This window comes from Paenibacillus silvestris (assembly GCF_009882985.1).
Lineage (GTDB): Bacteria > Bacillota > Bacilli > Paenibacillales > NBRC-103111 > Paenibacillus_E > Paenibacillus_E silvestris.
The window spans coordinates 403700-461370 of record NZ_WTUZ01000040.1; the positions used below are offsets into that span (position 1 = coordinate 403700).

Genomic DNA, 57671 nt, shown 5'->3' on the forward strand with positions numbered 1-57671 from the left:
CTAGATGCAAGAACGTATCATGAGTGACAACACAGGCTAACACATCCGGTTTCGTCTGACATAACCAGACCATCGAAGGGGTGGACTTGCGAATCAATTCTTTAATTTCCACGAACATGAATGACTTGGTCGTCTCCGACAGCCGGTCATACACCTCCGCATTGTAGTGGAAGGCAATACACAGCACTGTACGCATCGCCTGCTTGTCATAGGTAAAATCAATTTCCTTCGCATAATAAGCGATGGACAGTTCGTCTTGATATTCCCCCTGCAATATTTTGGTGATAAAAAGCTCCTGCATCAAGGGGAACATGCCGTTCATTCGTTGTGACAGTTCTTTATTTTCATCGGTAATTTCTTGAATCGGACGATACAACCGACGACTCAAATAATACGAGACAAGGCTGCCCACTACGAGAAAAAAGACGAGAAACGCCCAACTTATCAATCTTGTCATATAAGCTGGTTTCATCAAGGTACGAAGATCTGCGATCGTCACATAATACCAAGCATCGTTGAACCGGGATTTCACCAGAGACATCGCGATTTCATCAGTGACAAGGAATTGAGATTCAATAACCTTTGAGCGCGTATGCGCCAGCACTGCTTTAACTTCTTTATCTGTCAGGCCATGCTGATTCAAAATTTCACCCTGGCTAGTAGCAATCGCCGTACCTGTGACCCATTTCTCAGGTATCGAAATTTGCTCTTTCAATTTGTCTTGATCAAAATGTACGACCAAATAAACCTCGGGATTTTCCGTGTTAAATGGATAACTCATAACGGCCGACATGCCGAGCGAGCTCGAGTCCATGATATCCATCATTTTTTTACCGGTAAAATGGGCGAGATAATCGACTTTCTGCTGCTCATTGAGCGGATAAGTCATATTAAAGTAGTAGGTTTTATCCGTATAAATATCGATATCCGCTACAAGGTCATGATTGGCAAAATATAAAAACACCTTAGATACCAATTTGTCCGACTGAAGCTTCATCAACTGTTCTCTAAGGGCATGAAACTGATCGGAGCGCTGCTGATTTTCCCTGGAATCGTCAACGACTCTGAGAAGACTTGTTAAATTCGAGGAGCTGAGCATATTGATCATATTGGTTTTGAGTGAATCTAAAGCTATATCGGTTTGCTTGGAGAAATGGCTAATGACGACATCATTGAGCTTTTCGGCATCCTTCTCAATCGTACGAACTGCAAGCACATGAGCGAGAATACTGGCTACAATTACGGGAATCAAAATGACAATAAAGTAGTTGGTGAAAAGCCGCCAAAAAAGGGCTAATCGGAACTTATGCACCTTAGAAATGGCCATCTCGATTGCCCCCTCCCCTGTTTAGTTGTCATCCTTGTATCCAATTATTAGGATGACTATTGTTTTATACTATTGAAAAAGAATTAGAGGGTCAATAGATTTTGAAACTTTATTTTATTGCACAAATAACAGCATGAATTTTTATTTCTTTTTACGACAAAATAAGACATTAAAAAGCACTCGCATTCCGCCATGGAATGGAGCGCTCTGCCCTAAAACTTGAGTTCAGCGATCGCTTTTTTGTATCTATCGATTCTCGCGTAATCAGCATCTGTTGGCTGTGGAATTCGGTTGATATCGCAATTATCTTCCAAGTCCAGAAGCTTCACTTTCGAAGCAAGCGGGTTAAGTTTAATTCGCTTAATAAATTGTTCGTAGCTTTCATCCGCTCTCCTTGTCAGACAATCCAGAGCTGCTATGACATTCGAACTAAATCCTTCATTTTTTAGATCAAACAAGGTCATATTGGAATCCTCAACGACATCGTGTAAGACGGCTATAATGGATTCTTCTGTTGTTTCGGCTTTACTGGCTAATCGAATGGGATGCAAGATGTAGGGATTTCCACCCTTGTCAGTTTGACCGTCATGCGCTTTGGCTGCTAGTAAAATCGCTTTTGTTAACGTACTCATTTCAACACCTTCATTCTGTCATAGGTAGCTTCCCCATCATAGCATTTTTGCTAATGTACAGCTACAAAAAAGCGCTTACCTTTAAGTGAGTAGGTATCGCTCTGTCTACTAAATAACGGAAAAGTGCGTACTACTGCACCGCCTGAGAATCAAGTATGATGGGACTGATGTCTAAGAACAAGCTTTGCCCAACCTTAACTTTTTGGAGGAGATCACGATGAAATACAAGTATTTGGGACGTTCAGGCTTAAAAGTGAGCCAATTGTGCTTGGGAACGATGAACTTTGGTGTAGATACAGATGAACAAGAAGCATTCCGCATCATGGATGCTGCTTTAGATGCCGGAATCAACTTTTTCGATACAGCCAATATTTACGGATGGGGCGAAAATTCAGGTCGCACCGAAGAAATTATCGGCCGATGGTTCGCTCAAGGCGGCAATCGCCGTGAGAAAACCGTTATCGCTACCAAATTCTATGGCGATATGCATGATGCCAATGACGGTCCAAATCGTGAGAGCGGATTATCTGCTTATAAGCTGCGCCGCCACCTGGACGCATCATTACGCCGCCTTCAAACCGATCATATCGAGTTATACCAGATGCATCACGTGGATCGCAACGTATCTTGGGATGAACTCTGGGAAGCTTTTCAAGTGCCTGTGTACCAAGGGAAAATTGGCTACGTCGGCTCAAGCAATTTCGCTGGGCGCGATCTGGTGAAAGCGCAATATGAAGCAAAATCCCGTCATCTCCTTGGCCTTGTGTCCGAACAGCATAAATACAGCTTATTGTGCAGATTGCCAGAGCTTGAAGTCCTTCCAGCAGCTGAAGAGCTGGGCATTGGTGTCATTGCATGGAGTCCGCTGGATGGCGGGCTGCTCGGCGGTCATGCACTGAATCCAGTCGCTGGTTCGAAACGTGCCAGCAACCCTGAACGGGTAGAGAAATATCGCGCTAAGCTGGAAGCTTTCTCTGCGCTATGCAAAGAGCTAGGTGAGAGTGAAGCGAATGTCGCACTTGCTTGGACCCTTGTTCATCCAGCAATGACGGCACCAATTATCGGGCCTCGCACGCTGGAACAATTCGAAAACACACTACGAGTGGTTGATATCCAACTTGATGCATCCACATTAAACAAATTAGACGAGATCTTCCCCGGACCTGGTGGAGAGGCTCCACGGGCGTACGCCTGGTAACAAGTAAGACCGTCAGGGAATCCCTGACGGTCTTTTTTCGACTAAGCAGCAACCCGGCCAAGGCGATTACTTTCAAGGAACTGGAGTCCTCTATATCGAGAAAAAATAGGCTGCCAGTATCCGCTCTATTGTTTCGCTATGCTCCTTTAACCATGAATCTCTTCGCATAAATTGATTCAGTATGTAGTTGAAATTTGGTTGGATGTCGGCTCCAGCATAATGCTGACCGATATAGATGTGCAGCACGGCGAGATGATACAGCTGAGTTAAATTCCGCAGCTGCTCAATCTCATGCAAGCTGTGCGTTCTATATGCTGAATAACTTTTAACAAAAGCCTCCGTCATCTCCACTGAACCATTCGACATCTGTAAAATATGATTCAAACAAATCGCAAACTCCATAAAGCTGGTATCCACGGATAGGAAATCAAAATCCAATACGCCAGAAATACGATTGTTTTGGGATAACAAATTAAAGATTAACAAGTCATGATGAACAAGCTGAACGGGTAATTCATTTAATTGGCTGGCGTTTTGATAGATACATTCGATGCTATATCTATAGAAATCCACGCTTTCTTTTGGTATGAGAAATGGCGGGTTGTCCATAAAAGCAGAAACAGCCCTATGATCTGCAAGCGGGTGAAGCTTATAAATTTCTGAAAATGAGATGCCATGATACGCAAGCTGACTTATCTCGAATTGTTGAAGTGCCTGACTCATTTCACCCGCGACTCGTCCAAATTCAGCGGCGTCTTGTACACTTGCCAGCTCGTGATTCGTACCCTCAAGAAAAGTGACAATAGCACCTAAGCTTCCGTCAGACAACTGTACATAATCATTTCCCGTTAACGTTCGAACAAATTCCGGAACTTGAAAAGTCAGCTCTTTTTTCGCTAAAAATGACGTCACTTTTGATTCTAGCTCAGTGCCCTCCACATGTTTCGTATGTCGGTTGTAGACACGGAGGACATACTCATGGCCGTTTATTTTAACTATCTTTGTTAAATTGGTCAGTCCAAAGGGGACGGATTTCATCTCATAGCTTGCTTCCACAAAATAATTACGCATCAATTCATCTTGTTGATTCTGCATGCCTTCACCCTAACCGTACACATTTTCGGATTGCTTGGATTGGACAGTCTCGCGGTATTCTCCAGGAAGAACACCATACACTTTCTTAAATTGCTTGCATAAATAAGACGCGTCCGTGAAACCGCAGCTAGCAGCAATGGCTTCCAGCGTCTCTTCGCTCATTTCGAGCAGCTGTTTGGAACGCTTAAGACGCATTTCTCGAAGCATTTGCATAGGTGTTCGTCCAAACTGCTGCTGAAACGCTCTGTCCATATAGTTGGCGCTTAAACAAACTAGCCTTCCAAGCTCCTCTCTTGTCAGCTTCTCTTCCAGCCGCATGGACATCTGTCCAATTAACCGGGCAAAGCGATCTCCAGATGAGTTGTATGCACTTGAGCGTTCTGGATTTCCGGCTTTCTCCCAACCTGATAGAATCATCTCTGTTAACTGCAGCGCCGAAGTTGTGATTTTCAAGTCGCGAAAAGAAAGCGCCCGGTTCCCCCAATCGGCAAGCAGTTTGGCAAATACGGCCTCATAACGGACAGGATTGGGAATGGCAATGACCGGAGAGACACGGTAAAGCATCAGGAGGTCGAATTGATGGGAACACAGAATGCTAACTTGCATCCATAAGTGAACACCGCCAACATCCGCATGTTCCGAGAAAGGCAGCCCTGGCGGATGAAGCATGACCTCCCCTGCTTTTACCGTATGGGTTTCGCCTCCTGTGCTTGTTAGGACATGCCCTGTTTTCACATAACTGATGATCCAATTCGGAAAACTACGGTTTTCCATGTGAAGTTTGGCATACGCCGATCGATTCACGCTATGCAGCTGAACGGACCAAGGGCCTTCTACCCAATCTGGCGGTTTCGTCGACATCCACATCACCTCATATGTTCAACTTAACCGATTTCCTGGGGAATGCCTAGATCCATTAAGAACAATTTTCTCTATTCACAAAACCTTGGTACGCGGACTTCCCATCTTTCGCAATCAGTGGTCCATTTCTGAATAATTGTCCGGTAGTTGGATTAAATGATTCCTCTACTGAATATTGCACCACGTAAGCTTTGCGTGTCTTCGTTTTGCTCAAATTGGGTGTACTGCGATGAAAGAGCAAGGAATGGAAGACAACCATGCTGCCCTTTTTTAGCTCAACCGGTATGCCTCTTTCTTCTCCAAAATAACAAACCCAGCCGAGATCTGTTTTCACATGCTCCACAAAACCATCCAAATGTGTACCTGGTTGAACCCAAATACAGCCATTATCCACTGTAGCGTCTTCGAGCGCTAACCAGCAAGTCACATAATGGATCGGCTCTGTCGGGACATATCCGTTATCCTGATGCCATGGAAAGTCTTTGCTTGCTTCTAGACGTTTGTATACGGACTGATCCCAATACAGCTTAATGTCTGGCCCCAGAATGGTTGTCGTAAGGTCAACAAAACGCTGATCGGCAATAAATTGCTGTAGCTCTGCGCTCAGGAAATTTAGATTAGCAGTAAAATTAATTTGACCTGAGATGCTAATGAATTCCTTCCCTTTCTCGCGCAAGGCTTGCTCAGAGGCTTGGTCGAAGCCGTCAATTATCCCGCGAATACGATCCATTTCTTGCCCTGAGAATAGACTGTCAAAAATAATATAGCCTTGCTCCTGATAGTGCTTCATCTGCCCGGATGTTATATGGACCTGCTCACCCGTGTGTACATGACTCATGGCGAATTGCTCCTTCAATAATGAGATTCTGTTCCTATCCTCATTATCAAGCTGCGCTAATCTCTTAGCAATGAAGCGATTCCACCTCATCTAGTACTTTTTCCACCTTCACCCTTCCAAAGATGCGGCAACAGCATTATGAAAGCAATCCCGCAGTCGCACGACGGACTTCTCACGCCCGAAGTGCACACGGTTGGTCAATAACACCGCGAAAACGCTGCTCTCGGGATCCATCCATACGCTCGTCCCTGTGAATCCCGTGTGCCCATAGCTTAACGGGGAAAACAAATCACCGGAAGCGTCCCAGACATCCCCCTTCAGCACCCAACCAAGACCACGGCTAGCATTCACTTTGTCTGCCGTGTAACTTCGCGTGGCTGCTGCAACGGATGCATCTGACAGCAAATGGCCACGCGCTTCGCCAGCAAGCTTCCCATTGTTCAGCCACATGGCTGCATATTTTGCGATATCCTTGGCGGTCGAGAAAACTCCTGCATGCCCACTGACGCCGCCCATAGCCCATGCGTTCTCGTCATGCACCTCGCCCCATCGATAGGCGCCGCCCATGAACTCCGTTGCCGCTATTCGCGACTGCAAATCGCCAGCCGGACAATAGCTCGTATCGCCCATCCCCAGCGGTTCAAATACATAACGTTTGGCGGCTTCATCCAGCGCCATGCTAAACAGCTTCGCAGCCAATTCACCCAGAATGATATAGTTAAAATCACTGTACACATAACTACTGCCGCAAGCATGGCTTATGTTCTCACCAAGCACAGCTGCCCTAATCTGCTCTGGCGTCCAGCCATGGGAGTGCAGATCCTTAAAAGCCTGCAGCCCAGATGTGTGAGTCAGTAGATGCTTCACTGTCACATCATCCTTCCCATTTCCTGAGAATTCAGGAAAGTACCGAGAGATGGTATCCCTGAGGCGCAGCTCACCACGGTCGATAAGCTGCATAATCAACGGAAGTGTCGCCATCACTTTGGTTAAGGAGGCACAATCATAAATCGTATCTTCCGTTACTTCCAGCTTCGTATCCTTAGAGATAATCGAGTGACCCACGGCATATGTTCCTGCTATTGACCCTTTTCGACCTACGAGTGCTACGCCACCTGGCATTTCACCGGCTTCTATTTCTCGATCCAACAGACGGAATGCACGTTGTAATTTATCGCCGTTTATTCCCAGTTGTTCTGGAGCAACTTGGGGCAAATTCATGTCCAAATTCATATCTCCACGAGACCTCCTTACAATTAAGTATTTTCTTTAATTCGAAATAAAACGGCAAATCCCTCTATAGCTACTTTACCAACCCCCATCACTCCCGCGTACTAATCACCATAACCTCCAACTGTCACCTCAACTGCCAATAACAAATTCAAACAACCCTAACGGGAAGACCGCTAAGGTTACTTGATTGTAGAGTAGATTCTATTCAAATGAACGACGCGATGGCCAAGATCCTTGCAGCTTGCGAATGAACATAATTTGTCCCGTATGATAAGCATCGTGCATGATGAGACTGTTCACCCAACGCCCAACGGATTGTGAACGATTCGGATAAACGTACTCAAAATCATTCTCCTCCCACCGTGCAATCCGATCCCGAATGCCCTGATGGACGGCTTGCAAACGAGCCAATGTTGCTTCCCATTCGTCGACGGAAGCTGATACCACAGCAAACGTATCATCATTGGTCATCTCCGGATATTCGGATTCTTCTCCAGTCATTCTGTACAACAAGCGTTCTTTATAAAAAATTAAATGAGTCAAATTCTCAGCAATCGTATTCACATGCTCACCTTCTGGCCGCCAGTTGGCTTGCTCAGCAGTTAAACCTTCCAGTGCATCCGTAAGCGGAGGATACCAATCCTCTTTCTCATAACAGCTATCCCATCCATGAAGCAAAAGCTCGATCTTATTCATCCCAATGCCTCCTAAATATGTCATGTGATCACTTTCTTATGTTACCTCATGACATGAAATTTGGAAACCTGTTCCATTAAGGAATCGATCGGCTGTATCGTATCGAGCACCATCTCGCCATCCAAAAATTCTGATCTAACCTGCTTATAATGTTCTTTGAGCTTAGCTAAATCAGTAATTAACTGATTAGCTGTTGGCGCTTTGCTTCTCTCAGCAAGCCGCTGCGCCCATAATGACTCGTCGCTGCATATACAATGCAGCATCATTAATCTCCCGCCTCTTTCCTCTATCCAATGCTTAAATTTAAGTGCAGCATCCGATTGATTAAACCCGTAATCAAGGATCACATCAGCATCCGACGCAATAACCGTATGAAGAAATCGATACAGAAAATCGAAGCAAATTTGATTTCTCGCCTCGTGCTCGGGGACATCATTCGCAATAGAATCATAAATATCATCTTTATGTAGCACAGCCACTTTCAATCTTTTACCAAGCTCATTGGATAAGGTTGTTTTACCCGTTCCTGCTTTTCCACGAAATAAAATGATGGTTGACATGTTCGTTTTTACCACTCCAAACGCTCTTTAACTGAAGTAATCTGTTCGATATGATGGCGGTTGTGCCACGCAAACCTTTGTAAAGCTATATCAAGGCTCATTAAACCATGAGTAGGACTCGTGAATGTACGTTCAAAGTCAAGCGGAGTCAACGAATCCAGCAATATGGCGAAGCGCGCATGAAGCGACTCAAGAATAGCCATCGAAATCTCGATTGGCGTCTCCTGATAATCACTGAGATCTGCCCACAAATCCTCCTTATAGGTACTTGCTGCAGGTTGATCCTCCGTCAATGCTCTTTTGAAGCGAATATACGCATTCATATCGTTGTCAGCCATATGATGAATGACCTGTTGAACGGTCCAACCTCCTGACCGATAAGGGGTATGTAACTGTTCTAATGTTAGATTTTGCACATGAAACCGCAGCTTTCTGCTGCATTGCTTAATTTCTTCCATCCATCCTGCGCGCTGATCAGCCGTCGAATTCGGAATCCCTTCAAATCTCCCAATGGGGTAACGCAATCGGTCCATCCTCCCGTCCTCCTCTCTCTTTTATTCGGAATGACAAACTAATTCTAGATTCATCCATTTATTTCCTCTAGCTCCAATGGTTCTATTTCTGCGATAGCACAGATCTAACGGCTTTCCCAATCTCTTCATAACTTGTGCAGCGGCAAATATTAGATTGAAGCCACCTCTGCATAACATCCTCACTTGCATGGGGGCACTGCTTGGTCAGGGCATGTGCCACCATAATATAACCAGGTGTGCAAAATCCGCACTGAAAAGCAAACTGCTCTACAAAAGCCTTTTGTATCGGAGCATCTCCGCCTAACCCTTCAATAGTCGTGATGCTGCACCCTGGAGCTTCAATGGCTAGCATCAGGCACGATTTGATCGGGACACCATCCACGTTCACTGTACATGCACCGCAATCGCCATTTTCGCAGCCCTCTTTTGCTCCAGTTAAGCCTAATTGCTCACGCAATACTCGGAGCAGCGTATCCGCTGATCGAATGACAGCATGGTGCCGCTTGTCATTGACAACCAGTTCTATTTCACTTTTGATCGTCCCACTCCCGCTCCCGCTCATCCTCTTCGCCTCCCCTGTTCCAGAGCTCCCATAACATCCAATAAGGTGTTGCGCAGCACAAATGTCCTATAGGCAGCCGAGCTTAATATGTCATTTAGTATGGGCACAGGCCACCACCCAATAGCGTTATCAACACGAGCTTCCAATGTAAGTGAGCTATCGTTCATAATTTCTTCAATCTTCTTTGATCGAAAAGGTATGGCGCTTACCCCACTGAATGCGACGCGAATCCCTTCACCAGTTTGAAGTCCCGTTATGCGTACAATGGGGTAATCGATTCTTTCTAGTTTCGTCTTTTTAATCGTCACAAAAGGCATTTTAAAATAAATAGAATCACTTATGATTTGGACGAGAAGCTCACCTTTTTCCAAACGAGGCTCCCCGTTAAAGATTTGGCGTATGGGAACTTGGCGAACACCACTAGGACTGGCCAAGACAACCTCGCTATCCGCCAGCAGAAAAGGCAGCAGCCCCTCCCGATAAATAAACTTCCCGCATAAGAGGCCGCCAATTGTAATTTTATTGCGAATCGTATGATCGGCGATGTCTCGAACGGTGTCTCCAAGCAGTGGAAACAGAGGGGATTCTGCAAGCGCATTGAGTGTAATTGCTGAGCCAATGACAAGTTGATGATGATGAAATTGAAATACACGGCATTCGGGAATCCCCTTGATGTCGATGACTGCACCTGTGCGAAGCTGCTCCAAGCGCGCCATGGAGATGATTTCAGTTCCGCCGGAGTAATACAGCGGAGCTTTACCACTGGCGTCCAATTGCTGAAATAGGGATACCGCTTCTTGTAAACCAGTCGGCTTGTAATATTCAAAGTCAAATGAGATCATTGGCTCCCCCCCATCGTTTGCCAAATCATCTCGGGTGTCAAAGGCAGTTCGTTCAATTCTATCCCGGCTGCAAGCGACAAAGCATTAGCCAGAGCAGGAGCCATCCCGATTGTTCCATGTTCACCTATGCCGCGGGCACCAAAAGGACCTTCCATGAACGGTGTCTCCACGAACGCTACCAAATAATCCGGATTATCGCCGAACCGGGTCAATTTATAGGACCGCAGCTGCGGATTAAGTACTTGACCTGCTCCATTGAATAGAAATCCCTCCCGCGTGGCAAAGCTTAACCCCATGTTCACTCCGCCTACCACCTGTCCGCGCGCCATGGCTTCATTAATGACTTTGCCCGCATCAAAGACAGAGGCCACCCGAAGGACGCGGTACGTGCACTCGCGAGTATCAAATTCGACCTCAACAGCTTGTGCGCCAACGGTCCATTGCTGGGAGGGAATGCCTTTCCCCGTTTCAGGATCAAGCCTCGTAATATCATGGACCCGGTACCTGCCGCGGCCAATGACCGGTTTGCCCGAAGCACTGCCATTCGGGTATTGGTAGCCGCTGACCACTTCACTGATTTTCAGAGAGATAATCGGATCGTCTTTCACATAAATCATTCCTCGGCCTACCGCCAGGTCTTGCGGCAGCACTTGCAAGACGATCGAGGCGTTAGCTTTCAACTGGGCCATGACATCTTCAGCTGCATCCTGAACTGCGCGACCGACCATCATCGTACTGCTGCTTGACACCGTTTTCCAATGTTCAGGTGTAATTTGGGTATCCACATCCATCATGACATGTATATGGCCTATATCCATATCAAGCTGTTCAGCAAGGATCTGCGCCATGGCTGTGCGGTTCCCTTGACCAATTTCAACCGAGCCGATGCTGAGGTTCGCGCTGCCGTCGTGATTGAATGTGATCGTTGCTCCGCTACCCATATCGATGTTCGAACCCGAAGCTTTCCACACACAGGCCATGCCTTTTGTCCTGACCTTATGTTGACCAACCTTAACCCACTGGCCTTGTTCCCACTGGATCAGATCCTTCAACTTACCAATACATAAAGATACATCTCCCACCGAGCTTCTTGTCAGCGGTGTTTGCGTCGGTGTCGTGTCGCCTGGTTGGATAGCATTGCGAAGCCGCAAATCTAAAGGGTCCATCCCCAGCTTCTTCGCAAGCATATCCATCGTACGTTCCACGCAGTAAAGGGATTCCGTATGCCCAAACCCCCGAAATGCCGTGGCATAAGGATGATTCGTATAGACGCATAGAGCGTCACACCATACGTTGTCTATAAGATAGGGTCCCGTGCAGTCAATTGCTCCCGCTTCAGTCACCATGGCACCCTCGTCTGTATAGCCACCTGTATCAAATAAAAACGTGATCTCGGCTGCAGTAAGATTGCCTTCTCTGGTCGCTCCAAGCTTCACTTTTGCTTCTAGGCCAATATGACAAGGGGAACTAATCATATCCGTTTCACGAGAGTTATTGATTTTGACAGGACGACCACCACACGCTTTGGATGCCAGATAAGCCATATATTCTAGTTGAATGGAGCCCTTCCCGCCAAATCCGCCACCTACGAAAGGAACATGCACGATCACTTTGGATTGCTCAACATGGAAAAAGCGCTCGAAGACACGTTTGATCATAAAAGGATCCTGCGTTGACGTTTGAATCTCGATTAAACCACTCGGTTTTACTTCAACAATGGCACAACGCGGCTCCATCGCACAATGATCGGATGTGTTGAACGCATAGGTCCCTTCCACCGTCGTTTCACTTGCTGCCCAGCCTGCAGCCATCTCGCCTTTGCGGATTTTTACAAAATTGCCGATATTGGTTTGAGGAACGGGATACACATCCCCTAATCTTTCATAGCTGCCCAAATCTTCATGGATCAATGGAGCGTTCCGTTGTAAGGCGCTGCTGGGAGAATGAACAACAGGAAGCTGCTCATATCTTGCTCGTATGAAGGTTGCCGCGTGTTTGGCAATCTGCTCTGTCTCCGCTACCACAACTGCAATCGGTTCTCCGAAATATCGCACTTTCTTCGTGGCAAGCGGCGGACGATCCACAAGAAGACTGCCCGTTAGAACGGGGAAGTCTTCTCCTCGAATAATGGCATGGACACCGCTCACTGCAAGCGCATCCGTAATATCAATCGATATAATTGCTGCATGCGAATAAGGACTAGTAACGAGCCAGCCGTGCAGCATCCCGGGAGACTGTGTATCGTTCGTATATTTGGCGAAACCGGATACTTTATCTCGGGATTCGAGTCTTGGGATGCCCTTTCCTATAACGCTCACGTTTTACCCACTCCTACTCTATTACGACCTATTTTCCGTAGTACACAGCTGGGTGTTTTCTATCATCTTATCAAAATTAAGCTCATCCTATTCCGCTCCGTAAATAGGTCCTTCTATAGTTGTCTGTCCAATCCAAGCGTGAAAGCGGTACATACCTTAATAGCATCTTGTTTCGAAAGGATGATGGCAGCATGGCGAAAATCAAGCAAGGTGACGAAGGTCCTGTTCAATTCAAACATCGTATGGAGGGTTTGACGACTCGTGTGCAAGGTCATCAACATGCCTTCGGGAATTTGACTGATTTATTCATCCCAGATGATGGCAGACACCGCCACAATTTCCGTGGCATCACCACGACAGCCGATGGACACAGACACTCCTACTCCGGTCAAACTGGGCTTAACATTGGAAATGGCCCTAACCATTTTCACCGGTTTTCCATCCAAACGAATGTTGCCGACGGCCATCGCCATATCATAACCGGCCGAACAACCGGAATTATTCGTCTCAGCGGCATGCTCGGACACAAATTAATTATTGAAAAAGTCGTTCGTGAACGTGTGAAAAAATAAAGCGACTGTAAACAAAAAAAGGACTGCTCCCCAGTAGAAACCTACTAGCGGAGCAGTCCATTCTTGTTTTATGCGATACTAACCGAACCTTCTTCTTCAATCGGCAGAAATAAATGAACTGTCGTTCCTTTATTAATTTCACTTTCGATTTTGAGACATCCACGGTGTGCTTCAATGATTTTATGGCAGACCATTAAACCTAAGCCCGTCCCTTTCTCTTTCGTCGTGTAAAAGGGTTCGCCTAGAATCGCCAGTCTCTCCTCCGAGATGCCGCAGCCATCGTCAATGAAGCGAATATGAACCTTGTTGTCATCCGTTTTGAGTGAAATAATAACATTTCCTCCGTCTGGCATCGCTTCAATTGCATTTTTAAGAATATTAATAAATACCTGTTTTAATTGATTTTCCTCACACTTGATGAAAGGAATATCGGTAATAATATCTGTATGAATTTCCACATTATTAAGAATCGCTTGGGTTTGCAGCAAGGAGATGACATCTTGGACGATTTTGCGGATATCCTTCATCTCAAAATTGATAACCTGCGGTTTCGCAATCACCATGAATTCGCTCACAATATCGTTAATTCGATCTAACTCCGATAGCATGATTTGAAAATAATACTGATAATTGTCTACTTTCGATTGCAACAGCTGCACAAATCCTCTTAACGACGTCAGTGGATTTCGAATCTCATGGGCTACGCCTGCCGCGAGCTGCCCTACGATGGATAGCTTTTCTGATTTGAGCAGCAGCTCTTCCGTTCGTTTACGCTCAGTAATATCTTTGGCAATGCCGTATACGCCATCAACCTTATCATTGATGTAAATAGGCACCATTTTCAAATTTAATTCGATACTGTTCCCTTGTTTATGCAAAAGGGTAATTTCCGTATTGTTGGATTCACCATGCATCGCTTTGACAAAAAGCTCGCATGCCTTCTCGTGGTCATTGGAAACATGAAAGGGCAGAAAAGTTTGCTGCGTGCACTCTTCTACGGTATAGCCGGTAATTTTCTCCGTTGCCGCATTAACTGAAATCACATTCCCTTGTAAATCCATCGTGAAAATGGCATCCGGATTATGCTCAACAAGTGATTTATAGCTCTGTTCCCGCTCCTCCAGCAAGCATTGCGCCCGCTTATGCTCCGTAATGTCCCTGCACAGTAACTGCACCGCAGGTTTACCAAGAAAAACGATGGGTACTTCCCTTACATCAACATCAATGACTTGCTGATCTACTCGCAGAAACTTCTGATCCATCGGTTCCGTTGGCTTCTTCTCTTCAATGATTTGACAGATACGTTCCTGCATAATACTTGTATAGTCGGGGTGAACGAATGTCATCACGGATTGCCCGATAAGCTTCTCAGGCGAGTTCGCACCTAATACTCTGGCCCCGGCAGGGTTAATGAAGATGATCATTCCGTCGCTGTGAACCACGATTGGCTCTGGCGAATGTTCCACAAGAATTCGATAACGTTCTTCGCTTTCCAACAACGCTTTTTTTAACCGATTTAAACAAAAGTACAAAATAAATGCTGTAATAACAACATAAAATAGTCCCTTTGAGGAATTTACGGAGACTGCATCGGTCAAGCTCACGCTATCAATGAAACGATCTGATAGAATGACCCACAAACTTCCAAACAAGACATAAAGGAAGGTCACTTTCAAAGAGCTTTTTACCCTTACTACTGACTTCTTGTGCATATCGATCTACTCTTCCTTAACCATGCAATTTTATGGGACATCGGTGTAATTTGCTAATTGATTATATCATTTATTCTGGAAAATACTTATTGGATCTTTCTTCCATTTCAGTCTATTCCCACGCACTAGTTCTCTTGGACGAACATATACTAGAAGAAGACAGCTAGAGAGGAGGTATTCACGATGAAAAAAGCGGATTCCTATCGAATTTGTAAAAAGTACCTCAATCGAGAAGTGATGATTCAAACAACACACGGCACTTATAAAGGTACCATTGTTAAAGTGGACAATAATCAAGTATATCTGAAACCAGCGCGGAATGGGAAAAAAGCGCAAATCTCTTTTCTACCCTTTATTCTGCCGCTCGTCCTGTTTGATCTACTTGCTATTGCTTTATTGGATTCTAGGTCTTGTTTCCCTTTCCGTCCCTTCTAATCTTCAACCGAAAAACCCCATCTCCTTAGATGAGGGTTTTTTGCATGAAATTTCATCCTACCTAATAGTTTGAAACAGAAGGAGGTGTGTTTGAACATGGAGCCAACACGAACTTGTCGACTCATTCGTTCATCTCGCACATACCATGGCAAGCAAGGCTTCGACTATGCGGAAGCAATATCCAAGGAAAGTGTTGATTCCCAAGGAATATGCATGCATCTACTGACGATTCCCCCTGGCAAGCGGGCAAAAGCACACCTGCATGAAGCACATGAAACAGCCATTTATATGCTGCAGGGGAAATCAGCCATGTGGTACGGCGAGAAGCTAGACCAGCATATGGAGGTGGAGGAAGGCGACTTCCTGTATATCCCTGCTGGGATGCCCCACATGCCTTACAACCCTAGCGGAACCGAATCCTGCACCGCCTTGTTGTCAAGAACAGATCCGAATGAACAGGAAAGCGTTCGTTTACTCCCCGAGCTTGAAGCCTTGTGGCAGAAGCAGCACGCATCCTCCGATTAACAGCCAACAGGCAGCTGATCTAATGAAGGTGAGCTGCCTGCTCTTCTTACTCAGCGTACACGCAGCTGATCTTTCGTGTGTTCCAAGAAAGCTGCGGTGTCGTCCCATGTTCCAAATCCCGCTTGGGCGATTTTGTCGCTTCCGCCGCCTTTTCCTTGATAGGCAGCCAAATTGGCTTTGAAAAATGCGCCGCAGGATAACGCTTCGCTATTATTCGCTAAGACAACTTTGTTCTCAGCTATGGTCGCAAGCAGCACGGGGCAATCGCTCAGAATGGCTAGCTTGCCTGCGAGGTTTTGCAAATCTTTCATAGACTTGTTCTCAAACACGCGGGCAATCAAGTTCCCTTCACGATGGGTGAGCAGTTCATTTACCATATACGTATCATTTTCCTCTTTTAGCTGGGTTAGCTCAGCTTGAAGCTGTTTCGTTTCGAGTTCCCACTTCTCCACGCGATCGATAATTTCATCTTTTCCCGTATTGAACTTGATCGATAGCGCTGCCAAAATCTTCTGGCTGTCATTAAATTCCTGAAGCGCACGATAGCCGCATTTAAAATAAATCCGCGTATTCCCCTTCTGCTTCTCCGCTTTCAGCAGCTTGATCATCCCGATTTCACCAGTTGACGAAACATGAGTGCCTCCGCACGCGTTATACTCCACATCTTGAATTTCGACAATGCGGATATTCTCTGTGACTTTTGGCTGTTTCACCAGCGGCAGCTTAGCCAATTCCTCTTCCGTAACGAAGTAGCTGGAGATAGCTCGATTCTTGTAAATCTGCTGATTCACTTCGTTCTCGATGGCCGCGAGTTGGGCAAGTGAGAGCTCCGGCTGTTCGACATCAATGGTCGCATACTCCGTTCCCAAGTGAAAAGAGACCGTCATTGCCTGATAGAGATCGCGGCATACCGCTGATAACAGATGTTGACCGCTATGCTGCTGCATATGATCGAACCTTCGCTGCCAATCCACCTCGCAGGTTAGAACGCCTTCTCCCAGTGGACTCGCCACTTTATGCAGTACGTTCTCGTCTTCACTGATCACATCCAAAACAGGCACGCCATTGATTCGCCCTTCATCACAGGGCTGTCCACCTCCATGCGGATAAAAAGCAGTCTCCTCCAAGATGACATAATATCCGTCTTCTCTCTCCACTACACGGCTGATCGTGGTTTCCCATTCTCTGATATAGGCAGAATCGTAGTACAGTTTCTTAGACATGATAATCTTCCTTTCTATTATCGATTAGGTCAGGTTCTGAAGAGCAATAACTTTCCATAATCACGTAATCTTTTCCGCCTTTCGTGAACTGCTTATCTGTTACAGCCAACCCGAATTTTTCATAAAAAGAGACCTTGTTGCTTCTCGCATTGCAATAAATGCGCTTCACACCTAATAACATAGCTTCCCTAAGCATGTGGCGAAGCAGTTGACTTCCGTAGCCTTTGCCTTGACTAGACACCTTCGTGGCAAATTTCCGAAACTGTGCTTCCTCTCCATGAATAAATAGTGATACAACGGAAATTAGCGCCTCATCTGCGAAAAGACCGTAATGGATGCCTTCGTCGTCATCCGAAAGTTGAACATACGAGAGGTCGCGCTCTGGCCACATCACTTCGTGCCGCAGCTGCCAAGCTTGCTCTTTTTGAATGTTTTTGATTTCCACTTCATCATCTCCAAAGCTGAATTAACGATTGCTGCGCTGGATGGCAACTTTGTCAACCACACCTGCAACAGCTATGCCTATCACATATCGACATAAATCTATCGCCAAAAATCCTCTTCCAAGAATCAGCGAGCCCACGAGTGTCCTTCTGATCTCCACGATCCATTCCGCTTGGTACAATTGACTGAATTCAATGGCAAAGCAGAATATGACACTCCATCCTACAGCCCAAGCTAACGATCTTTTCAAGCAAATAAACCGAAACCCAAAATAAATCATACTTGCCCAAAGGATGTCCCCGGCATGCACGACAATAAAATCAGGAAATACGTCCGGGAACTTTCTTGTGCTTAACCCTAAGACGATCGTAATTACGATGGCTGTTGCATATTTTAGCATGATTCTCCTCTTCACTCGAATATGAGCTTAAAAAAAGTTTATAACTTTATCTTCAAGGGAAATCTACCTTGTGGGGAGACAGCGTGAGACTCATAACTAAGCTTTACAAAGGAGATTACTTCATGTCCGGTATACATAATAAACAGCAGGTTGTCTCAAGTGTTCCACAAAGCGGATTCCTGGGACACCCCAAAGGGTTATTCACCCTCTTTTTCACAGAGTTTTGGGAGCGTTTTTCCTATTATGGCATGCGTGCAATTCTTGTTTACTATATGTATTATGAAGTTTCCAAAGGCGGATTGGGTATTGCTGAAAATACTGCTCTTGCCATTATGTCGATTTATGGCTCACTTGTCTATATGTCCGGCATTATTGGCGGGTGGTTATCTGATCGGATTTTCGGAAATTCAAAAGCCGTTTTATATGGCGGTATTCTCATTATGCTTGGCCATATTGTACTCGCTATACCAGGAAGCGTCGCGCTATTTTTTGTTTCTATGGTCCTGATTGTGTTAGGGACAGGCATGCTCAAGCCCAACGTATCCAGCATTGTTGGCGAAATATATAGCGAAGAAGACGCCCGCCGGGACGCAGGATTCAGCATTTTCTATATGGGTATTAATCTAGGAGGCTTTCTTGCCCCACTAATTGTAGGCACTGTAGGGTTGAACTACAATTTCCACTTAGGCTTTGGTTTAGCCGCAGTCGGTATGTTTCTTGGGTTAGCAGTCTTTCTGTTTACAAGGAAAAAAAACTTGGGGCTCGCAGGTACATTTGTCGTAAACCCACTCTCTCCGTCAGAAAAAACAAAGGTGATGACATGGATCGGGTTAGGTGCCTTAATCATCATCCTATTGCTTGCCATAACAATCCCTACGGGTTATCTCACTTTCCAGACGTTTAGCGCCCTCATTGGTTTGCTAGGCATATTAATTCCAACCCTTTACTTCATCGTCATGTACAAAAGCCCGAAGACCACAAGCATCGAACGCTCCAGAGTTATCGCCTATATTCCGCTTTTCATAGCTTCTGTTATGTTCTGGGCGATTGAGGAACAGGGATCAACTATTCTCGCTAATTACGCGGATCGGCGGACGCAGCTTGATTTTGCAGGTATCCATATATCTCCCGCTTGGTTCCAATCGTTGAATCCGTTATTTATTATCGTATTTGCGCCGATCTTTGCCTGGCTTTGGGTCAAGCTCGGAAGTCGGCAGCCTTCTGTCCCAACCAAATTTTCACTGGGCCTTCTGCTCGCTGGGATATCCTTTCTCGTTATCCTGCTGCCAGCCTACTTTGGCGGCAGTGAATCGCTCGTTAATCCGTTATGGCTTGTGCTCAGCTACTTCATTGTCGTGCTCGGAGAGCTATGCTTATCTCCTGTTGGGCTCTCGGCTACGACGAAGCTAGCTCCGGCTGCCTTTTTAGCCCAGACCATGAGCTTATGGTTCTTATCCAATGCCGCGGCTCAGGCTATCAATGCGCAGATTGTGAAATTTTACTCAGCTGACTCAGAAATGCTTTATTTCGGTGTCATCGGTGTGATTGCTTTGGTCCTTAGTTTGATCCTATTTCTGCTGACTCCCAAAATTCAAGGCCTTATGAAAGGTGTCCGCTAAATTACGAGTGTGAGTGTACACGCTAGACACAAAAGAACCTCCAATCCCACTCGTTTAGTGGAATATGGAGGTTCTTTGGCATAAACTAAATTATGGTTTCAAACCATGTAGATTAACGTGCTTTTCTTTTTCTGCGATGAAAAACAAACCAAGCGATTCCGATAATGCCTGCAAGCAGTACAGCGCTAAAAAAAAGAATGTAGCTCAAATGATATAAACGAATGGGAATCCCTCCTGTTTAAATGATGACCTGCTCAGGAAAGCCGTGCGACGCTATTGAAATGATTCGCCACGAGTCCTCCCCGCTCACGAAATCGAACTCGTTGTACGCAGAATCTTCGTGACGATCACAAGCATGCAGCGCGTACTCGTCGTTGCCGATCCGAAATGTGGCTGATTCCTCACAATACGAACATAGTGCAGATTGACCTTTTTCAACTTTCAACATTTTCACCCACCGTACAATCATGTCATTACTATCCAGAATGCCACTTTTTTAGCATTTCCATACCTCAGGCATGAAACTTGTCCCACGCACATAAGATGAATTATAGAATAAAGCGTTTTCAAAAGGAGTTGATGTTCATGTTCGATCCAAGAGAATGGACTAAACAACTGAAATCAATCCATGGCATTGTTAGAATCATCTACGTCAACGAACATACGGGTTTAGCCAAACTTCGTTGTACCTTCACCAAAGAGCAGCAGAAAGCACTGGAACGTGAGGATAAAAAGTTATCTCATTCGTAGATTGAGCTGATTAAGAGGAGCTGTCCCAAAAGTCATTTTATGACCTAGAGACAGCTCCTTTTTATGAACTTTGGGGTGCTCCCCTTCAGATTAACGGGAAATACTACCGCAAAATCGCGCAATAGCACGCTATAGGGAGCAATAAATGGAATTTCTCCTCATCAGCCAATATCAAATTCAAACCAACTTCATCGTCCAAGAGGTCCCCGACATGCCACAATACACAAATCCGAGCTTCTCATACATACGCACAGCGGCTTGATTACTCAGATCAACACTTAAAGATAATGAGGAGAAGCCATCTTTCTGTGCTTGTTGGATCAACGCCTGCATCAGCTTAACGCCAACTCCCTGACCTCGATACGCCGGCATTACAGCAATCCCTAACTCCGGAGTCTCATGATCAACAAACCCATACCCTCGATTTGACTCATCAAACAACCTATACCAACCTGCCCCTACGGGCACATCGTCCACCAAAGCTAATAAAGCCCTATCCCCTTGCCTGCCCCAATCCTCATGATATTTCTTAAGATTAGGATCATTCAACAATTCCAGCTTAGCCGGTTTGTTCTCCAAGATGTGAATCGATTCATAGTGCATATCCATCCAAAAGTCGTAGTCATTCTCATCCATTAGTCTAAACGACAGCTTCATATCCCTCATCATTCCCATGCTCTAAATTTTGCTCATTAACAGCTTTACTTTAGAATCAGTATCCGAACCAGGCGACGCCGTGTACACACTGCATCTCAGATCAGCTCGGCCTTGCACCTGCAATGTTGTTAAGTCAAATAAAAGCTTGCCTACCTTTGCATGACGAAATTCGATGAACACTTCCGGAGCGCTGCTCACGTCACTTTGGTTCCAAAATGTCCGAAAATCCTGATTCACACCGCTGATGCGCTCAATAAATTCGCTATACCAATTGTCCCCCAGATATTGCCCATAATAGGAGCGGAACATGGCCAAGAAGCCCATCGCAAAGTCGCGCCAATTAACAGCCAGAGCTTTTAATTCTTTCCTTGTAAAAAGCAGCCAAATAAGATTACGCTCTTCAAGCGGAATCAGCGCAAAATCCAGGAACACCGCTGCCGCCGCTTGATTCCAACCCACAATATTGCATCTGCGATCCGAAATAATGGTGGGGCAATCATGAAGCTCCACCAAAATGCGACTTAAAGAAGGAGAAACGGTAGGCGCTTGATCAACAATTGTCGTTGGTGCGGGCTGCTCAAGAGCCAGCATGAATAAATATTGCCGCTCATCCTCATTCAGCTGCAAGGCAATCGCAATTCGGTCCAGCACCTGCACCGACATTTTGATTTCTCTCCCCTGCTCTAACCAGGTATACCAGGTCGTGCTCACACCAGCAATTGCCGCCACTTCTTCCCGGCGGAGGCCAGGCGTTCGTCTTCGGCTGCCGCCTAGAAGTCCAGCATCACTAGGCTTCAGTTTCGCCCTATGCGTGGTCAAAAACGCGGAAAGTGCTTGCAGCCGTTCCTTCGTATTCACTTTATTTTCCCCCTTCACATCTCAGCATAGAAGTTATTATACCAGTATAAACGATAACTTGTAATAGGATAACAAGTGTGACATTCTATTGATATCAGGTACTAATAGCAAGTTATGAAAGATATCCAAGGAGGCGTTATCTATGAAGCGTGTAGTTGTGACAGGGATGGGCGTAATTACGCCAATTGGCAATCAGGTAGACAGCTTTTGGAATAACCTCGTAGCTGGAACGTCTGGTATTTCAACAATCGATCATATGGATATATCCGAATATAAAACGAGCATCGCTGGTGTCGTGCGTGATTTCGATGCGGAAGCAGCCGTCGGGCGACGGGAAGTCCGTCGTATGGATCGTTATACCCAATTTGCCGTTGCTGCAGCTAAGCAAGCCGTGGAAGATGCTAACCTCACCATTGACGCAACGAATGAGGAACGTGTTGGTGTCTACATTGGCTCTGGTATTGGTGGGATTCATACCATCTTGGACAACTACCGGACCCTGCTGTCCCGTGGACCCAGTCGTGTCAGTCCGACAGTCGTACCCATGATGATCGCCAACATGGCAGCCGCGCAGGTCAGCATTCTGTTCGGCGCCAAAGGCCCTTCCCTTGCGCCGGTAACAGCCTGCGCAACTGGCAACAACGCCATTGGCGAGGCCTTTAAGCTAATCCAGCGCGGAGGCGCAGACGCTGTCATTGCCGGTGGCGCCGAAGCGACGATCACCGATCTCGCGCTGGCGGGCTTCGGCAATGCGACGGCCTTGTCGACGCGTAACGATGCGCCGGCACAGGCGAGCCGCCCGTTCGATGCGCAGCGCGACGGTTTCGTCGCCGCCGAAGGCGCCGGCGTGCTCGTGCTGGAGTCGCTCGAGCATGCCGAGCGCCGCGGTGCCCGCATCCATGCCGAGATCGTCGGCTATGGCTCAACGTCGGACGCCTACCACATCGTGGCGACCGATCCTGAAGGCGCAGGTGCCTACCGCGCCATGCGCGATGCACTCGCCGATGCTGGCCTAGCGCCGGAGGAGCTCGACACAATCAACGCGCATGCGACCAGCACGCCTGCTGGTGATTTGTCGGAGACGCGTGCCATTAAGCGGCTGCTTGGCGACCGCGCATATAACGTCCCGATCACCGCGAACAAATCTATGATTGGACACATGCTCGGCGCAGCCGGCGGTGTAGAAGCAGTTGCGCTGATCCGAACGTTGCAAGACGGCATGATCCCTCCTACCATAAACTTGGAGAATCCAGATCCAGCGTGTGATCTTGATTATGTACCGCTCGTGGCCAGAAAGGCAGAGCTCAATTACGGCTTATCTAGCTCCTTCGGGTTCGGCGGTCATAATGCGGTACTCGTTTTCAAGAAAACGACCATCTAAGATTCCACAAAAAAACCTAATCCGTACAGCGGCAGCAGCTGTGTGGATTAGGTTTTTCGCTTTTTCTTTATTACTTTAGCAACAGAAGACGATCGTCATTCGCTGAAGGATTTCCTCTACCGTCCGTGTTGTTTGTTAACACATAAATTTCCCCGTTATGAAGCTTAACATCACGCAGTCTGCCTTCACCTTCCAGCATGGCAGCTAGTTGCTTGGTCTCGGGATTGAACCTATATAGCTTTTTGCCAATTAAGGTTGCAGTAAGTAGTTGCCCCTCTGGGTCTACTGCAATCCCCGACGGAGCAATGGCGGTATCTCCCGTTTGATATAGTGGATTTACCATGCCTTCCTTTTTCTCGGTTCCGATAATGACTGGCCATCCGTAATTTTTGCCTTTTTCTATGAGATTGATCTCATCATGTCCGCCAGGGTCTCCTGAAGGGCCGTGTTCAGAGCTATACATGCGTCCTTGCTTGTCCCACGCAAGACCTTGCGAGTTTCGATGACCGTAAGAATAAACATAAGACTTTGCAAACGGATTATCCGAAGGCACCTTACCATCCAGTGTCATGCGCAGTATTTTGCCCGCGTTACTTTTCACATCTTGCGCAAGCTTGTCTACCCCCGAGTCGCCAGTTGTCATGTATAGCATGTTATCTGGACCGATCGCAAGCCTGCCCCCATTGTGGATATGTCCTCCCGGGATGCCTTCCAGGTACGATTTGAGTTCTTCCCAACCACCGTTTTTCTCCTGCAGAACGACGACTCGATTAAGCGTTTTGCCGCCCTCTTCATAGGTATGATAAGCGTAAGCTTGATGCGATTCATGAAAATCGGGAGCCAATTGAATACCAAGAAACCCGCCCTCTCCCTGAATTTTTAGCGGTTTATTGAGCTTCACCTTTTGACGTGTGACAGCACCCTTACTTATTTTGACAATATGTCCTTCGCGCTCACTCACATAAATCGTATCCTCATCGAACTGAATCGACCAGGGTGTATGCAGCTTTTCCGCAAGTATGGTATAGGCATTGCCTGCTTTTGTCTGACTATCCACCGGCTTCGTCTTGTTCGTAGAATTGAGCTTTTCCGAGCAAGCTGAGCTTAGCAAGGCTACCACGATCGTGACAATCCCTATTTTCATCGATTTAATCACACGCGCTCCCCCTTATTACGTAGTGACAACAATCCTTTTACAAAAAAAATCATGCTAATCAGCCATAACATGCCAATCATCGCTATCATGAGAGAATTATAAATAGAACTGGTAAAAGCTCTGGTTTCAAGCAACCGTATCCACCAAAGTGCACCAATCGAGAACAAAACCAAATGGATCAAAAACCATCCATAACCCATCCTCTTAAATTTCATCATTAAGAATAAGACGACCGCCATCACGGGTAGCATAACAATCAAGAAACCCGCTCTCAAGTATATGATTACCTCCTCTTCCATAAACATAAACGCTTGTACCTCCTCGCACCTGAGAAATAATTCCAATTATATCGACATGAGGATGAGAAGTACAGTTTACTTAAACCTGCTGCTATTATGAAAAATAGGGCTGCTCAAAAGGGCTTTTCAGTCCTCTCAAGTCAGCCCTCACCATACCCACAAAACTTAACATTACGCTCTTATTTTTTCTGATTTTTCGTAAAGTCCCAACCGCCCGTAAACGTACTTGTTTTGCCATCGGGGCCAACAGCATTGTATTTAAAAGTAATAGCTCCATAACTTAGCTCAAGGCTCTCATGCGTATCGTATAGGCTAAAATTGCTGATGAAGATTCTTTCCAAATCGATAGTGAGGGCAGCTTGCTTTTCAGTCCCTGTGTTTTTCACAAAAGCAATTTGACCTTTTTCTATCGCTTTCCCCATAGTTGTGCTTAGAAATATGGGAACGGAAGAAACGTCAAAATTTTTGTTAATAGATATGGGTTGCGCTGCAGCTTTGCCTGCTCCAGATCCGCTTCCAGAGCTAATTGTCGCCTTATTTTCCACCTCGAATGAAAAATCATTCAGCTTGATCCACTTCTCATACCCTCTTGCTGTCGAGTCCCCTGTAATGCCATCTAGTTTCAGGTAAATATCATAGTCATCACTTTCGGCAGCTGCTGGAACTACGCTGAATGTGAGCACCAACACACTAAGAATAAAGAAAATAAATGCCTGCTTGCGGAACTTGCTCAATCCAATCACTCCTCGTCGGTTATGTTACAAATTGTAACTATCGACTAATTATATAGATGTAACTGAATTTCTATTCCGCCAAATTTGTTCATTTTAACTTGCGATAGAAGATTAAAACTGGACGATCTGAACGGCGAATTTAGTTTTGTTTTGCACGAAGTAAATTTTGAACGATTTAGATCTTTGCAATTGAATATTTGACAAGTCATGAATGCAATGTTAGCCTTTATATATAATCTATTTATAGAATATATAATTTTAGTGTTACGACAGGAGAACTCAACATGACAAGTCATCAACCAACGAATCGCCAAGGAATCCATCATAGCCAAGAAGAAATGGCATGGTTCGACGTACTCCCGGGGGAACAAGTTGCTTATCGCGTTAACGGTAAAGACGTGAATAACGAGTATTCTGTGTTCGATCTTCGCATGGCCCCCAACAAAGGAAATGGTCCCATCGCCATTCATCATAAGGCCGACGAAATTTTCCGCATCCTTGAAGGCGAAGCGCGTTTCCACATTGATGGCAAAGAATTCAATGCAGGTTCAGGCGATGTCCTTGTCGTTCCAAGAGGTACACCTCATGCATTTTTAAATATCGGCGACTCACATCTACACATGTCTATTATGTTCACACCTTCGGGCGATGAACTCATCTTCAAGGAAATTCCAGGCAAGACCATGGAAGAAATTATTGAACTAGCAATTAAATATGAAGTTAGCGTCGTAGGGCCACCTATTGTGTATAACAAGTGAAACTAGCGTCATTACAAAAAAACAAATAACGAAAACAACCGACCCAATCTCTGGGCCGGTTGTTTTGGCTTATCATCTTTATCTCCAGAAAGTTGAACATTGTACCTTATCCAACCTATTAAACTCGATCATTTTCTCAAGTAATTCGTAATTTACCGGCTCATTCCACGGAATTCGAAACAAGCCTTTGGTAGCGCTGTAGCCAGCTCGTGCAATGTCGTCGGCAAAGTGCGCTATGCCTGCTTCTTCGGGTGAAACGCTTAAATGCTGCTTCGCCGTGGAAAATCCGATGATATAGGTACCGTGATCGGAAAACATTGGCGTATTCCACTTGATTAGCGGGACCAAATTCGGGAATGTATTGGCAACCCACGCCAAAATCTCTTCAGTTCGGTTACGGTGATCAGGGCTATCCATACGATCTAAATATTCTTGAAAGACTTCCATGTTATTCCTCCTAAAATAAATAATGATGTCATTCCGAAAAGTGCCTCAAGCCCATTCCTCATTTTCCATTTTTCCCATTATCATAATAACTAATCTGTCCGTTTCATGAAAAAGAGGAGCTGCATCGCTGCAAACTCCTCCCTCATTCTTTACATATCGCGATGTCTTTGTCTTCTCATCCACTGGGTAGCTACCCATTTTTCTCCGACTTCTACCGGATTTCCTGCATGTAAGGTTAGTTCATTTAAGCGAGTATCGTTATAAAAATATTCAAAATAAACAGCACTGCCTTTTTTCGGCGATACAGCCAATCCAAGCGAAGGGAAAAACGTTTCACCTCCTATTGCCATGTCATTTAAATACATCACAAGTGTGCTGATGCGATTATTTACTACATTTTCGGATGTAAAATAGTCGAAATGAGGATGATACTGTTCCCCCGTTTTATAGTGTAAAATTTGCAGCGGTTCCGCATGTGAAATCGGTATATTCATCAGTTCTGAAACTCTGGTCTCAATTGTTGCAATCATTTCATTTTCGCTTTCCTCAAAAAACATGTTGCTGCTTGTTCTAATATCGCTTACTACGTGAGAACCTCCGATTTTAGCTCGCTTCATTCTGTTACTAGCCAAGTCAATCAACGCATCACATTCTGCAAAGCTTAATACATTGTCCAATATCAAAATAAGCGGTTCAACCATTTTGCCGACGATAAGAATCTCTTTATCCTTAGTCATAATCTTGTTTCCAACTGAATTGAAGATCGTCTGCTCTATAATGGCCATCGGTGCATCCTCCATTATTGATTACCAAGGAAGTAATCTATCTAGTACAGTTCTTCGTGCTACCCGTTGTTCCCTCTATTTGTCTTAATAATCATTCTATTGCACCGAAATGAATGAATTATCTTGTCCACTGACGCCCTCAAAAAAAAATGCCGCGATCAACGCGGCACTTTGAATTACAGCTATGAAATGACCAAACGCGGTTTGTTTCCTCAGCGCAGAAGTTCCTTACAACAAGCCAAACTCTCTGCCAACCTTCTGCAGGCTGTTCAAAGCAAACGCCAAATCTTCACTCGTATGCTGCGCTGTTACAATCAGGCGTACACGTCCTTTGTCCATGGCCACGGTTGGGTAGACAATTCCTTGCGCGAAGACGCCTTCTTCCAGCAAGCGATCCGAGAAACGCATGGTTAGCGCAGGATCACCAATAATGATTGGAATAATCGGCGTTTCACTTGCTCCTGTGTCGAAGCCCAAACCCTTCAATTCACTACGGAACCCATTCGCGTTCTCCCATAGTTTGGTTACCAAGTCTCCGCTATCGCGCAGCACTTGAATCGCCGCCAAGCAAGTAGCAGCTACAGCTGGCGGCTGCGAAGTACTGAACAAGAACGGCCGTGCCGTATGAATCAAATGTTCCTTCAGCAATTGCGCACCGGCTACATAACCGCCAACGGCGCCAATCGCTTTGGAGAGTGTGCCGATCTGAATGTGCACACGTCCATGCAGTCCAAAATGATCGGTTGAGCCTTTGCCGTTCTTCCCTAATACGCCGCTCGCATGCGCGTCATCGACATACACGATGGCATCATAAGCTTCCGCCAATTGAACAATCTCAGGCAGCGGCGCAATATCGCCATCCATGCTAAATACACCATCCGTAACAACAACGCGTTTGCGGTGCTTTTGGGTTTCTTTCAGCACGGCTTCGAGCTGATTCATATCTTTATGCGCGAAAATCCTCCTACTCGCCTTCGTCAATCGAATGCCATCAATAATACTCGCATGGTTCAATTCATCGCTAATCACCACGTCGTCTGCACCAAGAATGGAAGATAATGCGCCTTGATTCGTTGTAAAACCCGATTGAAACACGAGTGCCGCTTCCGTGCCTTTGAAGGCAGCCAGCTCCAGCTCCAGCTGCTCGTGGATATCGAGCGTCCCCGTAATGGTACGCACGGACCCGCTGCCGACACCGTATTTCTCGATAGCAGCAATCGCTGCTTGCTTCAACTTGGGATGATGGGTTAATCCTAAGTAATTATTGGAGGACATCTGGAGAATTTTGCGCCCGTTCAGATTCATCCATGTATCAGAGCCGCTTTCCCATACTTTTATCGTACGGTAACGTCCATCGCGCTTCCAGCCTTCAATATCTGCCGCCAAATCGTTTAAGTAATTCATCTTTGCCCTCCAAGCCATTATTTTAATGAGTAAACACGATTTTTCCGCACTGCCCTTCATGCATCAAACGGAACGCTTCCTCGTACTGATCCAATGTGAATCTGTGGGTAATAACGGATGCAAGATCGACCCGATGTTGGTTCAATAAACCTTTCATTTGGTACCAGGTTTGGTACATTTTACGACCCGTGATGCCTTCTACCTTTAAGCCTTTAAAAATAATATGATTCGTAACGTCCAAACTTACTTCTTTCGTGGGAATACCGAGCAAGGATACTCTGCCCGCATTGGCCGCTGCTTCAAATGCGTCAGCAATCGCCATTGGATTTCCAGACATTTCAAGCACAACTTCAACGCCTTCGCCGTCCGTCAGTCTGCGCAGCTCATCTGATGTACGCGCTTCCATCGCGTTAATCGTCACATCTGCCCCCATTTGCAAAGCCATCTTTAGACGGTTTGGATTAATATCTACCGCATAAATCGCTCCAGCCCCACAAGCTTTTGCTACCTTAATCGCAAGCAAGCCAATCGGTCCTACACCGATAATCGCAACTGTTTTACCCACAATGTCGCCTGACAAAACGGTTTGAACAGCATTGCCTAAAGGGTCTTGCAAACAAGCGATTTCGAACGGCAAATCTGGCGCATTATGAATAATATTACTTGCTTTCACCACCGCATATTCGGCAAAACAACCTGGTGCGGTAATTCCAAAACTCTTGGTATTCGGGCACACATGCCCATTCCCGGTCCGGCAAGCCTTACAGGTACCACAAATCATATGTCCCTCTGCCGAAACATGATCTCCGATCTTAACGCCTCGTACGCGGTCTCCGATATCGACGACAATTCCTGCAAACTCATGCCCAAACACGTTCGGAGTCAGCACCGTTTTATCAGCCCAAGCATCCCAATTGTATATGTGCAAGTCCGTTCCGCAGATGGAAGTCGCCTTAATGTGAACGAGAACTTCATCTTCACCTACCGTTGGGACGGGAACTTCTTTCAGTGTAGCACCGGGGCCTCGGTGTTCTTTAACCAACCCTATCATCGTTGCACCCATCTAAATTCCTCCTAGGACAAATATGCAATATAATACACATACGTGCGTTTTACTGTCTATATATACCATAGTACACGAATGTATGTTATATTGTAAATAGGCGATTTTTACGGACAAAAGTTGAATAAAAGGAGTCACTTGAATGCAGGAGCCGATACACAAAATGGTAGGCAGAAAGCTGCTGAACATACGCAAAACAAGAGGTTTAAGCTTAGATCAGGTTGCAGAATTGACAGGTGTCAGCAAGGCGATGCTAGGGCAGATTGAGCGGGGAGATTCTAACCCCACCATCTCTGTTTTATGGAAAATTGTGAGCGGACTACAGATCTCCTTCACGAGCTTGATTGAGGATGATGAACCGAAGATCACGGTTGTCCGTTCCGAAGATCTTTCTTCCTTCGATGAGGAAGACGGGCAATATCGTGCCTATCCCCTCTTCCCGTTTCATCCGCAAAAGAACTTTGAAATCTACACGGTCGAAATGGAGCAAGGCTGCACCCATGCCTCAGAACCGCATAACGAGGGTGTCGAAGAGTATATTCTAATGGTCGAAGGAAAACTGCAAATCTCTATCGCGCAAGAAGGCTACATTCTTCAGCCTGGCGACGCGATTCATTTCACAGCAGATCGTCCTCACACGTATACGAATTTGTCTGATCACAAGGCTGTGTATAAGACGCTCATTTACTATCCGTCTTCCTAAAAAAATGCAAGCAGCCAGTCTCTCTGGCCGCTTGCATTTTTGTCTATACGGAAAGAAGTCGATTATAAAACTCCTCAATCGCAATTGGCTTGCCGCCATTCAAGCGGGATTCTTCCGCTGCGAATGACATGAGATGGCTGCGCACGGAAACCGCTGCAGAAGAGCTGCTTTCTCCGCCGTTATATGTTCTGACTTCGCTCAAGAAGCTGCGCACAATGCCCGCATCTCCCCCGTTGTGCCCTTCTTCAGATGCATGCACACGCACGGTTGTTTTCTCATTCGTCACAAAATCATGAATGGTAAATTCATTCTCTTCCATATTGCCTCGAAGATCGCCTTTCGTGCCCATGATTTGCAGAATTCGCGTATTGTCCCGGGTAAATCCGCACATGCTGAACATCGCAGTCGCACCGCTCGCGAATTCCATATTGACCACTTGGTGGTCAACAACATTATTGTCGCTGCGATACACACACTTCCCGTATGGCGTCGTTCTTAGTGCCTCAACGATGCCTTCATTGCTCGTATCTGTTGTAAATTTACGCGCCCAACGTCGACCTGCGCCCAAATAATACTTGGGTGCATAGTACTGACAGCTCGCTTCAGCTGGGCAGCCATCCAAGCAGCGTGCAGGCGCACCGGTAGGTGCATTCTCTTCTTTGAAATGCATCAGCGACCCGAAGGAACTGATACGCTGGCATGGCTCTCCCATAATATAGGAGAGAATATCCATGTCATGGCAGGATTTGGCCAATATCATCGGAGAAGATTTATCGGAATTATTCCAATTGCCGCGTACAAAGCTGTGTGCCATATGCATGTTACCTACATTCTCATTCAGCTGAATATTGACGATTTGCCCGATTTTGCCTTCAGTAATGACCCGTTTCATTGCCGTCCAGAAGGCCGTATAACGCAGAACATGGCAAATGGTTAGCAGCCTGTTGTGCTTCTTAGCCATAAGCTCCATTTCCACACACTCTTCCGGACTTGGAGACATCGGTTTCTCCAGCAAAACGTGATAGCCAAGCTCCAGCGCTTGTAACGTTGGGTGATAGTGCATTTGATCCTGTGTACAAATGATGGCGATATCAGCAAGCTTCGGCTGTGCAAGCAGCTGCTCCCAATTCTCAACAGCATTTTGCGGCGCAATTTGGTGTGCGGAAGTAAAAGCAGCGCGACGCTCCGCATTGGGCTCAGCAACGGCTACAATTTGTAGTTCATGCGGGTAATTAAGCGCATACGGCGCGTATGCTTGCGCCCCTCGATCACCTGCGCCGAGCAGGATGGCCGTAACTTTTTGCATCAAATACTCATCTCCTGTGATTTCGTATGTACATGTCATGATAGATTACTATATGCCAAACTTTAAGACTTGCTTCCTGTGAATGCAATCCCTTGAATAAAAGAACGTTGGAAAACAAAGAAAATAATGATCATTGGCAAAATCGCCATCATGGAACCTGCCATAATAATCGTGTAATTCGTTTTGTGCTCTCCTTCCAGGAATGCGATACCTGCGGAAAGCACCATTTTATCCGGCGAGGAATTGACGATCAGCGGCCACATCAGGTCGTTCCATGACCACAGCATCGTAAAAATGGCCAACGCAATCATCCCGGATTTCGCTAGCGGCATCATAATTTGCCAATAAATGCGGAACTGATTGCAGCCATCCAGCTTCGCAGCTTCTTCCAATTCATTGGGCAAGGTCATGAAAAATTGGCGCAGCAAGAACGTCCCGAAAGCGCTGAATAGACCGGGTACAATTAGTGCTGTCAAAGAGTTCAACCAGCCGAGATCCTTCATAATCATATACTGCGGGATAAGAAAGACTTGCCCAGGTACCATGAGCACTGACAACATTAGGATGAAGAAAAAGTGACGTCCTGGGAAAACAATTCTAGCAAAAGCATACGCGGCTAACGAACTGATGATTAGCTGGCCAATCACCTTAATCAAAGTTGTTAGGAATGTATTCCAATAGAATGTAAAGAACGGCAAGTTGACAAAAACCTTCGCATAATTGTTCCATTGAACAGCTTTTGGCAGCAAAACGGGTGGAATTGCCGTCGATTCACCTAAGGTTTTAACCGATGTAAGAAACATCCAAATAAATGGCGTAACCATGATAATTGCACCCAATATGAGGATAAGATGGATTCCGCCGATTCGAAGCGATTTCTGATTGACCGATTTCGTATTCATACACTCGCCCCTCTCATTCGTAGTGAACCCATTTCTTCTGAATTTTCATTTGAATATACGTAATCAGCATGATAATGATGAACAACATGACAGCAATAGAAGAGGCGTACCCCTTGGCATTTTTGAGAAACCCGTATTTGTAGTACAAGAAAACAATCGACTGCGTAGATTCCATCACAATTTCGCCAACCATCATATAAATGTAATCAAATACCTGGAAAGCACCAATGAGTGACGTGACCATGACGAAAAAAATCGTCGGCGTTAATAGAGGAAGCGTAATTCGTGTAAATTTGGTGAGCGAACCTGCCCCATCGATCGATGCGGCTTCATAATAGGACTCCGAAATGCCTTGAAGACCAGACAAAAAGATAATCATATGAGAGCCGATGGAACTCCAGATGGCTACGATAATGATAGATAATAAAGCCGTGCGATGATCCGTCAGCCAGTGCGGTCCAGTAATGGACAATTTGCTGAGCACATAGTTAATCAGTCCGAAGTCGGAATTGTACAGCCACTTCCACACCATCGCAACCGCTGCTGGCATCGTGACGACAGGTAGAAAGTATAGGGTTCTATAAACCGATAACCCCTTTACCTTTTGATTCAGCAGAACAGCTAATATTATGGATAAAATAATGCCGACAGGGACAGCCGTTATGATGTAGATTCCCGTATTCCGAAAAGCATAAAGCAGGTCCTTATCCTTGAAAAACTGCTTATAATTCGCCATCCCAGACCAAGTATACTTGCCGAATGAACCCCAATCCGTGAAAGAGAAATAAAAGGTTTGAAACACGGGCCAAATGTAGAAAACGAGCAAACCAAGCATTAAAGGTGTGATCATGATGTACGCCCACATCCAATCGGACCGGCGTTTCGAGCTGATTCGCATGAGTACTCACGCTCCCATGAGTGTAGTGAGGAGGAAGATTCGCTTCGCTAGTCAGCGAACCTCCCTACCGAAAGCTTATTTTTCTGCAGCTAGCGCTTGATTCATTTTGGCGCCGAGCTCTTTGGCTGCGTCAGCTACCGGTTTATCTCCCGTCCATGCATGTTTCAAAATTTCAGTTTCATAGGTTGTCCAAACGGATGTGTTCTTGGAGACCGGATACGGTGAAGCATACTCTGTCATATCGATGAAAGCTTTGGCGTGGTATTGCGGGAATGCCGCTAACCAAGCAGTTTCAGATCCTTTGAAAGCCGGAATTGCTCCGCCTTGCTTAGCCGCAACCTCTGCTGCTTCTTTCGAACCTAGGAATTTCACGAATTCCCATGCCTCTTTCGGATGCTTCGAATTAGCGGAGATGACGTGACCTAATCCGTGAATGACAACACCTTGCTTCTTCCCTTTTGGCAGCGGTGCAACATCAGCGATGTTTTTCATGTCCGCATTCTGATTAATAGTGAAGGCTGCCCATGAACCGTCGAAGTACATCGCCAGCTTGCCGGAAGTAAACAAGTCCGAAGGAGCTGTTTCTGTCATTTGTGCCAATGTAGGCGAGACTTTATGTACTTGAATGAGATCTGTCAAAAATTTCAAACCCTCAATCGCTTCTGGCTGATCATAACCCGACTTTTTGTGATCATCGGAGATAATACTGCCACCCGCTTGAAGAATCGTATTATAGTAAACTTCTTGATTCATCATTGGTGCAGCGAAGCCGTAGATCCCTTTGCCAGAGTCGGTCAGCTTTTTAGCCGCTTCTGTTAATTTCGTCCAATCCCAGGTGCTGTCTGGATAAGCAACACCTTTTTCATCGAACAGCTTCTTGTTGTACCACAATCCAATCGTGTCATAGTCCTTCGGGATTCCATAGTTTTTGCCGCCGAGGCTGTAAAGGGAAACGAGTGAAGCTGGATAATTTTTGAGATCCACTTGATCTTTTTTGATGTTTTCGGACACATCCAATAACATTTTATTCTCAGCGTACTTAATGAAATTCGGGCCGTTCATCCACAGCACATCAGGCATCGTTCCGCCTTGTGCCGCTGTTTCCAATTTGGTGAAATACTGCTTATACGGTGTATTCTCTGCTTTTACTTCAATGTTCGGATGACTGGCTTGGAAGGCTTTGATAACCTCCGTCATCGTATCCAGCCCCCAACCGCCGTAGGTAATCGTTACTTTTTCACCACTAGCGGCAGCTGTTGCTTTGGCATCACTTGCAGGTGTTCCAGAGGAGACGGGATCAGATGAAGTTGAACTACCGCAGGCACTTACCACAACCATTGAAGACAACATTGCTAAGCAGACGACCTTTTTTGCATTCTTTACCATTTCGCAATCACCCTTTTTTAATTTTTGTGAAAGAATCATGACCCTGCTAAAATTGGAACCCGTAAAAGCTGATTTCACCTCCTTGAAGTAGTAAAATGTTTGGGGCCAAAATCAGGATAGCGTTATCCTAAAACTCAAAAAAAATTAATTTCTATTGAATGTGGACGATTCTCTCACAATAATTTTATGTGGCAGCAGTACTTTGGATAAAGCCAGCTGCTCTCCTCTTAACATTTCCAATAAGGTTGCGGCGGCCGTCATACCGATCTCGACTTTGGGCACATGCACCGAGGATAACGGCGGTGTCGTGTATTGTGCGAAATCAATATTATCCATCGAGATGAACGCGATATCCTCTGGAATTCGCAGCTGGCTCTCGATCACAGCGCGCATAGCTGGAATAGCCAATTGATCGCTTGCCGCAAAAATCGCCGTTGGACGCTCTCCATCTGACCGTTTCAATTGCTCTTTCACATATTCATAACTGCGGTCAATTTCCCAGCGGGTGTCTATCACCCAGTCTTTGTGTAAGGGAATACCCGCATCATACAACGCGAATTTGTAGCCTTGGAACCTCTCTTCACTGTTGAGTTCTCCCGTATGTCCTGGCCCGCCGACGAATCCGATGGAACGGTGTCCCTGCGCAATAAGGTGATCAACAGCCGATTTGGCGGCGTGGATTCGATCGTAATCCACCATCGTAATCTCGGTTCCATTGGTGCAGATCCCAATCAAGGCCAGATCTTCTACCTTTTGCAAATAGTCAAGGATTGTCGGTCCAACTTCACCTACGATGATGATGCCATCCACTTGAATGTCATGGATGCAGCGATGCAGCAAGGCGTTGTCCTCGAGCTCGCCTGAGGTATGTATGAAGGCTAACGAATAGCCAGATTCCAGAATCTTTTTCGTAAAGGCCGTAATAATCGGCGAATAGTACGGATGATCGTCATTCAGTCGCGCTGTTTGAATAATGCAGCCGATTTGTTTGGTCTGTCTCTTCTCGGTTTTCTGCTTATTCACGAGATGGCGTGCTGACTCATTCGGCGTATAATCGAGCTGACGAACGGCCTCCCATACTTTGGCCCTCGTCTCTGGATTGATATGCCTGCTTGTATCATTCCTAACGACCCGCGACGCGGTTGAAATGGAGACGCCCACTAAATCAGCGATATCCTTAAGTGTAGGCATAGTGACAGCTCCTTTTTGTCCAAAACCTTGATCCAAATTCTTGCCCAAACGTTTTCCTGAGCTTTCTTAAATAGTAATGTATACCCTTACATTGTGTCAATACGGTTACGAATAGAATTCTTCATTTTGTTTTTCAGCACAATTCTGACATGCTTGTCCTGGATTAGCAGACGGTATTTTATGGGAATATTCTTTGCCATAGTGTATATAGCCAGAAAATCAATGCACTGTTGCACAAGATCAATAATACCCGGTAACCCCTACAATGAACGGTTTTCTAAAAAGCCTTTTACTTTCTGTGTTCATCTACTTTTCACCGTACCAAAGGAAATCTTCATGTTAGGAGCGTAAGTTAGTACGGAATTCTCATTGAAGATTTTTGAAAATGATAACTCTGCCTCGTATTGACTCTGTGCTTCGCCTTCCGTTAATCCTCGGTTCATTAATTTGTCAATAAACTTGCGTTCATCTCCAGGAAACTCGCCAATACCTTCCTCTCTCAAAGCTCTATACAGTCGCTGATTCTTTAGTAGATCCTCACTGGGATCTAGAAAATTAACTTTATCACTTACTCTGCACTGTACGTTCGTCAAACCTAATTGGCTTAGACACACGGGTATTTTAATCCCAATATTCCCGTCTTTGCCGTTGCTTTTGGAATCATTTTCAAATAGTTTTTGCAAAATCCCCAATCGAATCACTTGGCTTTGATCCGTATCATCTATACAGTAGTTAGACATGTTGGCAATCCAATGAGGCTCAAAGCAGATCACCATCCCCTCATCCGAAACGCTATCCCTCATCTTTTGGAGCAGCTTCTTTGCATCTGACAGATGCAATAATAGCGCATGACAAACAGCTAGATCGTACTTTCTCTCGATACCTATCTCTTCCACATCGGACACGATAAAATCAGATTTATAAGGCCGGGCTCTGAAGATCTCCCTTGCTGTATGGATTAAATCTGTTCCTTTGTCTATGCCCGTATACGTTGATCCCTCAGGTAAAAGCGGTAAAAGCTTCAACCCCAAATATCCGTAGCCGCAACCATAATCAATGACGTTCACTGGGCGAGAAATTTTCCAAACTGCCTTCACTAGAAACTCCAAATAATCATCGTTGTAATACAAATCTCTAGTATTTCTTAAGTAGTCAATTTTGTTATCCCAGTAATAATCGGACATTTTAGGACTCCTTCTTTTATCTGTCGCTTGGCTGTGGCTTCCATCCGGTGGTCTGGCTCCAATGGCTTGCCTTGCGCATAATCTCCCAGATCATCGGCTCTTTCGCTTCCACATACGTCTCTCTTTCGTGTCTATACTTGTCCATTAACTGGTATTTGAGCTCAGCATAACTACGACAATCATCCGGATGACTCCGCATATAATCCCTGAACAAGATGGGAAAAAGTGATGACCAACTCCCCTGTTCCCTCACATGGATATGCGTTCTTGGACTATCTGGCTTTTCTCTAAAATATCTCTTCGTTTTATCCGGGTTGTCAGCTCTGTGTATGTAGCCGATTCCTTCGAATGCTTCCTTGTACGCATGAATTGGCTCCAATGCTTCCACAGTCACTTGAATATCGACGATTGGCTTTGCATCGAGCCCTCTGATGGAAGTCGAGCCGATATGGTCGATTCGAATCGCAAGATCGCCAAGTGAGTCGCGGATTCTTTGGCCAACTGTATGGAACTCTAGCTCCCATTCTTCCCTGTAGGGCACAACGATTATTGGATCAGGCATGGGTTCCTCCTGCGGCATCATATTAATTCCTTTACATTAATTCCCTATATCTCGAAATTTCCCTGCATGTTAGCAGTGAATTGAGTGGGAACAATGGTTATTCGAGAAGCGAACGACCGTTCCTCGCAGCGAAAGCTTTAGCGGGAAAATCTCCCGTTATTCTGCGCTGCATCCGCCTGGGAAACAAAATAACAGTGGAAAATCCTGCTAAATCGGCGCTCCCTGCCATGAAACCGCTATATCCGCTCACCTTAGCTGGAGAAATTCCAGCTAATTGGCGAAAAGCGGTCCAGAACGGAGAATTAGCTGGAGTAATCGGCGTTATTCACAAAGAATCGACCTAACTCGGTTGCAGTTCCCTCCAGCAGGTAGCTGACAGGTAATGTAGTCAGCACCGTAACGACAAAAAAGACAGTCAACTGACTGTCTCCTCTCTCCTAGAACTGATGGCCACACGCCGAACAGAATTTCGTGTCGGCCACAACGACTTTCCCGCAAACGCATTCTTTCTCATTGCGTAACTCAATTATTTTTTGATCCAAAACAGCAATCTCTTGCTTAACCGCGTCGATTCCAAGACTGAATCTCTCTACAATCTCACCAGCGCGGGCTATATCTCCCGACATATAGGCTCCGTACACAGACTCTCCAATGAGATTATAAAATTTCTCTATCTCTTTCTCTTTGGAAGAGACTTGCGCTTTCAGCTTCGTCAGCTCAACAGTTTGCTGAGCTTTCTTCGCGGCATCCGTTGCACCTTGTTTGACTTTGTCAAAAAAAGACATGGGGTACCCCCTCCACTTCATCGTTTTGCATCTCCTACGATTCATATGCGCCCCATGCCAAACTCATTCGTCGGGTTCATATGTTCTAGCTTCGCAAAATGCAAACCGTCAAATTTGTCGCTGTATGTGCACCTGCCGGACAAAAGATGTGAAACCCTCCACCGGTTCAAAGCGTTACCCCATGATATAGCGGAAAACCATATTTTCCATATCGTCAATTGTGCGCTTATAGTCGGCTTCTTCGCCACTTAACATGTACTGCAGCGCGAGGCCATCGCGAATTGACCAGAATAACCGAGAAGCAGCCGCGCAGTCCAGATCCGCACGAAATTCGCCAGTTTGTTTGCCGCCATCCATAATTCCCTTAATAAAAACTAAAGCTTTGTCAGCGTACTCATTCCATCTCAGCGTTAGCTGAGGCTGGCGCGCAGCATACAACATGAACTCCAAATGAAAGGCCATCCATTTACGAAGTTCTGTCAGCGATTGGCCGCGAAACCGGCTATACATATAGCGAATTTGATCCGCGGCGCTTGGCATGCTTTTGAAAAGCTCTGTCGTATCCTCCAGCATGGCATTCATTTTATCATCAGCCATTTGGATATACATCTCTTCCTTACTGGTAAAATAGCTGTATATAGCGCCTTTGCTAATCCCCAAATGCCGAACAATATCATCCATCGTCGTAGCCTGGAAGCCTTTTTCCGTAAAACAGTGGAGCGCTCCCTCAAGAATGATCGCCTTCTTCTCTTCCTTGTAGGCTTGCGTAACTTTCGGTGACATGCTGCTCCTCCGTTTTCTTTTAAATTACCCAATCCCCACTGCGGAATAATGGCTCAATTTCGCCATTCATCTTAATTCCATCGATGTCCATATCGGCCGAACCCATCATAAAGTCTACATGCGTCAAACTTTCGTTTAACCCACGCTTCAGCAGCTCATCAGCGCTCATCGTCACGCCACCTTTCAAGCAGAACGGGAATGCGCGGCCAATTGCAAAATGACAGGAGGCATTTTCATCATACAGTGTATTGTAGAAAATAAGGTTCATATCAGAGATCGGCGAGCGATGCGGAACAAGCGCAATCTCCCCCAAATAATGAGATCCTTCATCCATTTCAACGAGACTTCGCAGCATCTCTTCTCCTTTTTCCGCTTGAAAATGAGTAATTTTCCCTTCTTCAAAAGTTAGCGAGAAATTCTCGATTAGCACACCGTTATAACTCAGCGGCTTCGTGCTTCTAACAGTTCCATTTACACCAGACCTTAATGGAGAAGTAAATACTTCTTCTGTCGGCATATTGGCGATAAAGCTATCGCCCTGCTGATTTGTGCTTCCAGCCGATACCCATAAATGGTCCTGAGGTAGTGCGACAGTAATGTCTGTACCTTCCGCGCGGTAATGCAGCGCTTTATATTGCTTCTGAGTCAGTAAATCAGACTTCGTCAATAACGTATTGGCGTGATTTGTCCATTCCTCGATCGGATTCTCTTTCTGGACCCGCGTTGCTTGGAAAATAGCGCTCCATAACGCATCAACCCGCTCCTCTTTCGGAAGAAGTGGAAACACTTTATCCGCCCAGCCTGGCGATGGCACTGCGACGATCGTCCAACTGACTTTGTTCATTAACCTTGCCATCGTTAGCTCTTTTGTTGCGGCGCTGGACGTTCGACTTGCGGTTTGGAGACGCTTGGGATCGATCCCATTCATCAGATCAGGGTTATTCGCGGAGACATATAGGAAAGCAGCATTTTGGCTCGCTAGTTCTTCATAGCCTTTTGCTTGCCACATAGGGTGTTCAAGTAGTGCTTCAAATGGCGCTAATTCATATTTCAAACGAGTAATTTCACTATCAAACCATTCCACATACACAAGCTTTGCCCCTATTTCATAAGCACGTTTTACTAATAAGCGTACAAAATCTACCGATACTAGAGGTGCGAAAATGACTAGTGTCTGTCCCGGCTGCACATTAATTCCTAGTTGTATGGCCAAGGACGCGTACTTAACTAGATTATCTTGGTGTTTAGTCATTGAAATCCTCCTTATTTTTTCTCTCTCTTTAAAATGACTACTTAGTCGTTTTTATTATCAATCCAAATCGAGACAACTGTCAAGCGCATTTGTTAAAGAATTATGAAGTCGACTCAATCGTATGAATCATCTGCTCCCGTGCTTTCTTTGCTTCCGGGCAAGGAAATAACGGCCACACGTGAAGCATGGACGGGTATTCATAATAATTCATAGGAATACCCTGCATGCCAGCGAGTTTACTGAATTTATTCGCATCAGGATATAAGATATCATGTGTACCGATATATACGCTGATCCTTCCCAAGTCATGGAAATTCCCGTGAATTGGACTAACCAAATAGTGCTTCACACTTTCTTCGCCTGCATACCACTTGGCAATCTCGTGCAGTGCCGGCGTAGCTGAGATTGGATCTTGCTTCTCAATCATTCGTATCATGGGATGACTGAACGTCATATCGAGTAAAGGCGAGATCAATATGATATTCCCTGGCTGCTTAAGTCCACGATCCCGAAGCAATTGAGCCAAAGCTAAGCTCATCCCGCCTCTAGCGGAATCTCCCATCACGACGAGATCTTGTTCCTGCACATCCGAACTCAATTCTCGGTACAAAGGAACAAGCATCTCAAATACGTCTTCGTGCGTATGCTCTGGTGCAAGAGGATACATGGGAACCGTGACTGTACAAGCTAGCCTATCAACCAAGTACGCAATAAACTCCCAGTGCAGCGAGCTGATTTTGAGCACATTGCCACCGCCATGGAGATAGAAGATATGTTTGCTTCCGTGAGCTTGTTCTAAAGGTCTCACGACATAATAAGCATGACCATTCGCCTCATATTTGTGACAATCATACTTTTTAAGCATATTCTTAGGCGGCTCATAACTTTCTTTGCGCTGCCTGTTTTCTACTTCTATGCGCAGGGCTTCCCCTGTCTTTTTCCATATCGCATTTACTTGTATGAATCGTAATCCAGCTTTGATGAACCGGCTTTGTATGCTTTCTTTTCCCATTCGGTTCGCCTCCTATGTCATCTTTCGATTAACTATACGGGACAATTTTAAAATGAATATAAACAAAAAAGAGCTGCCAATGGCATGCTCCTCAAGTAAGCTATTCATCATCTTTTATAACAATCCGCGCGGGTCCGCTGAAAAAGATATTTCAAATTCCGTCCCCTTGCCTACTTCACTAGTAATCGTTATTTTCCCCTTCATAGCACGAATAAGACTGAATGAGACCATTGTACCAAGGCCAGTACCTTTCTCTTTGGTTGAGAAATACGGCGTACCGAGCCGGCTAATTTGTTCCTTCGTCATGCCAACCCCATTATCACGCATCGTTATAAGGATTTTATGCGACTGTTCTTTTAGCCCTATTTCTAAAACGCCACCGCTTTTCGACATCGCCTCAATGGCATTTTTACCAATATTGATCAGCGATTGTCTCAGCTTATTCCGGTCTCCATGGATAAACATTTGCTCATCCTGCAGGGTTACCTCAATTTTGACATCGTTATAGTTCGCAATCGTTAAGAGCACCTGAGAAACGTACTGCACTTCATCCTTCAGAGGAATTAGTTCGTCCTTCTCCGGCTCAGGCTTGGCAATAGCTAAGTAATCACTAATGATGACTTGCGCCCGATCCAACTCTTCAAGCGAGATTTCCTGATAAAATTTGAGCTTGGATGGGGCCAAATGAGGCACTCCCATGAGTTGAATAAACCCTCTTACCGCTGTGAGCGGATTCCTGATTTCATGGGCGACCGAAGCCGCCATCTCGCTGACAATTCTCATTTTCTCGCCATGGACGGCTTCTTCCTGCATATGAATGTACTTTTGTTGGAACTCAATCAGATAAATATAGACGGCAATTACGATACTTTGCAAGATATAGGTCTGAGATGAGGACATTAGATTGGTTGTAAAAAGATCCAGCTTACCTACGCTCGTTAAATAGATAAGAAAACTTACAATTTTAACCGCGATACAAACAATGATGGCAGCAATCATTTTATTGATTAGACTCATTTGTCGATATCTTTGTAGCAGCAAGACGATAAAAATAAATGTTGGAAGTAACGATACCGCATAAATCAGATTATTTGGATTTCCGAGAAGATAACGGACAACAATAATTGCGGCATACAGGAACATCGAAACATAAATTCCACCATATAAGGAGCCTACAATCAGCGGGATAGAGCGAAAATCATAAATCAAACCATTCAAATTTACTGGAAAAGACATCGCGAACGCTATGGCTAAAGTGAAAAAAAAGCAAAGCCACAGCCGATACTTCATGCTATGACTTTGAGATTTGTACAAATAGGGATAAATAACAAGCGGAGAGAAAATCAAGAAGATATTTAATATAAAATCTTTGAAAAATTCAATCATAGCAACATCATCTTCTAATAAGGCCCCCGAATGTAGTCTTTCACCTTATTTTCATAAAAGCTTCGAAGACGTGCAAGTTCTTCCTCGTTAAAGGATGGCGTCTGAGCCGTTCCAAGGTTGTCTGCAACTTGCCGTTCGTTTTTGAAACCCGGAATTACACAGGTAATATTCGGGTTCTCCAAAATCCAACGCATAGATGCTTGCGCCATGTTGCCGCGGCCTTCCGCGATCCATGCCAGTTCCCTTGCTAGTTCCACTCCCTTCGTAAATGGAAGCCCTGCAAACGTCTCGCCAACGTTGAATTGTGCGCCGTCGGCATTGAAATTCCGGTGATCATCCGCTGCAAATGTGCTTGTTTCTGTGAATTTCCCAGTCAGCAGGCCGCTAGCTAACGGAAGTCTGACCAGAATTCCTGCACCTGAAGCTTTCGCCTGCGGAAACAAGGCTTCGGCTGGTTTTTGCCGGAAAATATTATAGATCACTTGCAAAGCCTTAACACCAGGCTTACTAAGTGCGAACAAGCCTTCCTCCACCGTCTCGACACTAACGCCGTAGTGACGAATTTTGCCTTCGGCTTTGAGCTTGTCCAGCACGTCGAACACGTGACCATCCTTCAAGATGGCTAGTGGCGGACAGTGAATTTGATACAGATCGATACGTTCTCGATTCAATCTTCTCAAGCTATTCTCGCAATACGCGCGAACCGTTTCCTCTGAATATGTCTTCGCATCATAAATATCTCCAGCCCGGCAGAACTTTGTTGCTATGTAAATGTCATCTTCTTTTCCTTTAGTTGCCTTAGCTAGCAGCTCTTCCGCATGCCCCGATCCATAAACATCGGCTGTATCAAAAAAGTTAACTCCTGCTTCCATAGCCACGTGCAAGCCTTTAATAGCTTCATCATCGTTAGATAGTCCCCAGCTCCCACCGATGGCCCATGTGCCAAAGCTAACCTCACTAATGCTAAGTTCCGTATCACCTAGTTGACGGTATTTCATTCCTAATCCCCCTCCGGTTTTCTTAGAGATGTGCAACATATTATTCTTCTCCATCAACATCCTGTATCCCTTCTTTAGCTGGACGATTAAGGCGATTTACTTCTCTTATTTCCAGAACCATTTCTCATACACCAGATATCCAATATAGGAAAGGACCCCCAAACAGATATTCAACCATCCAGCAATTAGTGCCCCTTTTTTCTCCCTCAACAAGTTGGCTTTGGTATATATTTTCACATCGAAAACTAAGACGAGCAATCCGGAAATCAGCAGCAGCAAAACCGTGTAATTATTAAACGTGATCATTGGGCTGAATCCTTCCTTACTTCGTTTTCGTTCCTATCCGTCTAATTTTCACGTGCATCGAGACATCAACGGACATCTCTTTATATTGCTTCTCCCACTCTTCCTTGGTTTTAATTTCCTTGTTCCAATAGGCAGGCTGCATCGCACGTACATACTCTCCGAAGCCGAAAATGTCACTGCCATCTTCCTGTGTCTGCTGGATGAAATCTTTGAATCCTTCCGCAGCATCTTTTTGAATTTTCTCTTCCAGCTTGATTAAATTATTTCTCGTTACGAGTACCTTCTCATTCGATTTCTCCGTTAAGTCCCCTTCGACTTGACATCTAATGTACGCAAATACTTTGCCATTTTTGATGGTTGTTGTTATTTTCGACTTCCGATGTGTGGTTTTGAAAATAACGTTGGTATTGGAGTTCGGCATTTCCTGAAGGATACTGTAACCACCAGGGTTCAATTGCTTAATTGCCATATAGTGGCCGATTTGCAATGCAGTTGAGGTACCCACCATTTTATCATTTTTAAAATAAGCCATTCCCGCAATTTCAATATTCGATTCCTTCTTTAACTCCAAGTAGGGAACCGTCCCTTCCTGCCCTTTGGCCGAACTGGCACTGAAAAAAACACCTAAAAAAATGTTAGGCAGCTTCCCCATTTCTCTGGCGTGCTCCAAGGTGGCAAGCAAATATAAGGTCGGTACGCGCTCCAATTGCGGGGTAGCATTCATAATGTCTGCTGCGTCTCCTTTGGAAACAACCATCCAGACTGTTCTTCGGACTTGAGGCTGGCGGCGAAAGAAATCATTCTCGTTCTGAATCCCTTTTTTGGCAACAGATTCCGACATAACAATGACCCGTAGATGGCCATAGAACAACCGATCCGCGAGCTGCTGCTGTAAGTTCATCAAACAATCCTCAATGGTGTATCCTACGCTGGTCAAGACCCAAACCGGTTTTTGATCAGCTGGCCCCCCTGTGTCGCCACCTGTCCCTAGCGGAATGCGACCTGGTACAGCAATTTGAACGGTGATACGAATGAGTCCCTTTTTTGGGGAGTCCTGATTAAGAATATGGGTCGCATTGCTGGTTTCTTGCTCATCTCCCGGCTTTGCTTCATCAATGCCAATGGCTAATACAACGGCACGATCTTCGATTTCTAGGCGATCCCAGCAGCCTGCAAGCAAAGGGGTCATCAACACGAAAACAAGAATCTGTTTAGTCAGATTTTGCCACAAGTTGATCACCCCGACTTTTTTTCTTGCGAATCACTGCCATAATAAATAAGACAAGCGGATACACCACCGTGAAAATTAGTCCCCAGCGGCCGACAACTTGAATGATTTCATACATCTGCAGCAAATTTTGAGGAAACATAGCCATCACATAAATAAAAGGCATAAGAAAGAAGGCGAACATTTTATGATCCTTGAGCTTCAAGAGCCGGCTGGTAAAATGTATGGCTAAGTAATAAGAGGACAGTAAGGTCGTAAACACCGCCGTCACCCATACAGCAAGAAAAGCCCCATCCAAGCGCTCCAGTATGTTCGCAGGCAGTGAAGTTGTTTTGGCTAACTCCAAGGTTGGCCACACTAATTTTTTAATTTCCTCTGCTCCGAAGACGCCAACTGTCGCAATAACGATAAGCACATATAAAGCCCCTGAAATCGCCATCCCGATATACCCGGCAATCATGGCCTTCTCCGGTCTGCGCATCGCAGGTATGACAATCGTCATGACGAAAGAACCCTGAAATAAGGCTGCCATCGTGAGGATGCCGCCAAACATGCCCTTTGGTTCGTTCCCCCATATGGGGAGCAAATTGACTAAATGCGCATTCTTGAGGGATAGCACAACGATCAATAAGCCAGGAAATACAATGACCGGGAAATAAAAATGGTGGAAATAGGTGAACGTGGTAATATCTGCACGAGAAGAAACAGCGGCAAGAAGCAGCATGACAATAACCGTCACTTCAAGCGGGGTTTTCATCAAAACGGACGTTACCACGACTTCACCAAACTCCCGTGCTGCCAGTGCGGTGATTAGAGCAAAGAAAGCAATGATCAACACACTGAATACGCCTGCCGTCCATTTGCCGATTAGTTCTTTGCTGTATTCAATAATTGATTGTTCAGGAAATCGCATTCCGAGCTTTGTAAGCAGCCAAAGACCTGCTAATCCAAGCAATAGGCCGAGAAATGTAACTAGCGGCGCACCGGAATCAGCTGCTCGGACAGCAAAAAGCGAGAGAGCCAGCACCCCTACTCCAATAATCGTACTAATCAGTATGATCGCGGCTTGAATCACTGTTATCTGGCGAGGATGCTCCATAGGTCACGTTCCTCCTATCTCCAACTTTCAAAGGGTCTAACGTATTGTTGGCTGGTATGTCACTCATTTCTTTCGTTAATTTGCTTAGACGAGTGTCATTGGGTGTATGCAAAAGTGCAGGTCTTTTGGGCATCGACCAGAGAGGTAATCGGGCCAGCGTGTCTTTCATCCCCTGGAAATTTCCTGGCACAATCGGGCTCAAGTATGGAACACCGAATGAACGCAAGGAAAGCATATGGTTCGCGATCAGGATTAATCCGATCATAACGCCATATAGGCCGAAAATACCGGACAAAATCACGAGCGGAAATCGCAACAGTCTGAGCGCGAGAGCTGCATTGTACGCTGGTGTTGCAAAGGAACCGATGGTCGTTAGCGCAATGATAACCACCGTGATGGGTGAGATAAAGCCCGCTGCAACCGCTGCTTGTCCAACAACGAGCACACCAACAATGGAAAGTGCGCCGCCAACCTGCTGGGGAAGCCGCAGCGTGGCTTCCCTTAGAACTTCCATGGAGATTTCCATGATTAACACTTCAATGACGGAGGGGAACGGAACCCCTGCCCTACCTCCTGCTACCGCGACAGCGAACTCCGTTGGAATCAGCTCCGGATTGAACGAAATTAGAGCCACATACAACGATGGGAAAATCAGTGAGAATACGAGCGCAACGAGACGAGAAAGTCGTATGAAGCTGACGAGGAGATACCGCTCTGAGTAATCCTCCACCGTTTGGTAAAATTGACTGAAGACGGTAGGCAAAATAAGTGCAAACGGTGATCCGTCTACAAGCAGAATCACCCTGCCTTCCAGTAAATTGGCGACTGCCTTGTCTGGGCGTTCTGTGTTTTGAATTTGCGGAAACGGTGAGATATGGTTATCCTCAATAAATTGCTCCAAGTAGCCTGCATCAAGGACGCCATCAATATCAATCAACGATAGTCGTCTAAAAACTTCTTCTACGAGTGCCGGATTCACGACGCCATTGATGTAACAAAGAGCTACTTTGGATTTCGTAATTCGCCCAATTCGTATTGTTTTAATGCGTAAATCCGGCGTTGGAAGCCGATAGCGAAGAAGGGCTAAGTTGGTACCTAATATTTCGATAAATCCTTCTCTTGCTCCCCTGATTACTTGTTCCGTCTCCGGCTGTGTAATTGAACGCTTGTCAACTTGGCGCGTGCTGAAAACAAAAGCATCCACTAGACCGTCAACCAAAATGACGGTTTTCCCTTCTACAATGGCTTGGATGATCTCATCCAGCTCGGTTTCTGTTCTTCCTTCGCATGAATACAACGTTTCGTTCAACAGGTAGTCTTTCATTGAACGGTTATCAGACCTCGGGTTATCCCTTAAAGTCGTTAACATTAAAGGCTTTAGTATATGATCGTTCAAATGCTGTTTATCAATTAAGTCCGCGAAATACAAGGCTGCTGCCGGGTGCTCGTCACAGATACAAAAACGGCGCATGATAAAATCATCATTGTCGCCAAGTATGTTTTGAACGAAGTCCAATGTTTCATCGAGTCGCCTGCTTATTTTAGCGTCTTCGTTTTTTTCTAAAAACTGATGGGCTGGGGTTTCTTTTCGTGGAATCTTTGGAGGCTGTTGACTTGGGGATCCTAAACTTCTCCGACGTCTATACCATTGCCAAATCGTCATCCGAATACGCCCCCTGTACCTCTTTAGATGATTGCAGCTTACCTGTTTCCCATTCATTGCCTTCCATGTATTTTTATCCAAAACTGAGATTCTATGCATGAATAAAAATAGCCCCCTCAAGTCTTGTTAGACTATTGGGAGCAGTTTTATAGGAATCTTTGTTTATTTATAAGGGTCTATCGTTTGGATGGTACCGTCTGCGTTATACTTCAGCTCCGTGTATTTCACGCAGCGTTTATGGTTAACCCCGTCTGATAGGGAACAATCATGATAAAATAAATACCATTTATCCTCGAATTGAACGATGGAATGATGCGTTGTCCAGCCGATAACTGGCGTCAGGATCGTGCCTTTGAAAACATACGGCCCTTGCGGATGCTCGCTCATCGCATACACGAGACAATGTGTTGTCCCTGTCGAATAAGAAAGATAATAATATCCATTGTATTTATGAACCCATGGACCTTCGAAATATCGTCTGTCCTCGTCCCCTGCAAGAATGGGATTGCCTTCTTCATCCACAATCTTGATTTCCTGCGGCTCGTCTGTGAATGTGAGCATATCCTCACTTAAAACAGCCACTCTTGGTCCCAAAGCTGGTTCATTCTCCGCTGGCCCCTTAGCATCAGGAAGAAATGTTCCTGTCTGCCATTTCTCAAGCTGGCCGCCCCAAAGTCCGCCAAAGTAAATATAAGCTTTGTTATCCTCGTCGATTAACACAGCGGGATCAATGCTGTAGCTGCCAGGGATATAATTTTCTTCAGCCTTGAAAGGACCTGCTGGAGTTGAGCTTGTAGCGACACCAAGCCTGAAGACATCCTCTTTGTCCCGAGCTGGGAAAAAGAGATAATACGTATTGTTCTTATACGCTGCGTCTGGCGCCCATAATTGCTGCTTCGCCCATGGAATATCTCTCAGGTGCAAAGCCTCGCCATGATCCACACAAGGCGAATTGAAATCGTCCATGGAGAGGATATGATAATCTTCCATCGCGTATTGGTCGCCATTATCATTAGACGGTCCATCATGGTCAAGGTCATGGGAAGGGTAAATATACAACTTGCCTTCAAACACGTGGGCAGATGGATCAGCCGTGTAAATATGCGTAACTAAAGGTTCTTTAGGCTGTGCTGGCTTGTTCATGTCCAAATTCTCCTCGTCGTTAAACTTAGTTTGTTTAATGTATAAACTTACAATACTAATTATAACCAACTTGGCTTAACAAGCAAGAAAATTATGCACCAGGTCATGAAACCGTCTGAAAAGGGCTTATTTGTTGTTCTTCGATGCTGCAATTAAGAGGAAAATAGGACGACGTGTCTCGTCTCGCATTTCCGGATACTTGTCGAGCGCTTCTTGCGTTGGTTGAGGCTCAGATAGCTTATTTATGATGAATCCACCATCGATCAGTCCATTCATATAAGTGGCAACCGTACGATGATATTTGATGACATCTGTTTCAAGGAATCTTGCCTGCCTTAGTCCCTCATCTTGGTAATTGTCGACAGGCCAATGCAAGCGTTCGCCCTGTGGACCATAATACCAATCTTGTTCAGCACGCGAAGTGAACATCGGATGTTCGACGGAAAGAATGAACTTCCCACCTTCTTTCAGGCAATGATGGACCTTATGACAGAGGTCATTGAAATGCTCCACATAATGAATAGCCAGTGATGAAATCACTACATCAAATTGGCCAGAAGGATAATCGATTTCCTCAATCGCGAGCCTGCGATAGGTAATCGCCTCATCATCGGTTAATTCTTTTGCGCGATCTAACATTTTTTCGGAGATATCCACGCCTACAACAGAGTTAGCTCCGTTCTCACGCGCATATCGGCAGTGCCAGCCGTATCCGCAGCCAAGGTCAAGCACGGTTTTCCCCGATAAGTCGGGAAGCAGCTCGCGAAGTGCAGGCCACTCCCCTGCAGCGCCCAGCCCGCCTGTTGAGCGTGCCATTTGGCTGTATTTTTCAAAAAAGCTATGATCATCATATTTGTTTTGTTTCATAAATGTCGTGGCTCCTGTCGGCTTCGTTTTTTAGATCCCTCATCATTTTACAATTCATCTATTCTAAAAATCTAATGCGAGTTTAGTTAGAATAAAAAAATACAGCGTTCCCGTACATATCGAATAACGGGAAAAGTTCCATTTATTTCAAGCAAGTCCACGATTTGTCAGCCTACTAACTGGAAATAATCCTGTTAATTCTCTCCTTCAGCCTGTTTCCAAGCTCCATCGTCCCCATTTAACTGGAGAAATTCCATGTATTCGTGCCTGTGGCGTGTTATTGGACGAATTAGCGGTAGTATTTCCAGTTCATCTAAAGAGACACTCCATAAGGTCAAAAAATGGCCGCCTCTAGTCATGAAATGACTTTCGGGACAGCCCTCTTCAGTGTCTACAACTTATTTAGGTTGAAATAAGCTGGACATATACCCTAAACCTTTGAACTGACCCATAGCAAGAGGACCGAGAATCTCCGTATCCACCACGAACATCTTCTTATTGTGTTCGCCGCCATACAAGACCTTGCCCGGATGCAAATCATAGGTTGTACCGTTGCATATAAACGAGCCGTTTCCTCTATTTATGAACACAAAGCCCGAGCTGTATACTGTCCGGCTAAAGTATTGAGATTGAGCAGAAGGAAACACCTCATTTCGTTTATGATTATTGTAATCGTAAGCGAAAGTTTTGATAGTTTCAATGGCTGAGCGAAAACGATGGAAACCACAGGTGTCAGCAGCAACAACTAAAAAAGCCTGACGGGTCAAACTCCGTCAGACTAAGTACTTAGCTGCTTTTACCATTCTTATGACAAATATTAATGGAATTGCTTAATTAGGCGCTTAGCTGTTCCGTTAGGGGTATTAATGACTTCATACATGTTGACAACAACACCGGAGTCTACTTGTTCGTTTTTAAGACCCGTGACAACAATTTTCTGCATGCCGCTCGTTAGTTTCCCAGTGCCCACTAGTGTAGACGATTGAGTGCCCACGATGCGGCCAAGCGAATCTACCATGTCGAATTCAATTGTGGAGAAATTCGAGTCTATGATAACTTGATCCTCATGGGTGATATCAAGATCCAGGTTTAGTTGATAAGAATAAGATCCATTGTTATACAGCCAACTAATCGAGTCATTGTTCACTTTCATCGTGAACGGATAGAGATTAATCGTGTCGCTGTCATCCTCTTTCTGCAGAGCAACCTGATACGTTCCGAGTGACACTTTGCCCTCAGACACTGACTTATCATCGAAGATATTCAGTGCAAAAGCTTCATCGTCCTCTGTTTTCCGATTCGGAAGCAGGTAAGAATAGCTAACAACGTAAGAACTGCCAGGCGTGAGCTGCGTGGTGACAGAGCTTTGGCGTGTGCCCGTATACGAATTACCGCTGCTATCCAGCAGCTCGTTCTGAAGCTCAGGCAAGGCAATCGTGCTCGTGCCGTTGTTGGTCATTTTGTATTTGGCAATGGCTGTTTTGTAGCCAAGATCATCGTTTTCGTGAGCATGCAGCTCGACAAGCGAAACATCCACATTTTTGTTGACACTAGCGTTATTATTAAAAGTCAGCTTATCACCAAGCAAGTAGCTTGCAGCTGTCGCAAAGCCGCTCTTGGCTTCGCTAGCGCCTTTAAGCAGGAACACCGCTACAGGCATCTGCCCTGTAGACCCGCCACTCGCTGAAGCCGTTGCAGATTCGCTCGCAGCCGTAGTAGTCGAAGCAGTGCCGCTTGCACTACTTGCACTGTTGGCACTACCTGAACTGCCCTCACTTCCTGAGCTCGCCGCAGCAGCTGTCTTCTCCCAGAGGACAAGCTGGGCGGCATTCGGATCCGTGCCCGATGGCAAAATCGCGTTAAAGTAATACGTTGTCGTTTCTTTGGCAGCCAAAAATGCAGGGCGAACCGTATTATCCGCAGCTGACAAAGAGGTGCCAGAATCACCGACTTGGTAGCTCGCAATAAAGGATGGTACAGCCGCTGATGCATCTCCGTCATTACTTAACGTAACAACGGTTTGCACATGAACGCCGTCTGCTTGTATCGAGTACTGGGCTGTGTCCGCTTTAACTGTCATTTGCTCCCCATCTTGCTGCCCGCTATACACTTGCTTCGTATCAAGAGCAGTAGTCTGGAGTGAAGTATTCAGGCTCATAGTCCCCAGCGTCACATCTTCACTTTGATTCATGTAATAAAATTCCAGCGATGCACCTGAAAGTGTCATTTGTTTAGAGATAGCCGTTTTTAATGTTAAAGTATCCGATTCACCAGGAAGGAAAGATGTGCCTGATCCATTTGCAATGGATGAGGTGTATGTCAAGCCACTGGCGTCAACGAGTCTCAGCTGCAGCCCTGTAGGCAGCTTAACGCTGCTGGAACCCAGGTTTTTCGCGGATACCTGCGTATACAGATACCATTTCCCATTCTCAGAAACGCGCACGCTTTGCCCTAATTGGAAAGCAAGTGAGGCATCGTTAGCTAACGTGCTGTCTAGTGTGCGGAGATTAATAATCTCTTCCGGCACAGTCACTTGTCCCTCTCCCAGCGCTGAGCTTACAGGCAGTTGACCCAGATGTTTCATGAAATCTGCCTGCCCCGCGTCCCAACGGAAGACATCAATCTTCAGCTGATCAGCGGACTCGCCTTCCGCCAAATTGGCGTAGAAACGGAAGCTGGCTTCTTGCCCGGGAAGTACGCTGGCGCTTTTCTTTTCACTCAATTTCGCTGTAAAGCTATGCCCTGCTGTATCTGTGACGCGCACGCCATATTGATTGAAGTCAATCGCATTCTGGTCCCCATTATGTAAGGATACAGCGAACTGTAGCGATGAGGACGAGAGCGCAGCTTGGCTGATTGTAAAATAAGAAGCAGAAGAAATATAGACGGCTTCCCCTGCAGCTTGAACCATCCCTGAAGGTAAGGAGGCAGCGGCTAAGCTGCCAGTTAATAACAAGGCTAAGGTCGTATGTTTCAATGAAAGTGTTGTTAATTTGCGAATCATGGTAGTACCTCCTGTAGCTTACATATTTTTAATCGTAACGAAGAGCATCGATTGGCTTTAATTTGGAAGCTTTATTGGCTGGATATAATCCAAAAATAACACCTACTAATGCAGAGAATAAGAATGCGTAAAGACCTACGTTGATTGAAAGACTGGTCGCCTGACTCGGATTGATATAGGGCCAAGCGAGCGATAACGCTACCCCAACAACGAGGCCTATGAAACCGCCCATCCCGCTGATTAACGTAGCTTCCACCAGGAACTGCAAGAGAATATTGCGCCGTTTGGCCCCAATGGATTTGCGGATGCCAATCTCTCTGGTTCGTTCACTAACAGTTACGAGCATGATATTCATAATCCCGATACCGCCAACCAGAAGGGATATTGCAGCTACAGCAACTAACTGATTCGTTAGCGTGCTGGACGCTGTTTGTTTCGCGCTGATCAATTCGGATGAGTTGAAAATGTTATAACCCGACGTACTCTTGAACTTGTTACTCAAATATCTCTCAAGAGCAGCCTGTACCTTGCTAACGTCATCCCCGCTTGCTGCTTCTACATACGTTGAGCGAATCGAACCTAGTTTAAAATCTCGGCTCATTGTCGGCAGCGGCACAATAACCGAGCTGTCTAGCGAGGTTCCACTCGTGTTGGAGCCTTTGCTTTTCAGAACACCGATAATTGTATACATGTAGCCGTTGACGTTAATCTCCTCATTCAAGGGATCATCCTTGCCAAAAAATTTCGTCGCAACCTCAGTCCCTATAACCGCTACGTGATTGCGATAATCCAAATCCGCTTCGGCAAGGAATCGCCCGCTGCCCATTTCTCCCTTTTGCATACTCAGATAACGGTCGTTCGTACCTAACACCGTATACGTCTCCGTCGTGCGGTCATATTTAATACTCGTACTGCCTCTAGTCATCGTCGGTGCAATACCGCTAATTCCAGCCGTGCCTTCCAGCTCCATGATTTCCTCGTACTTCAGCTGGGTTGCCCGGCCATTGCCAAGCAAATTAACCGTCAGCAGGTTTGTTCCGAGCCCTTCATACTGCTTCTCAATTGACTTGGAAGTCCCTTGCCCGATGGAAACCAGCGTAATAACGGAGCTAACCCCAATAATAACGCCAAGCATGGTCAAAACAGTTCGGAGCGGATTGGAGCGAACCGTGGCCATCGCCATTTGAAAAAGCTCCCAAGGTCTCATATCGTCACCACCTCATCCGCCGTAGAGACAGGCATGACTTGATTACGAACATCCTTGATGATTTCGCCATCCCGTAGCGTCACGACACGCTTGGCATGATCAGCAATATGATTGTCATGCGTGATCAGCACGATCGTGTTGCCCTGCTGATTGAGCTCCTGTATGAGCTCCAACACTTCAATCCCTGTTTTGGAGTCCAGAGCTCCGGTTGGTTCGTCAGCTAGTATTAAAGAAGGTGAAATAGCTAACGCTCTGGCAATCGCTACCCTCTGCTGCTGTCCACCTGAAAGCTCACTTGGTTTGTGATGTCCACGCTGACCCATGCCTAGCTTTTCCAGCATACGCTGGGCTTGCTCTCGGCGCTGTTTGGCCGTAATGCCGGCATAAATCATCGGCAGCTCTACATTTTCGATAGCAGATAAGCGAGGAAGTAGGTTGAATTGTTGAAAAATAAACCCAATTTTCCGGTTTCTGAGCTCGGCTAAGCCGTTGTCGGACATTTTCACCGTAGACACGCCATCGAGCGAATAGGTGCCTGAAGTCGGTATATCCAGCAGCCCGATCGTGTTCATCAGCGTAGATTTCCCCGATCCGCTGGGACCGATAATGGCAACAAAGTCCCCTTTTGCAATGTGCAGGGTTATCCCTTTCAGAATTTGCAGCTCTTCATCTCCGCGTGCGTAGCTCTTAGTGACTCCCGTTAATTCAATGATATTCATACGACTGGCTCCTTTGCTCGAAGCTGCTCATCACTGACGCGCTCCTCCTCCGCTCTGACCTTGGAAACCGCCACCGCCGCCACCTTCACCTCGTTGGAATCCAGCAGGAGGTCCGCCTTCTCCGCCAGGAAAGCCGCCTTGCAGGTTCGCTGCGTTCGTTGTCGTTGCAGCTCGGCGTGTCGGCATGACAACCTCATCGCCCTCTTCCAAACCGCTCAAGATCTCAACCTGTGTTTTACTGCGAATACCGGTCTTAATCTCATGCTGCTCTTGGACGGTTCCGTCTGCTTTCTTCAATGAAACGGTGGACTTGCCTTTCGTTGTCGTAATTGCCTGAATCGGGACCACAAGTATGTCCTTTTTATCTTGAATGAAAACTTCGGCGGTTGCCGTCATGGCGTATTTCAGCACACTATCTGGATTCGGGATGGTAACAACCGCATCGTATGTTGTTACTCCGTTCGTGGTTGTGCCGACATTAGACACCGATGTCACTTCACCTTCAAATGATTTGCCCGAGATCGCATCCACCTTCACAACCGCTTTCTGTCCCACTTTCACACTCGTTAAATCCAGCTCATCAACAGCTATGGCTAGCTGCATCGTGCTTAAGCTCGCTACCGCTCCTAACGTGGTATTGGCCGTGATTTGCGCGCCTACTGGATAGTTGCGAAGCACATTGCTTTTGCTATTCGCAAAGTCTGCCGAGAATACGCCGTCAAATGGTGCTGTGATCGTCAATTGATTCACCTTTTGCTGTGCATCGTCCACTTTAATTTTCTGGCTGTCTATGGCTGCTTGCTTGCTGATGATGTTCTGCTGCAGATCATCGTTAAACAAGGTCGCGATGAGGTCCCCTTGTTTCACGGTATCTCCGTCTTTCCATTTCAAACTTTTGACCGTGCCGCTAGCTTCGGAAAAAATAGGCGATGTGCGCACATAATCCAACGCAGCAAGATCTGTGGATTCAATTTTGCCATCGCCGCTTCCGATACTGCCTTTCACTTTTAACCCAGAAGACAACGTTCCATCGTTCGTAACCAGAACCTCCACGTCAACGATCTTATTGCCGTTCGTATCAGCTTTCATTTCATGGGAAACGGTCGATACCGTCCCAACCTTAGACAGCAAATACCCGTCTACCGTCAGCTCGACGTTCTCCCCTTGTTGTAATTGAACAGCTTCTTGCAGCGGGAATGCCAGCTTGACCTTGAACTGTGACGTGTCCGAAATCGTACCGATCTTCGTCGTTTTATTCACTTGACTGCCCACATCCAAGTTGGCAGCTAATGTGAGCTTCCCACTCATCGGGGCAGACAAGCTCATATGGTTTTGCTCGTTCTGCAGCTCGGTAAGCTCCTTTTCCAGTTGCTGCTGACTTACCTGTGCTTCTTTCAGGTTTGTTTCTGTGGAAGGAACGGATAACTCAACGAGCACATCGCCTTTCTTCACCGCTTGATTTTGTGTCAAATTCATTGTCTTGATGATGGCGTCTACCGGTATGACAATATTTTGCTTATCTTTTGCATCCAGCTGAGAGGTTCCCGATATGGATGAAGATATGGCTCCTTTCGTTACCTTCATTGCCGACTGCTGTCCCGTAGCGGCTTCTACAGGCTTTGAATTACTGTGTATGTAGTAATAAGTTCCAGCACCGCATAACATCGCAGCCACAACGACAATGATCCATTTTTTCTTCCGATTCAAGTTCATTGTTGATTTCCCCTCTCCCATGTACCAAGACCACGATTGTCTTCGTCATATCTATCTCACAAGTAGGAGTCTAAGGGTCTAGGCTGAAACCCATCTGAGCAAGGGCTGAAAGAAAGTTGAACGCTGACTTAACGTTTGCTGAAAATGGAAAATAATACGTTTGAACAAAGCATTGAAAATTCAAGTCAATATGTAAGAAGGTTGCCGATATACTAACTGTGAACCGTAGTCGAAAGGGTGACCTAACATGAGGCTGTTCATGAAACAATTAAGTCTCTTTACCTACCATGAAGCGATGTCTTGTTTATTTCCCGTAGGCATCTTCCTAACGCTTGCATTAAGCAAATTAATTACGATACCTGGTGTTCCACGGTATGATTTTATTTTGGCAGGCTGCCTACTGCTGCAAGTTTTCATGTACCTTAGCAAGCTTGAAACTAAAGACGAATTGAAAGTC

Annotated in this window: 60 protein-coding genes (2 of these 60 running past the window's edge); 10 read left to right on the forward strand and 50 right to left on the reverse strand. The window is 45.7% G+C overall.

Annotation, left to right across the window (positions count from 1 at the left end):
• Together GQF01_RS33765 and GQF01_RS33770 are read right to left on the reverse strand one after the other, a co-directional pair.
• Nucleotides 1-1327: the 5' portion of a helix-turn-helix domain-containing protein gene (locus GQF01_RS33765; RefSeq protein ID WP_161411685.1), read on the reverse strand. The gene continues 851 nt to the left of window position 1, outside the view; 1327 of the gene's 2178 nt are visible here — the first part of the coding sequence; it begins with the start codon at nucleotides 1325-1327; the stop codon falls past the left edge of the window.
• Between the two features lie 212 nt (nucleotides 1328-1539).
• Nucleotides 1540-1959, reverse strand: coding sequence for a GTP pyrophosphokinase (locus GQF01_RS33770; protein ID WP_161411687.1), 420 nt, complete (start codon nucleotides 1957-1959; stop codon nucleotides 1540-1542).
• Between the two features lie 217 nt (nucleotides 1960-2176).
• Between GQF01_RS33770 and GQF01_RS33775 the strand changes: the two genes are divergently transcribed.
• A complete protein-coding gene (locus tag GQF01_RS33775; protein WP_161411689.1) occupies nucleotides 2177-3157 on the forward strand; it encodes an aldo/keto reductase in 981 nt (326 codons plus the stop codon).
• 90 nt (nucleotides 3158-3247) lie between these two features.
• Here GQF01_RS33775 and GQF01_RS33780 read toward each other — a convergent pair whose 3' ends face one another.
• The 10 genes from GQF01_RS33780 to GQF01_RS33825 form a co-directional block, all read right to left on the reverse strand.
• A complete protein-coding gene (locus GQF01_RS33780) occupies nucleotides 3248-4252 on the reverse strand; it encodes a phosphotransferase enzyme family protein (protein WP_161411691.1) in 1005 nt (334 codons plus the stop codon).
• Between the two features lie 9 nt (nucleotides 4253-4261).
• Entirely contained in the window at nucleotides 4262-5113 is an 852-nt protein-coding gene (locus GQF01_RS33785; protein WP_161411693.1) for an AraC family transcriptional regulator, read from the reverse strand.
• A gap of 55 nt (nucleotides 5114-5168) precedes the next feature.
• The gene (locus tag GQF01_RS33790) at nucleotides 5169-5951 is read right to left on the reverse strand and encodes a phytanoyl-CoA dioxygenase family protein (protein WP_161411695.1); all 783 of its coding nucleotides are present in this window, start codon (nucleotides 5949-5951) and stop codon (nucleotides 5169-5171) included.
• A 108-nt stretch (nucleotides 5952-6059) separates the two neighbouring features.
• Complete coding sequence (locus GQF01_RS33795; protein WP_235960795.1) at nucleotides 6060-7184, reverse strand: serine hydrolase domain-containing protein; 1125 nt, start codon at nucleotides 7182-7184, stop codon at nucleotides 6060-6062.
• A gap of 201 nt (nucleotides 7185-7385) precedes the next feature.
• Nucleotides 7386-7880, reverse strand: coding sequence for a DinB family protein (locus GQF01_RS33800; protein ID WP_161411696.1), 495 nt, complete (start codon nucleotides 7878-7880; stop codon nucleotides 7386-7388).
• A 41-nt stretch (nucleotides 7881-7921) separates the two neighbouring features.
• Entirely contained in the window at nucleotides 7922-8440 is a 519-nt protein-coding gene (locus GQF01_RS33805) for an AAA family ATPase (protein ID WP_161411697.1), read from the reverse strand.
• Between the two features lie 8 nt (nucleotides 8441-8448).
• Nucleotides 8449-8973 (reverse strand): YfiT family bacillithiol transferase, encoded by a 525-nt coding sequence (locus GQF01_RS33810; protein WP_161411699.1) that lies wholly within the window; start codon nucleotides 8971-8973, stop codon nucleotides 8449-8451.
• 82 nt (nucleotides 8974-9055) lie between these two features.
• Nucleotides 9056-9535 carry a (2Fe-2S)-binding protein gene (locus tag GQF01_RS33815; RefSeq protein WP_161411701.1) on the reverse strand — a complete coding sequence of 160 codons (480 nt, stop codon included), beginning with the start codon at nucleotides 9533-9535 and terminating at the stop codon, nucleotides 9056-9058.
• Entirely contained in the window at nucleotides 9532-10377 is an 846-nt protein-coding gene (locus tag GQF01_RS33820) for an FAD binding domain-containing protein (protein ID WP_161411704.1), read from the reverse strand. Before GQF01_RS33820 ends, GQF01_RS33815 begins: the two co-directional genes overlap by 4 nt.
• Nucleotides 10374-12695 (reverse strand): xanthine dehydrogenase family protein molybdopterin-binding subunit, encoded by a 2322-nt coding sequence (locus GQF01_RS33825; protein ID WP_161411705.1) that lies wholly within the window; start codon nucleotides 12693-12695, stop codon nucleotides 10374-10376. Before GQF01_RS33825 ends, GQF01_RS33820 begins: the two co-directional genes overlap by 4 nt.
• Before the next feature lie 191 nt (nucleotides 12696-12886).
• Here GQF01_RS33825 and GQF01_RS33830 point away from each other — a divergent pair, with 191 nt between their 5' ends.
• Nucleotides 12887-13267 (forward strand): YmaF family protein, encoded by a 381-nt coding sequence (locus GQF01_RS33830; RefSeq protein ID WP_161411707.1) that lies wholly within the window; start codon nucleotides 12887-12889, stop codon nucleotides 13265-13267.
• Between the two features lie 68 nt (nucleotides 13268-13335).
• Here the strand turns inward: GQF01_RS33830 and GQF01_RS33835 are convergent, their stop codons facing one another.
• The gene (locus GQF01_RS33835; protein ID WP_161411709.1) at nucleotides 13336-14979 is read right to left on the reverse strand and encodes a PAS domain-containing sensor histidine kinase; all 1644 of its coding nucleotides are present in this window, start codon (nucleotides 14977-14979) and stop codon (nucleotides 13336-13338) included.
• 183 nt (nucleotides 14980-15162) lie between these two features.
• On the opposite strand from GQF01_RS33835, the gene GQF01_RS33840 reads away from it, so the two are divergent.
• Both GQF01_RS33840 and GQF01_RS33845 read left to right on the forward strand, forming a co-directional pair.
• Entirely contained in the window at nucleotides 15163-15414 is a 252-nt protein-coding gene (locus GQF01_RS33840; protein WP_161411711.1) for a hypothetical protein, read from the forward strand.
• A 96-nt stretch (nucleotides 15415-15510) separates the two neighbouring features.
• Nucleotides 15511-15939, forward strand: coding sequence for a cupin domain-containing protein (locus GQF01_RS33845; protein WP_161411713.1), 429 nt, complete (start codon nucleotides 15511-15513; stop codon nucleotides 15937-15939).
• A 50-nt stretch (nucleotides 15940-15989) separates the two neighbouring features.
• Here the strand turns inward: GQF01_RS33845 and GQF01_RS33850 are convergent, their stop codons facing one another.
• The 3 genes from GQF01_RS33850 to GQF01_RS33860 are packed head-to-tail and all read right to left on the reverse strand — an operon-like array spanning nucleotide 15990 to nucleotide 18006.
• Nucleotides 15990-17162 (reverse strand): alanyl-tRNA editing protein, encoded by a 1173-nt coding sequence (locus GQF01_RS33850; RefSeq protein WP_161411715.1) that lies wholly within the window; start codon nucleotides 17160-17162, stop codon nucleotides 15990-15992.
• The gene (locus GQF01_RS33855) at nucleotides 17155-17607 is read right to left on the reverse strand and encodes a GNAT family N-acetyltransferase (RefSeq protein ID WP_161411717.1); all 453 of its coding nucleotides are present in this window, start codon (nucleotides 17605-17607) and stop codon (nucleotides 17155-17157) included. The genes GQF01_RS33850 and GQF01_RS33855 overlap by 8 nt, the downstream gene beginning before the upstream one ends.
• 21 nt (nucleotides 17608-17628) lie before the next feature.
• Nucleotides 17629-18006: a ribosomal maturation YjgA family protein gene (locus GQF01_RS33860; protein WP_161411719.1), complete on the reverse strand. Its 378-nt coding sequence runs from the start codon at nucleotides 18004-18006 to the stop codon at nucleotides 17629-17631.
• A gap of 122 nt (nucleotides 18007-18128) precedes the next feature.
• Here GQF01_RS33860 and GQF01_RS33865 point away from each other — a divergent pair, with 122 nt between their 5' ends.
• Nucleotides 18129-19625 carry a peptide MFS transporter gene (locus tag GQF01_RS33865; RefSeq protein ID WP_161411721.1) on the forward strand — a complete coding sequence of 499 codons (1497 nt, stop codon included), beginning with the start codon at nucleotides 18129-18131 and terminating at the stop codon, nucleotides 19623-19625.
• A 238-nt stretch (nucleotides 19626-19863) separates the two neighbouring features.
• Here GQF01_RS33865 and GQF01_RS33870 read toward each other — a convergent pair whose 3' ends face one another.
• A complete protein-coding gene (locus GQF01_RS33870) occupies nucleotides 19864-20094 on the reverse strand; it encodes a hypothetical protein (protein ID WP_161411723.1) in 231 nt (76 codons plus the stop codon).
• A 116-nt stretch (nucleotides 20095-20210) separates the two neighbouring features.
• On the opposite strand from GQF01_RS33870, the gene GQF01_RS33875 reads away from it, so the two are divergent.
• Complete coding sequence (locus GQF01_RS33875; protein WP_161411725.1) at nucleotides 20211-20375, forward strand: hypothetical protein; 165 nt, start codon at nucleotides 20211-20213, stop codon at nucleotides 20373-20375.
• 177 nt (nucleotides 20376-20552) lie between these two features.
• On the opposite strand, the gene GQF01_RS33880 is transcribed toward GQF01_RS33875, so the two are convergent.
• Both GQF01_RS33880 and GQF01_RS33885 read right to left on the reverse strand, forming a co-directional pair.
• Nucleotides 20553-21011 (reverse strand): GNAT family N-acetyltransferase, encoded by a 459-nt coding sequence (locus GQF01_RS33880; protein WP_235960797.1) that lies wholly within the window; start codon nucleotides 21009-21011, stop codon nucleotides 20553-20555.
• Between the two features lie 42 nt (nucleotides 21012-21053).
• Nucleotides 21054-21890 (reverse strand): helix-turn-helix transcriptional regulator, encoded by an 837-nt coding sequence (locus tag GQF01_RS33885; protein ID WP_161411729.1) that lies wholly within the window; start codon nucleotides 21888-21890, stop codon nucleotides 21054-21056.
• A gap of 142 nt (nucleotides 21891-22032) precedes the next feature.
• On the opposite strand from GQF01_RS33885, the gene fabF reads away from it, so the two are divergent.
• Nucleotides 22033-23271, forward strand: a complete 1239-nt coding sequence (gene fabF / locus GQF01_RS33890) for a beta-ketoacyl-ACP synthase II (protein ID WP_161411731.1) — start codon at nucleotides 22033-22035, stop codon at nucleotides 23269-23271.
• A gap of 70 nt (nucleotides 23272-23341) precedes the next feature.
• Here fabF and GQF01_RS33895 read toward each other — a convergent pair whose 3' ends face one another.
• The 3 genes from GQF01_RS33895 to GQF01_RS33905 form a co-directional block, all read right to left on the reverse strand.
• Nucleotides 23342-24427 (reverse strand): PQQ-dependent sugar dehydrogenase, encoded by a 1086-nt coding sequence (locus tag GQF01_RS33895; protein WP_328803589.1) that lies wholly within the window; start codon nucleotides 24425-24427, stop codon nucleotides 23342-23344.
• Nucleotides 24424-24732: a hypothetical protein gene (locus GQF01_RS33900; protein ID WP_161411733.1), complete on the reverse strand. Its 309-nt coding sequence runs from the start codon at nucleotides 24730-24732 to the stop codon at nucleotides 24424-24426. The genes GQF01_RS33895 and GQF01_RS33900 overlap by 4 nt, the downstream gene beginning before the upstream one ends.
• 173 nt (nucleotides 24733-24905) lie before the next feature.
• Nucleotides 24906-25460, reverse strand: coding sequence for an Hcp family type VI secretion system effector (locus GQF01_RS33905; RefSeq protein ID WP_161411735.1), 555 nt, complete (start codon nucleotides 25458-25460; stop codon nucleotides 24906-24908).
• 284 nt (nucleotides 25461-25744) lie between these two features.
• Between GQF01_RS33905 and GQF01_RS33910 the strand changes: the two genes are divergently transcribed.
• Nucleotides 25745-26218: a cupin domain-containing protein gene (locus tag GQF01_RS33910; protein WP_161411737.1), complete on the forward strand. Its 474-nt coding sequence runs from the start codon at nucleotides 25745-25747 to the stop codon at nucleotides 26216-26218.
• 78 nt (nucleotides 26219-26296) lie between these two features.
• Here the strand turns inward: GQF01_RS33910 and GQF01_RS33915 are convergent, their stop codons facing one another.
• The 4 genes from GQF01_RS33915 to tdh all read right to left on the reverse strand — a co-directional run bounded on the left by GQF01_RS33915 (nucleotide 26297) and on the right by tdh (nucleotide 29917).
• On the reverse strand, nucleotides 26297-26665 hold the full coding sequence (locus tag GQF01_RS33915; protein WP_161411738.1) for an iron chaperone: 369 nt from the start codon (nucleotides 26663-26665) through the stop codon (nucleotides 26297-26299).
• Nucleotides 26666-26814: 149 nt separating this feature from the next.
• Nucleotides 26815-27450: a 2OG-Fe(II) oxygenase gene (locus GQF01_RS33920; protein ID WP_161411739.1), complete on the reverse strand. Its 636-nt coding sequence runs from the start codon at nucleotides 27448-27450 to the stop codon at nucleotides 26815-26817.
• A gap of 228 nt (nucleotides 27451-27678) precedes the next feature.
• Complete coding sequence (locus GQF01_RS33925) at nucleotides 27679-28854, reverse strand: glycine C-acetyltransferase (RefSeq protein WP_161411740.1); 1176 nt, start codon at nucleotides 28852-28854, stop codon at nucleotides 27679-27681.
• A 22-nt stretch (nucleotides 28855-28876) separates the two neighbouring features.
• Nucleotides 28877-29917, reverse strand: coding sequence for an L-threonine 3-dehydrogenase (gene tdh / locus GQF01_RS33930; protein WP_161411741.1), 1041 nt, complete (start codon nucleotides 29915-29917; stop codon nucleotides 28877-28879).
• Between the two features lie 142 nt (nucleotides 29918-30059).
• Here tdh and GQF01_RS33935 point away from each other — a divergent pair, with 142 nt between their 5' ends.
• A complete protein-coding gene (locus GQF01_RS33935) occupies nucleotides 30060-30620 on the forward strand; it encodes a helix-turn-helix domain-containing protein (protein ID WP_161411742.1) in 561 nt (186 codons plus the stop codon).
• Nucleotides 30621-30663: 43 nt separating this feature from the next.
• Here the strand turns inward: GQF01_RS33935 and GQF01_RS33940 are convergent, their stop codons facing one another.
• The 24 genes from GQF01_RS33940 to GQF01_RS34050 form a co-directional block, all read right to left on the reverse strand.
• Nucleotides 30664-31926 carry a Gfo/Idh/MocA family protein gene (locus GQF01_RS33940; protein WP_161411743.1) on the reverse strand — a complete coding sequence of 421 codons (1263 nt, stop codon included), beginning with the start codon at nucleotides 31924-31926 and terminating at the stop codon, nucleotides 30664-30666.
• 62 nt (nucleotides 31927-31988) lie between these two features.
• Nucleotides 31989-32828 carry a carbohydrate ABC transporter permease gene (locus GQF01_RS33945; protein ID WP_161411744.1) on the reverse strand — a complete coding sequence of 280 codons (840 nt, stop codon included), beginning with the start codon at nucleotides 32826-32828 and terminating at the stop codon, nucleotides 31989-31991.
• A 13-nt stretch (nucleotides 32829-32841) separates the two neighbouring features.
• Nucleotides 32842-33726 carry a carbohydrate ABC transporter permease gene (locus GQF01_RS33950; protein ID WP_161411745.1) on the reverse strand — a complete coding sequence of 295 codons (885 nt, stop codon included), beginning with the start codon at nucleotides 33724-33726 and terminating at the stop codon, nucleotides 32842-32844.
• A 75-nt stretch (nucleotides 33727-33801) separates the two neighbouring features.
• Nucleotides 33802-35112: an ABC transporter substrate-binding protein gene (locus GQF01_RS33955; protein WP_161411746.1), complete on the reverse strand. Its 1311-nt coding sequence runs from the start codon at nucleotides 35110-35112 to the stop codon at nucleotides 33802-33804.
• A 144-nt stretch (nucleotides 35113-35256) separates the two neighbouring features.
• Complete coding sequence (locus GQF01_RS33960; RefSeq protein WP_161411747.1) at nucleotides 35257-36303, reverse strand: LacI family DNA-binding transcriptional regulator; 1047 nt, start codon at nucleotides 36301-36303, stop codon at nucleotides 35257-35259.
• Between the two features lie 302 nt (nucleotides 36304-36605).
• Nucleotides 36606-37487, reverse strand: coding sequence for a methyltransferase (locus GQF01_RS33965; RefSeq protein WP_161411748.1), 882 nt, complete (start codon nucleotides 37485-37487; stop codon nucleotides 36606-36608).
• A 16-nt stretch (nucleotides 37488-37503) separates the two neighbouring features.
• Nucleotides 37504-38049, reverse strand: a complete 546-nt coding sequence (locus GQF01_RS33970) for a GrpB family protein (protein ID WP_161411749.1) — start codon at nucleotides 38047-38049, stop codon at nucleotides 37504-37506.
• A gap of 437 nt (nucleotides 38050-38486) precedes the next feature.
• Nucleotides 38487-38834: a hypothetical protein gene (locus tag GQF01_RS33975; RefSeq protein WP_161411750.1), complete on the reverse strand. Its 348-nt coding sequence runs from the start codon at nucleotides 38832-38834 to the stop codon at nucleotides 38487-38489.
• Nucleotides 38835-39008: 174 nt separating this feature from the next.
• Nucleotides 39009-39617 (reverse strand): TetR/AcrR family transcriptional regulator, encoded by a 609-nt coding sequence (locus GQF01_RS33980; RefSeq protein WP_161411751.1) that lies wholly within the window; start codon nucleotides 39615-39617, stop codon nucleotides 39009-39011.
• A gap of 19 nt (nucleotides 39618-39636) precedes the next feature.
• On the reverse strand, nucleotides 39637-40869 hold the full coding sequence (locus GQF01_RS33985) for an aminopeptidase (RefSeq protein ID WP_161411752.1): 1233 nt from the start codon (nucleotides 40867-40869) through the stop codon (nucleotides 39637-39639).
• A gap of 100 nt (nucleotides 40870-40969) precedes the next feature.
• Nucleotides 40970-41881: an alpha/beta hydrolase fold domain-containing protein gene (locus GQF01_RS33990; RefSeq protein WP_161411753.1), complete on the reverse strand. Its 912-nt coding sequence runs from the start codon at nucleotides 41879-41881 to the stop codon at nucleotides 40970-40972.
• A gap of 114 nt (nucleotides 41882-41995) precedes the next feature.
• A complete protein-coding gene (locus tag GQF01_RS33995) occupies nucleotides 41996-43267 on the reverse strand; it encodes an ATP-binding protein (RefSeq protein WP_161411754.1) in 1272 nt (423 codons plus the stop codon).
• Between the two features lie 14 nt (nucleotides 43268-43281).
• The gene (locus GQF01_RS34000) at nucleotides 43282-44265 is read right to left on the reverse strand and encodes an aldo/keto reductase (protein ID WP_161411755.1); all 984 of its coding nucleotides are present in this window, start codon (nucleotides 44263-44265) and stop codon (nucleotides 43282-43284) included.
• 105 nt (nucleotides 44266-44370) lie between these two features.
• Entirely contained in the window at nucleotides 44371-44571 is a 201-nt protein-coding gene (locus tag GQF01_RS34005; protein WP_161411756.1) for a CLC_0170 family protein, read from the reverse strand.
• A 16-nt stretch (nucleotides 44572-44587) separates the two neighbouring features.
• Complete coding sequence (locus GQF01_RS34010; RefSeq protein ID WP_161411757.1) at nucleotides 44588-45811, reverse strand: Ger(x)C family spore germination protein; 1224 nt, start codon at nucleotides 45809-45811, stop codon at nucleotides 44588-44590.
• Nucleotides 45783-46898 (reverse strand): GerAB/ArcD/ProY family transporter, encoded by a 1116-nt coding sequence (locus tag GQF01_RS34015; protein WP_161411758.1) that lies wholly within the window; start codon nucleotides 46896-46898, stop codon nucleotides 45783-45785. Before GQF01_RS34015 ends, GQF01_RS34010 begins: the two co-directional genes overlap by 29 nt.
• Nucleotides 46846-48561 carry a spore germination protein gene (locus tag GQF01_RS34020; protein WP_161411759.1) on the reverse strand — a complete coding sequence of 572 codons (1716 nt, stop codon included), beginning with the start codon at nucleotides 48559-48561 and terminating at the stop codon, nucleotides 46846-46848. Before GQF01_RS34020 ends, GQF01_RS34015 begins: the two co-directional genes overlap by 53 nt.
• 162 nt (nucleotides 48562-48723) lie before the next feature.
• Complete coding sequence (locus GQF01_RS34025) at nucleotides 48724-49704, reverse strand: glycoside hydrolase family 43 protein (RefSeq protein WP_161411760.1); 981 nt, start codon at nucleotides 49702-49704, stop codon at nucleotides 48724-48726.
• A 126-nt stretch (nucleotides 49705-49830) separates the two neighbouring features.
• Nucleotides 49831-50571 carry a class I SAM-dependent methyltransferase gene (locus tag GQF01_RS34030; protein ID WP_161411761.1) on the reverse strand — a complete coding sequence of 247 codons (741 nt, stop codon included), beginning with the start codon at nucleotides 50569-50571 and terminating at the stop codon, nucleotides 49831-49833.
• Nucleotides 50572-50969: 398 nt separating this feature from the next.
• Nucleotides 50970-51338, reverse strand: coding sequence for a hypothetical protein (locus GQF01_RS36100; protein ID WP_202556826.1), 369 nt, complete (start codon nucleotides 51336-51338; stop codon nucleotides 50970-50972).
• Nucleotides 51339-51388: 50 nt separating this feature from the next.
• Entirely contained in the window at nucleotides 51389-53575 is a 2187-nt protein-coding gene (locus tag GQF01_RS34035) for a hypothetical protein (RefSeq protein WP_161411762.1), read from the reverse strand.
• A gap of 28 nt (nucleotides 53576-53603) precedes the next feature.
• Nucleotides 53604-54782, reverse strand: coding sequence for an ABC transporter permease (locus tag GQF01_RS34040; protein WP_161411763.1), 1179 nt, complete (start codon nucleotides 54780-54782; stop codon nucleotides 53604-53606).
• Complete coding sequence (locus tag GQF01_RS34045) at nucleotides 54779-55501, reverse strand: ABC transporter ATP-binding protein (protein ID WP_161411764.1); 723 nt, start codon at nucleotides 55499-55501, stop codon at nucleotides 54779-54781. Before GQF01_RS34045 ends, GQF01_RS34040 begins: the two co-directional genes overlap by 4 nt.
• A 30-nt stretch (nucleotides 55502-55531) precedes the next feature.
• A complete protein-coding gene (locus GQF01_RS34050) occupies nucleotides 55532-57214 on the reverse strand; it encodes an efflux RND transporter periplasmic adaptor subunit (RefSeq protein ID WP_161411765.1) in 1683 nt (560 codons plus the stop codon).
• A 247-nt stretch (nucleotides 57215-57461) separates the two neighbouring features.
• On the opposite strand from GQF01_RS34050, the gene GQF01_RS34055 reads away from it, so the two are divergent.
• Nucleotides 57462-57671, forward strand: the 5' end (the start) of a protein-coding gene (locus GQF01_RS34055; RefSeq protein ID WP_161411766.1) for a DUF817 domain-containing protein. Its footprint extends 564 nt past the window's final position; 210 of the gene's 774 nt are visible here — the first part of the coding sequence; the start codon lies at nucleotides 57462-57464; its stop codon lies beyond the right edge, outside the window.

Bases quoted from the DNA above. Each gene is read 5' to 3' on its own strand.
- GQF01_RS33790 (WP_161411695.1), bottom strand. From the start codon at position 5,951: ATGAGTCATGTACACACGGGTGAGCAGGTCCATATAACATCCGGGCAG.
- GQF01_RS34050 (WP_161411765.1), bottom strand. From the start codon at position 57,214: ATGAACTTGAATCGGAAGAAAAAATGGATCATTGTCGTTGTGGCTGCG.
- fabF (WP_161411731.1), top strand. From the start codon at position 22,033: ATGAAGCGTGTAGTTGTGACAGGGATGGGCGTAATTACGCCAATTGGC.
- GQF01_RS34000 (WP_161411755.1), bottom strand. From the start codon at position 44,265: ATGAAATACCGTCAACTAGGTGATACGGAACTTAGCATTAGTGAGGTT.
- GQF01_RS34045 (WP_161411764.1), bottom strand. From the start codon at position 55,501: ATGAATATCATTGAATTAACGGGAGTCACTAAGAGCTACGCACGCGGA.
- GQF01_RS33860 (WP_161411719.1), bottom strand. From the start codon at position 18,006: ATGCTAAAATATGCAACAGCCATCGTAATTACGATCGTCTTAGGGTTA.
- GQF01_RS33880 (WP_235960797.1), bottom strand. From the start codon at position 21,011: ATGGATGAGAATGACTACGACTTTTGGATGGATATGCACTATGAATCG.
- GQF01_RS34005 (WP_161411756.1), bottom strand. From the start codon at position 44,571: ATGATCACGTTTAATAATTACACGGTTTTGCTGCTGCTGATTTCCGGA.
- GQF01_RS33975 (WP_161411750.1), bottom strand. From the start codon at position 38,834: ATGTCTTTTTTTGACAAAGTCAAACAAGGTGCAACGGATGCCGCGAAG.
- GQF01_RS33805 (WP_161411697.1), bottom strand. From the start codon at position 8,440: ATGTCAACCATCATTTTATTTCGTGGAAAAGCAGGAACGGGTAAAACA.
- GQF01_RS33965 (WP_161411748.1), bottom strand. From the start codon at position 37,487: ATGTCCGATTATTACTGGGATAACAAAATTGACTACTTAAGAAATACT.
- GQF01_RS33810 (WP_161411699.1), bottom strand. From the start codon at position 8,973: ATGGACCGATTGCGTTACCCCATTGGGAGATTTGAAGGGATTCCGAAT.
- GQF01_RS34015 (WP_161411758.1), bottom strand. From the start codon at position 46,898: ATGGAGCATCCTCGCCAGATAACAGTGATTCAAGCCGCGATCATACTG.
- GQF01_RS33875 (WP_161411725.1), top strand. From the start codon at position 20,211: ATGTTCGATCCAAGAGAATGGACTAAACAACTGAAATCAATCCATGGC.
- GQF01_RS33960 (WP_161411747.1), bottom strand. From the start codon at position 36,303: ATGCCTACACTTAAGGATATCGCTGATTTAGTGGGCGTCTCCATTTCA.
- GQF01_RS33910 (WP_161411737.1), top strand. From the start codon at position 25,745: ATGACAAGTCATCAACCAACGAATCGCCAAGGAATCCATCATAGCCAA.
- GQF01_RS33915 (WP_161411738.1), bottom strand. From the start codon at position 26,665: ATGGAAGTCTTTCAAGAATATTTAGATCGTATGGATAGCCCTGATCAC.
- GQF01_RS33870 (WP_161411723.1), bottom strand. From the start codon at position 20,094: ATGATTGTACGGTGGGTGAAAATGTTGAAAGTTGAAAAAGGTCAATCT.
- GQF01_RS33865 (WP_161411721.1), top strand. From the start codon at position 18,129: ATGTCCGGTATACATAATAAACAGCAGGTTGTCTCAAGTGTTCCACAA.
- GQF01_RS33835 (WP_161411709.1), bottom strand. From the start codon at position 14,979: ATGCACAAGAAGTCAGTAGTAAGGGTAAAAAGCTCTTTGAAAGTGACC.
- GQF01_RS33950 (WP_161411745.1), bottom strand. From the start codon at position 33,726: ATGCGAATCAGCTCGAAACGCCGGTCCGATTGGATGTGGGCGTACATC.
- GQF01_RS33995 (WP_161411754.1), bottom strand. From the start codon at position 43,267: ATGATTGAATTTTTCAAAGATTTTATATTAAATATCTTCTTGATTTTC.
- GQF01_RS34025 (WP_161411760.1), bottom strand. From the start codon at position 49,704: ATGAACAAGCCAGCACAGCCTAAAGAACCTTTAGTTACGCATATTTAC.
- GQF01_RS34020 (WP_161411759.1), bottom strand. From the start codon at position 48,561: ATGACGATTTGGCAATGGTATAGACGTCGGAGAAGTTTAGGATCCCCA.
- GQF01_RS34035 (WP_161411762.1), bottom strand. From the start codon at position 53,575: ATGATTCGCAAATTAACAACACTTTCATTGAAACATACGACCTTAGCC.
- tdh (WP_161411741.1), bottom strand. From the start codon at position 29,917: ATGGGTGCAACGATGATAGGGTTGGTTAAAGAACACCGAGGCCCCGGT.
- GQF01_RS33820 (WP_161411704.1), bottom strand. From the start codon at position 10,377: ATGATCTCATTTGACTTTGAATATTACAAGCCGACTGGTTTACAAGAA.
- GQF01_RS33830 (WP_161411707.1), top strand. From the start codon at position 12,887: ATGGCGAAAATCAAGCAAGGTGACGAAGGTCCTGTTCAATTCAAACAT.
- GQF01_RS33845 (WP_161411713.1), top strand. From the start codon at position 15,511: ATGGAGCCAACACGAACTTGTCGACTCATTCGTTCATCTCGCACATAC.
- GQF01_RS33920 (WP_161411739.1), bottom strand. From the start codon at position 27,450: ATGGCCATTATAGAGCAGACGATCTTCAATTCAGTTGGAAACAAGATT.
- GQF01_RS33800 (WP_161411696.1), bottom strand. From the start codon at position 7,880: ATGAATAAGATCGAGCTTTTGCTTCATGGATGGGATAGCTGTTATGAG.
- GQF01_RS33770 (WP_161411687.1), bottom strand. From the start codon at position 1,959: ATGAGTACGTTAACAAAAGCGATTTTACTAGCAGCCAAAGCGCATGAC.
- GQF01_RS33840 (WP_161411711.1), top strand. From the start codon at position 15,163: ATGAAAAAAGCGGATTCCTATCGAATTTGTAAAAAGTACCTCAATCGA.
- GQF01_RS34030 (WP_161411761.1), bottom strand. From the start codon at position 50,571: ATGAAACAAAACAAATATGATGATCATAGCTTTTTTGAAAAATACAGC.
- GQF01_RS33775 (WP_161411689.1), top strand. From the start codon at position 2,177: ATGAAATACAAGTATTTGGGACGTTCAGGCTTAAAAGTGAGCCAATTG.
- GQF01_RS33900 (WP_161411733.1), bottom strand. From the start codon at position 24,732: ATGTTTATGGAAGAGGAGGTAATCATATACTTGAGAGCGGGTTTCTTG.
- GQF01_RS33785 (WP_161411693.1), bottom strand. From the start codon at position 5,113: ATGTCGACGAAACCGCCAGATTGGGTAGAAGGCCCTTGGTCCGTTCAG.
- GQF01_RS33945 (WP_161411744.1), bottom strand. From the start codon at position 32,828: ATGAATACGAAATCGGTCAATCAGAAATCGCTTCGAATCGGCGGAATC.
- GQF01_RS33955 (WP_161411746.1), bottom strand. From the start codon at position 35,112: ATGGTAAAGAATGCAAAAAAGGTCGTCTGCTTAGCAATGTTGTCTTCA.
- GQF01_RS33935 (WP_161411742.1), top strand. From the start codon at position 30,060: ATGCAGGAGCCGATACACAAAATGGTAGGCAGAAAGCTGCTGAACATA.
- GQF01_RS33780 (WP_161411691.1), bottom strand. From the start codon at position 4,252: ATGCAGAATCAACAAGATGAATTGATGCGTAATTATTTTGTGGAAGCA.
- GQF01_RS33815 (WP_161411701.1), bottom strand. From the start codon at position 9,535: ATGAGCGGGAGCGGGAGTGGGACGATCAAAAGTGAAATAGAACTGGTT.
- GQF01_RS33795 (WP_235960795.1), bottom strand. From the start codon at position 7,184: ATGAATTTGGACATGAATTTGCCCCAAGTTGCTCCAGAACAACTGGGA.
- GQF01_RS34040 (WP_161411763.1), bottom strand. From the start codon at position 54,782: ATGAGACCTTGGGAGCTTTTTCAAATGGCGATGGCCACGGTTCGCTCC.
- GQF01_RS33970 (WP_161411749.1), bottom strand. From the start codon at position 38,049: ATGCCTGATCCAATAATCGTTGTGCCCTACAGGGAAGAATGGGAGCTA.
- GQF01_RS33985 (WP_161411752.1), bottom strand. From the start codon at position 40,869: ATGACTAAACACCAAGATAATCTAGTTAAGTACGCGTCCTTGGCCATA.
- GQF01_RS33990 (WP_161411753.1), bottom strand. From the start codon at position 41,881: ATGGGAAAAGAAAGCATACAAAGCCGGTTCATCAAAGCTGGATTACGA.
- GQF01_RS33980 (WP_161411751.1), bottom strand. From the start codon at position 39,617: ATGTCACCGAAAGTTACGCAAGCCTACAAGGAAGAGAAGAAGGCGATC.
- GQF01_RS33850 (WP_161411715.1), bottom strand. From the start codon at position 17,162: ATGTCTAAGAAACTGTACTACGATTCTGCCTATATCAGAGAATGGGAA.
- GQF01_RS33940 (WP_161411743.1), bottom strand. From the start codon at position 31,926: ATGCAAAAAGTTACGGCCATCCTGCTCGGCGCAGGTGATCGAGGGGCG.
- GQF01_RS33925 (WP_161411740.1), bottom strand. From the start codon at position 28,854: ATGAATTACTTAAACGATTTGGCGGCAGATATTGAAGGCTGGAAGCGC.